Origin of the sequence: Luteolibacter sp. Y139, from assembly GCF_038066715.1 — a bacterium.
Lineage (GTDB): Bacteria > Verrucomicrobiota > Verrucomicrobiia > Verrucomicrobiales > Akkermansiaceae > Haloferula > Haloferula soli.
The window spans coordinates 858,047-915,717 of sequence record NZ_JBBUKT010000001.1 but is presented as its reverse complement, the minus strand read 5'-3'; the positions used below and the strand labels follow the sequence as shown (position 1 = coordinate 915,717).

Genomic DNA, 57,671 nt, shown 5'->3' with positions numbered 1-57,671 from the left:
TCCTCATCGATGACAATGGCAAGATCGAGCTGAACCGCGAGCCGGTCACGCTCGGCGAGCTGGAGCGCCGCCTGGCTTCCTTGAAGTCCACCACTCCTGATCTTCCCGCCGTGGTTCGCGGCAACCGCGCCACCCAATACGAGGTGATCATGGGTGTCCTCGATGTCCTCGCACGGCTGAAGATCACCAAGATCGGTCTCGCCACCCAACCTGCAAAGTCATGAGTGCCAACTATCTTCAGACTGAAGGCCGGGTGAAGCGCTACGTCATCGGCTCGCTGTTCGTGGCGGCCGTGTTTGGAGGCGCGACGACCTGGGTGGTGATGAGTCCGTCGACACCTGCCAAGAAGAAGCCCAAGCCGCCGGAGATCGTGGCGATCACGCCGCTTCCTCCACAACCTTTGCCTCCGCCCCAGCAGCCGCCCGAGCCTGAGAAGGCTCCGGAACCAGAGCCCGAGGACTTGGTGGAACAGCCTCCCGAGCAAGCCGAGCCGGAGCAACCAGGTCCGGAAAGCCCGCCTGATGAGGGGCTGGGGACTGGCGTCACTGGCAATGGATCAGGCGACTTCAATCTTTCCAACCGGGGCAATGGTCGTCCCGGCGGAGGCGGAGGAGGTGGCGGCACGGGTAGCGCCCGTGCGGCGTTCCTTCGTGGAGTGAGCACCACTTTGGAATCGGAACTGAAGCGCCATCCAACGCTCAAGAATGCGACCTACAATGTGACGCTTAACGTGCGAGTGAGCGCGGAGGGGCGCGTCCTCGCGATCACTCCCGAGCCATCGACCGGCGATCCGTCGATCGACCGCATCCTTTCCAACGATTTCGTCGGCGTCCTGTTTCCGCAGCCCCCGCCAAGCGGCAAGCCCGGCGTCGTCAAAACCCGGGCCAAGAGCGTGAAGCCGCGCGCCTGATCCTTCCTTTCTTTTTCAAGTAACCGCCATGCCCACCAAGCACGCTTATCGCCCGATCCTTGCGACGGTCGCCGCAACCCTCGCGGGAGCTGCGATCACCCGCGCTGAGGAACCGCCGGATCTTCCGCCGGTCACGACGCCGACCTCGCAGGAGCAGTATAACCACGTTTTCGATCCGAACATCGGAGCGCCTGAACTTCCACCGCAACCGGCACCGCAAGCCTTGCCGCCACCGTCACCGAACATGGCGGTGAACCTCGTTGTGCTGCTGGTGAAGAAGGGCCAGATCACTCAGGAGGAGGGGCTCGCCTTGATCGAACAGGCGGAGTCCGAGGCAAAGGCGACGCAAGCCGCGCAGGCGGCTGCTGCTCCCGCTGCACCGCCGCGGCAGGAAGGCGAGGTGAGCGTGAACTATGTGCCGCAGACCGTGCGCAATGGCATCCGCGATGAGATCAAGCAGGAGCTGATGGCCGAGGCACACGAGGAAAACTGGGGAGCCTACAAGTCTCCAGACTGGACCTCGCGCATCCGCCCCTTCGGCGACATCCGCGGTCGCTATGAATCGATTTTCTTCGGCAATGGTAACGACAACACTGGTGCCTTCCCGAACTTCAACGCGATCAATACCGGTGCGCCCTTCGATACGTCTGGCACGTTGTTTTCGCCGCAGTATAACGTCGACCAGGATCGCAACCGCGCCCGCCTGCGTGCGCGAATCGGGGCAGACCTCATGCTCGGCGACGGCTTCACCGGTGGCTTGCGAGTAGCGACGGGCGATAGCAATTCTCCGGTCTCGCCGAACCAGTCGCTCGGCGGCTCAGGCGGCAATTTCTCAAAGTATCAGATCTGGCTCGACCGCGCCTTCATCGCCTACGACGCAATCAAGACTGATGACTATGAGTTGTCGGCGGTGCTGGGTCGCTTCGACAATCCGTTCTTCAACACCGAGGTGATGTGGGACGATGATCTCGGCTTCGATGGCCTCGCCTTGCGTGGCAAAGCGAGGGCGAGCGATCGAGTGACCGTATTCGGTGCCGCGGGCTTGTTCCCGGTCTACAATACCGATCTCAACTTTGCGTCGAACCAGCCGTCCAAGTTCGAGAGCCAGGACAAGTGGCTGTATGGCGCTCAGGTCGGAATCGATTGGAAGATCGATGATCACCTGAAGGCGAAGTTTGGCGTGGCGTGGTATGACTTCCAGAATATCGAGGGCGAGCTTTCGACGCCATTCGTGCCGCTGGGGCCAAACGATGCGGGGAATACCGATGCGACCCGCCCATCCTTCGCCCAGCGCGGCAATACCTACATGGCGCTGCGCAATATCATCCCGACCGCGGCCAACGGCTTCGGAACCACGAACCAGTGGCAGTACTACGGTCTCGCGACGCCTTTCCAAGTGCTGACGCTGACCGGACGCCTCGAATACGATGCGTATGATCCGGTGAAGTTCGCGCTGACCGGGGAATTCCTGAAGAACCTCGCGTTCGATGCGAATGACATCGCGCCGAAGGCCGTGAACAACCGCATCGGTGCGGGCACGGGCACCTTCGATGGCGGCGACATGGCTTGGAATACGATGTTCCAATTCGGCAAGACCGCGATGGACAAGAAGGGCGATTGGATCGCAGGAATCGGCTACCGCTATGTCGAGTCGGATGCCGTCGTGGACGGCTTCACGGACTCCGACTTTGGCGGCGGCGGAACCAACGTGCAGGGCTTCACCCTGGGCGGTGCCGTGGCGGTTTCTCCCAATGTGCGGGTCGGCGTGAAGTGGATGAGTTCGGACGAGGTCTCCGGCCCGCCGCTGAGCACGGACACACTGCAATTCGACATCAACGCCAAGTTCTGATCATGAAAGCACTCCTTCTAATTGCCTTGCTGATCCCGATTTCCGCGATCGCGCAAGAGGACGATGGTGCCCGGTTGCGCGAGGCCTTGAAAAACACAACGCTGCAACTCCGGACGGCGCAGGGCGAAACCGCGACCGCCCAGGCCGCGTCGATTGCCGCCGAGCAGAAGGCGAAGGCGCTGGAAGCCAAGGTTGCTGACCTGGAGAAGCGGAATGCCGCGCTCGCCAAGCAGTCGAACGAGGACAAGGCATCGTCGGAGAAGAACATCGCCACGCTCAGCAATCGCCTAGCCGAACGCGAAAAGCGCTTAGCCGACTACATCGCCGCGCTCGACAAGTGGAAGGCTGCCTATCAGACGGCCGCTGCCGCAGCGAAGAAGGGCGATGGAGAACGCGAGAAGCTGGCCGGTGAAGTGGTGTCCTTGAAGAACACCGTCGCCGACCGCGAGCGGAAGAACATCGCGCTCTTCAATGTCTCGAACGAGATCCTTGACCGCTACAAGAACTATGCGCTCGGGAAGTCGCTCGCTGCGAAAGAACCTTTTATCGGCAACGCCCGCGTTGAGATCGAGAACCACGTCCAAGGCTATCAGGACCGGATTCTCGACCAGCGCCTTGCCGCACCCAAGAAACCGTAACTCGACCACGAGAACATCATGAAACTCCGATTGCTCACACTCATTGCCGCCGCCACCTCCGCGGCCCTCCATGCCGAAACCGTCCCGCTTGGGAAGATCGGCGATATTGAACTCAAAACTGAGGAGATCCGCGAGGCCATCGCGGGCCTTGAAGCCGGCCAGGATGCGGTCCTTGCAAAGGATCCGGCGGCGCTTGGTCAGTATGTCCGCGCCCTGCTGATCCAGCGCTTGGTGCTGAAGGAGGCGTTGGCGCAGAAATGGGATCAGGAGCCCGATGTCGTCGCGAAGCTGGTGCGTGCCCGCGAGTCCGCTTTGACTGAGAGCTTCCTGGAGAAGTCCTCGAAGGTGCCCGCGGATTTTCCGACGGAGAGTGATCTCCAAACGGCTTACGAGGCGGCCAAGCCGTCGCTGCAGGTGCCGAAGTCGTATCGCCTCGCGCAGGTGTTTGTCGCGCTGCCGAAGGATGCTGACAAGGCGGCAACCGACAAGGCCAAGGCGAAGCTCGACGCGGTGTCCAAGAAGCTGAAGGAGAAGAATGCTGACTTCGCCGCGATTGCGACTGCCGAAAGCGACGAAGCTGCAAGCAAGGCAAAAGGAGGGGAGATCGGCTGGATCGCCGAAGAGCAGGTTCAGCCCGGCATTCGCGAAAAGCTGCCGAAGCTCGCAGCAGGCACAGTGTCCGAGCCAGTGAAGCTGGACGATGGCTGGCACATCCTCAAGGTGCTCGATTCCAAGGAAGCGCACACCGCAACGCTGGATCAGGTGCGCGATCAATTGACCGTGCAACTCCGTGCAGAACGCGCCCGCCTGAACCGTCAGGAATATCTCGCCAAGCTATTGAAAGATCACCCTCTCGCGATTAACGAAATCGAGCTCGCGAAGATCCTAGGGAAGTAACCCGGCCCGGGACGATGGATCGTTTCACAATGATAGAACTGCTGCCATGATCACCGACCACACCCTGCGCACTTCGCTTCTGAACACCGCCTTTCGCATGACCTTGGGCATGTCGGTGCTCATGTCTCAGGCGAATGCGGACATCTTGCGTGGCGGTGGCAATGGCGGAGCTGCGCCGCCGCAGGCGAATGCAACGCCCTCGGGTGGCACCACGCCCTCGGTGACGAATCAGGCGCGGACGAATGCGCAGGACTCGCTTGCGCGGACGACCCAGGCGATTGCCGCGGTGCGCGCGATGCAGCTTGCCGCGCGCAACAATGCGATCGGCGGCGCGAACAATCTCGGCAATCATCCGACCACGGGAGCGCCCTTGCCGAACGTGCCGAATGGGCTCGGCAGCGGGGGCTTGAAGGTGGATAGCCATGTGGGGACGGATGCTTCATGGTGGCAGGGAGCGGAATTGCCCACGCAGACGACGAATGGCAGCGAGACGACCGTGACCATCAAGCAGACGGCCCAACAGGCACTGCTGAATTGGGAGACGTTCAACGTTGGCAAGAATACCACGCTGACCTTTGACCAGTCCGCGGCGGGATCGAGCGCAAACCAGTGGATCGCCTTCAACAAGGTCAACGATCCGACGGGAAATCCGACACAAATCCTCGGTTCCATCAAGGCGCAGGGACAGGTCTACGTCATCAATCGGAATGGTATCATCTTCGGTGGCTCCAGCCAGGTGAACACCGGCGCGCTCACCGTTTCCGCATTGCCGATCAATGATGAGTTGGTCGCCAATGGATTGCTGAACAATCCCAGCCAAGCTTTCCTCTTCAATGGACTTGGGCAAGGACCGATCGGTGACATCACGGTCCAGGCAGGCGCGCAGATCAAGACGGCGGTCAGTGCGGATGGGAATGGTGGCCGAATCTTTCTGGCCGGGGCCAATGTCACGAACAACGGCACGCTGACCTCACCCTCGGGACAGGTCATTCTTGCCGCCGGCTTGCAGGTCGGGGTGGTCGCGCACAATTCGGCGGATCCGTCGCTGCGAGGACTCGACGTGTACGTCGGTGCGGTGGTCGACCCGGCCTCGGCGCTTGCGCCGTATGCGGGCACAGTGACAAACAATGGCCTGATCGAGATCGCGCGTGGCAGCGCGCTGCTGACCGGCAAGACCATCGCGCATAATGGTGCGATCGACAGCACGACCTCGGTTTCGCTCAATGGTCGGGTTGATCTGCTGGCGAACTACGACGCGGTGAGCAATCCCGGCTTTGTGGCTTCGAACCCGAATACCGGCTCTGCCTTCGCCTGGAAGTCCACCGGGAACATCACGCTTGGCGAGGACAGCGTGATCCGCATTTTGCCAGAGACCACGAGCACGGCGACTTCGATCGGCACCGAGCTGGCACTGCGCTCGCAGATCAATCTCCAGGGAAAGAACATCCATCAGGCCGAGGGATCCATCATCCTCGCGCCGAATGCGAAGGCATCGATCCAAGCGGGCACGTGGGCGTTCCTCGATTCTGCAACGCTGCCGACCTCGACCTTTGTCTCTACCGGCGGGCAGGTGTTCATCGACCATGGTGCGGTGATCAATCTCGCAGGCACGACCGATGCGACGGCCTCGGTGCTGCAGAATATCATCGAGCTTGAGTTGCGTGGTTCGGAGCTTTCGGTGGCTCCCGTCCAACGCGATGGCGAATTACGTGGAGAGACGATCGTGGTGGATCTCGGCCAGACCGGCACTTATGAGGGACGCGAGTGGGTGGGCACGCCGCTCGCGGATCTCATCGGTTATCTCGGACTGGTGCAGCGCGATGTCGCCCAGCTCACTACGGCAGGCGGCTCGCTCACGATTTCCGCGGGCGATGCTGCGGTTGTGCGCGAAGGCTCGATCATCGATGTCTCCGGTGGCTGGACGAATTTCCAAGGCGGCACCGTGGCGACCACGCGGGTGGTCAGCAATGGCCAGATTGTCGATATCTCCCAAGCCACACCGGACCAGGTGTATTCAGGAATCTATACCGGCAGTTCGTCGGTGGTGCATTCGAAGTGGGGGGTGGTGGAGAATTTCAACCGTGCCCTCGCACCGGCTGGCACGCGCTATCAGGAAAGCTACACGCAGGGTGCAAATGCCGGGTCGGTCACGATCACCGCACCGTCGATCGTGCTCGATGGATCCTTGCGCGGGAACACCGTGGCGGGAGCGAACCAGATCCGTAATGAATCCGGCTCGAGCTCTCTGCCGGATGCCGCGACGCTGGCGCTGCATTTCCGGGGACGGGAAAATCTCGCGCCGAATTACTTCATCACGTATCCGGACGGGCTCGATATCGTTTTCAAGGAAGGTGTGGAGCAGGAGGACGTGGCGGACTTCTCGCTGGATGCCAATGGCAATGCCGCGGGTATCTCCGAGGCGCGCAAGAACGACGTCTTCCTCTCGCCCGATCTGCTCACCTCGAGTGGCTTTGGGAATCTGGTGGTCACGAATGAAAATGGCACCATCACGGTCGCGGAGGGCCAGCACCTGACGACCTCGCCGGGTGGATCGATTTCGCTAACGGCGTCCAACATCAACATCCTGGGCAACGTAACCGCGGCGGGTGGATCGCTGTCCTTCACGGCGCTGAATGCTTCTCCCTACGATGCCGCGGTCGGGCTGTCGCAGAATCCGCCGGTGGTCCCGTCGGTGAGGGCGGGGCGCGGTATCTTCACCTTGGCCGAAGGCGCGACGCTGAGCGCGGCGGGACTTGTCACCGATGACCGCTATGCCGCATCCTACTCGACGCCGGCGATTCGCGACGGCGGGAGCATCCGTATCGAGGCCTATTCGGCGGACCTCGGAGCTGGCAGCCTGGTGGATGTGTCCGGCGGCTATGCGATGAACTCGGACGGGAAGGGGCACTACGGCAATGCCGGATCGGTCTCCATCCTGACCGGCAAGGATCCGAACATCAGCTCGAATCTCGGCGGAACCTTGCACCTCGGTGGCACGCTGCGCGGCATCTCCGGGGCGAAGGGTGGGACGCTCACGCTGCAGGCAGGAGCGATTCAAGTCGGAGGTGCCACAGCTCCGGCCGGCGTCTATCACCTCGATCCTTCGTTCTTCAGCGAAGGTGGCTTCACGAAGTTCAATATCCAAGGGCTGGGCGGCCCCGGCCTCACGGCGGTCAGCGTGGCCCCGGACACGATCCTCACGCCAGTTGCCAAGCGTCTGGCGGTGGTGGCGAATGCTTCCGGCGGTGGACTTCAGATCGGCGAATACTCCGAAGTTTACGGCCGTGATCCGGATGTCTCCGAGCGCCAGGCAGTGAGCCTGAGCTTTACCTCCGATGGCGTGCGCGATGCTGCCACCGGCTTCTTGCTGAATCGTGGAGATGTGGTCATCGGCGAGGGCTCGGTGATTCGCACGGATCCAGGTGCATCGGTGGAAGTGAGGGGCAGCACCGCCACGGTGCTCGGGTCAATCCTTGCTCCCGCGGGCAGCATTCGCATTTCCGGGAGCTCCAACTCGGGCAACGTTTTCGGCGATCCGAATCAAGCGGTCACTACAACTTTCCTGGGATCACATAGCGTGCTCTCCACCGCGGGCACGGTGGTTCTGAAACCGGATGCCTATGGGCGTCGCATCGGCAGTGTGCTGGGTGGTGGAAGCATCAGCGTTTCCGGTAACCTCGTCGCAGCAGCAGGCGCGGTGCTGGATGTCTCCGGCGCGAGCGGCGTCCTTGATGTGGATCCCGCATTTACCACCACGCCGGTCGCCTCGCTCCCGAATACCGGCCTGACGAACCGGCCGCGCGTCCAGCAGACGGTGCCGGTGCAGGTGGATAGCAATGCAGGGTCCATCATGCTCACGGGAGGCCAGTTCCTGCTTTCGGATGCTACCTTGAAGGGAAATGCTGGCGGTACTTCCGCGACCGGCGGGACGCTCACTGTTTCGTCGAATCGCTTCTACAGCCCTGCTGAGGTCCCATCGCCTTCCGATGTCACGTTGACGGTCACGCAGTCGGGCCCGGTCATTGCGAGATCGCTTTCCAACAATCCGATCGGGCAGGCGGTCACTGGCACGCTTGGTTCCGGGCACGGGTTCTTCGCGGTGGATTCGTTCCAGAATGGTGGCTTCGATTCGCTCACCCTCGGCGGCGTGATCAAGACGAGCGGGACGGTAGCCATCGACGCGCGCGGGCATGTCAGCCTCGCGAACCAAGGAATTCTCTTCAATGACTCCGCGCTGACCGTGAAGGCGGGCGCGGTGTCGCTGGGCATGGCTTTCCGTCCCCCGCAATTGCCAACGGAGGAGACGAGCCCAATCGTTCTTAACGGTGCTCCCTTTGTCATTCCCGCGACCTATGGCAGCGGGACCCTGGACATCGATGCGGGCCACATCGACGTGGGTAGCCTGAGTCTGCAAGGGACAGGTCGCACGAATCTCATCGCGAACAATGGCGACGTGCGTGGCAATGGCACCTTCGTCATGGCCGGTGATCTCACCATTCATGCAGGCCAAATTTATCCGACCACGGCGAGCGAGTTCAACCTGATCGCCTACGACTACCAGAATGCCTCGGGTGCCAAGAAGGGCTCGATCACCATCGAGTCGTCGGGCACGCGAAGCCTGCCGTATTCCGCGGGTGGCAAGCTCGGGATTTATGCGTCGACGATTCATCAGGGCGGTGTCCTGAGGGCACCTTTTGGCACGATCACGCTGGGTTGGGATGGCACCGGCACTGCGCCGCGCGACTGGTTCACGGGCGGAGCGAAGCCGTTCCCGGTCACCACGGATCTCACGCTGGAGTCCGGCAGCATCACCTCGGTTTCCGGCGTTGATCCGGTGACGGGCAAGGGGCTAGTGCTTCCTTATGGCTACAGTCCGGATGGAACCGTGTGGATCGATCCGCGTGGCGTTGACATCACGGCGGGTGGGTTGCCGGAGAAGTCGATCACGCTTTCCGGTGGGAATATCACGCAGGAGGCCGGCTCGACGATCGATCTGCGCGGTGGTGGTGATCTCTATGCGGACCGGTGGGTTTCCGGTCTCGGCGGGCCGGTCGATATCCTGGCGAACTCCAATAGCTTCGCGGTGATTCCTTCGTACGGTGCTGACTACGCGCCGTATGCCGCCTATAACAACTCCACTTCGGAATCGAACCTGATCGAGGGAGCTTCGGGCTACACGAACTCCACGCTCTCGGTCGGTGACCGTGTCTATCTGCAAGGCAGCAAGACGCTTGCTGCCGGTTGGTATACCTTGCTGCCCGCACGCTATGCGCTCCTGCCGGATGCGGTGTTGGTCACGGCCAGCAATGCCGGCGGCTATGGCACGCTGGAGGTTCCCGGCGGCGCGAGCGTGGTGAATGGCTATCGCTACAATTCGCTGAATGATGAGCGGACACTGCCGACCGTTACGACGCGCTTCGAGGTCGCATCTTCGAAAGTGGTTCGCCAGCGCGCGCAGTACTTCGATTTCTTCGCGAATACCTTCATCAAGCGGAGTGCGGCTACGCTCAATGCGCCGGTGCCGGTGCTGCCAACGGATTCCGGCTACCTGCGCTTCCAGGCCACGCAGTCGATGGACCTCGCCGGCACGGTTGCCTCGCAATCGATCGGCGGCGGGCGCGGTGCCTCGATCGACATTAGCACGCAGCTCGACACTTTCATTTCGAATGGCACCACCACGGGCGGCGCAGGCTCGATCACACTCGACTCGGCAGCACTGAATGCCTTCGGCGCGGAGAGCTTGCTCATCGGAGGCACGCGCACACGCGGCACCGATGGCACGACCACGGTCACCGTTTCCAGTGGCAAGATCACGGTGGACAATGACGGAGCACCACTCGGCGCGGAGGACTTGATCCTGGCAGCGAAGAATGAACTGGTGCTCGCGCCGGGTGCGGAACTGGCCTCGACAGGCGATGCCAAGTCCAGCGCCGACACGCTGCGGATCACGGGTGATGGGGCGCTGGTCCGCGTCTCGGGAAATCCTACGGCCACCGTACTTCGCAGCGGCACGACCACTTCGACCACTCCGCTGCTTTCGATTGGTGCGGGTGCGAGCATCACCGGCGGCGGGATCTTCCTGGATTCCTCCGCGCGGCTTTCGCTGGATCCGAATGCCTCGCTCACGGCGAATACCTACACCTTCGGTGCCGGGCGGATCAGCGTGATGCTGGATCCCGCGCTTGCGGCACCGGCCGGGGGAAGCCTGGTGCTGGACAATGACTTCCTGACGACCTTTGGTTCTGCCGCATCGCTCGGCCTGCTGAGCTATTCGTCGATCGATTTGTATGGGGCGGGGCAATTCGGGTCATCCTCGTTGAAGAATCTCACACTCGGTGCTTCTGAGATCCGGGGCATTGGCCAAGGCGCCGGCACCGCCCGCTTGGTCGCCAATGACGTATTGCTGCAGAATCCGAATGCCTCCGTCGCGACCACGCCGGGCACGGCCTCCGGTACGCTGGAGATTTCTGCCGGAACGATTCGTCTGGGAAGCAACCAGATCGCGCTGAACCAGTATACAAACGTGCGGCTTGCCGCGACACGGGGAATTCTCGGTGAAGGAACGGGCGGGCTCTCCGCTCAGGCCGGGCTCACGCTCGATACGCCGCGTCTGACCGGTGCGGCCGGAGCCGTGCGCACGATCACTGCGGGCGAGAATCTGGTGCTGACCTCCACCACGAGTGGCACGCCGGCTGGAGGTTTGCTGGCAGGCGGTCCGGGGTCCACTCTCACCTTGACGGGCGCCTCGATCACGGCAGGCAGCGAGGTGTTGTTGAAGAGTGGCAATCTTGCGCTACGTGCCACGACCGGCGATGTCACGGTCACGGGCACGCTCGATGTTTCGGGGGATCGGAAGGTGTTCGGGGATGCGATCCGCTATTCGTCCGCCGGCAGCATCCGCCTGAGCGCCGATGCTGGCAATGTGGTGGTCGCGCAGCCCGCGACGCTGGATCTCTCTGCGAATCCGGGTGGAGGGAATGCGGGCTTGCTTGCGATTTCGAATCCGGCCGGCTCGTTTACGCTTGCGGGCACTTTGCTGGGAAGCGGAGGACAAGGGGGAAATGACGGCAGCTTCTCGCTCGACACCTCGGCTCTTCCTTCGCTTGCGGCGCTCGCGTCTCGCTTGAGCCAGGCTTCGTTCACGAATGCTCAGGAGTTCCGCGTGCGGAATGGCAGTGTGACGCTGGACGGAGTTTCGGTGGCTCGTGACTTCCTGCTCTCTGCCGACCAGGGAAGTATCAATGTCACCGGCACGGTCGATGCCTCCGGAGCCACCGGCGGCAGCATCCGTCTCTCGGCGAATGGAGGCGTCACGCTTCTTTCGGGCTCGAAGCTCGATGCCTCCGGCGATGATTTCAGCAGCGCTGGCAAGGGCGGTGCGATCACGCTCGAGGCCGGGACTTCGCGCGATGGCGTGGCGGGCACCGGGGCTCTCGACTTGCGCAGTGGCTCGTCGATCGATCTATCGGTCGCTTCCAACAGCGCGAATAGCGCCGCGCAGGGCAAGTTCACCGGAAAGCTGCACCTTCGCGCGCCGCAGCTCGCGGGTGATGTGGCAGTGACTGCGCTGGACTCCACCGTCACCGGTGCGTCCTCGATTCTCGTCGAAGGTTACAAGATCTACGATCTCACCAGCACCACGGGCACGATCACCACCGCGATCCAGAGCCAGATCAAGACGGACGGCGAAAGCTTCCTCGGCACCGCTGGCAACGCGAGCGCCGCCTACACCTCGATCACCAACCGCCTGCTTGCGCACAATCCGGGCCTTGCCTCGATCCTGGTGCTCGCTCCCGGAGCAGAGATCATCCATCGCACCGGCAACCTGACGCTAGGCACGAGCACCTCCACCAATACTTCCGACTGGAACCTCGCGAGCTACCGTTTTGGCGCCAAGAGCGCAGCCGGCGTGCTCACGCTGCGTGCCGCGGGAAACATCACGCTGAACAATGCGATCAGCGATGGCTTTGTCTCCAGCGCCTACAACTCGATCTTGCTCGGGGATAATGCGCTGTTGCCGGTGAACACCCGCAGCTATTCCTATCGTTTCATTTCCGGCGCGGACCTCGGCGCCGCGGACTACGGGAAGACCAAGGCGCTCGAAGCGCTCGCCGCCAACACCGGCTCGCTGCTGCTCGGCAAGAACAACACCAACAACTTCTCCAACAGCAACGGTTCCAACAACAACCCGGGCAACAGCGCGACGACCGCGCTGGCGGTGGGCAACCGCTTCCAAGTGATCCGCACCGGCACCGGCGACATCGACGTCCGCGCAGGCCGCAGCGTGCAGCTCCTGAACCAGTTCGCGACGATCTACACGGCCGGCACAGTGGTGGCCGATCCGACGATGGGAGGCACCTTTGACGTGCCGATCCTGGATCAGACCGGCGGCAGCGTCACGTTGGGCGCGAACCAGCAGAGCCCGTCTTATCCGGCGCAGTATACGATGGCCGGTGGCGATGTCTCGATCTTCGCGGGGCTCGATATCGAGCACATCACCCGCACGAACCAGAACGTGGTCATCGCGGACTCGCAGCGGGAGCTTCCCAACAACTGGCTCTATCGCCGCGGCTACGTTGATCCGGTGACGGGCCAATTCGGCACCTCGCGCTTCGGCGATACCGCCTCGACCACGTGGTGGGTTGATTTTAGCAACTTCTTCCAAGGTATTGGCGCGCTCGGAGGGGGTGATGTGAGTCTCGTTGCAGGGCACAACGTCAACAATGTCGATGCGGTCATCCCGACCAATGCGCGCATGCCGAAGGGCACACCGAATGCAGCCAAGCTCGTTGAGCTCGGCGGCGGCGATCTGCTGGTCCGCGCGGGAAATAACATCGATGCCGGCGTCTACTACGTGGAGCGCGGCCACGGCACGCTGGATGCCGGAGGAAGCATCGTCACGAACTCGACGCGCTCGCCGTCCATCCCGCAGCTGACCGGCGCTGCCAATACCTTCGACTCGAGCACGTGGCTGCCGACCACGCTGTTCCTTGGCAAGGGCGATTTCGACGTCACCGCGCTCGGCGACCTGCTGTTAGGCCCGGTTGCGAATCCCTTCCTGTTGCCGCCCGGCATCAACAACACCTACTGGCAGAAGTCCTACTTCAGCACCTACTCGCCGGACAGCAGCGTGAGTGTTTCCTCCGTTGGCGGCTCGGTCACGCTGCGCGAGAACACGACGCTTCCGGTTGCCGGAGCCGGCAGCTCCACGAATATCCTCTTCGCGTGGATCGACCGGGAGCAGATCCTGCGCACCACGCCTGCCTCGGCGTCCTATTATCAGCCATGGCTGCGGCTGGCGGAGACTTCGGCGGCTCCTTTCAGCACGCTCGTTTCGCTGCTGCCGCCGACGCTTGATGTGACGTCCTTCAACAGCGACATCAATCTCGCCGGTAACCTGACGCTGTTCCCCTCGGCCACCGGCAACCTCGAGCTGCTGGCCGGCGGAGCGATCAACGGCCTTCAGCGGAATGGCCGCGTGACCTTCAATGGCACCAGCACCTCGTGGGGTAGCTCGAAGATCAACGTCTCCGACGCGGACCCCGACTCGATCCCGGGTGTCACTTCGCCCTTCGGTTACACCGCGCTGGTTGGCCTCGACCAGAGCCTGGCTCGCTCGACTCGCAACGGCTTCCTGGACTTCGTCAACAAGCTGTTCCGTGAGACGGGCGCGACTCAAGGGGCGCAGGCCATCTTGCAGGTCAAGCAGGCGCTTCACGATGCCGGCTTGCTGCATGAGGATGACGACGAGCCGGTCCGCCTGTATGCGGGTGAGGGCGATATTTCCGGCCTCACGCTGTTCTCGCCGAAGGAGACGTTGATCTATGCGGGTCGCGATATCACCGACGTGTCACTCTACCTGCAAAACGTCCGTGCCACCGATACCAGCGTGGTGGCTGCGGGTCGCGACATCATCCCCTCGAATTTGAATTCGCTGCTGCGTCTGCTGGCGAATGCCACGGGCAACGTGGTGAACAACGACAGCCCTGCGAATGGCGGTGACATCCAGATCGCCGGGCCGGGCACATTGCAGGTGCTCGCGGGCCGCACGCTTGACCTCGGCACCGGGGCGGAGCTTGCCGATGGCACGGCTGCGGGAATCACGAGCATCGGGAATGCGCGCAATCCCGCACTGTCTGCCACGGGTGCGAATTTGATCATCGGAGCCGGAGTGAAGGATTCGACCTCACTGGCTAACAGCTCGCTCGATTTCGACGCCTTCATCACGAAGTATGTCACGACGCCGGAAGGTGCGGCGTATCTCAAGGAGCTTGCTCCCGGTGTGGACTTCGCGACGCTCAATGAGGAAGACAAAGCCCGTCTTGCGCTCGGGGTATTCTATTTGATCCTCCGCGATGCGGGTCGCCACTATGCGGAGAATGGCAACTACGATACCGCGCTCGAAGCGATCAAGGTGCTCATGGGTGATGAACCCGCACCCGGTGACATCCTCACGCGCGGACGCAGCATCCGTACCACCCGCGGTGGCGCGATCAATCTGCTCACGCCGGGCGGTGGCCTGACGCTCGCGAACACGGCGATCGGGAATCCGCAGTCGCCTCCGGGAATCATCACGGAAAGCGGTGGAGACATCTACACCTTCGCCAACAACGACGTGAACATCGGCATCGGTCGTATCTTCACGCTGCGCGGCGGCGATCAGGTCATCTGGTCCACAAAGGGCGACATCGCGGCCGGTTCGTCATCGAAGACTGTCACCTCTGCGCCGCCCACGCGCGTGCTGATCGATCCACAGAGTGCCGCCGTGCAGACGGACCTCGCTGGTCTTGCGACGGGTGGTGGCATTGGTGCCTTGGCGACGGTGGCGGGTGTGCCGCTCGGTGACGTGGACCTGGTGGCACCGGAAGGCACGGTCGATGCTGGCGACGCTGGCATTCGCGTCTCCGGCAATCTAAACATCGCCGCGGCCCAAGTGCTGAACGCAGGCAACATCGCCGTGGGAGGCACAAGCGCCGGAGCTCCCGCCGCTCCATCCGCGCCGAGCGTTTCCACGGTCACGAATGCATCGACTGCAGCCGCAGCTGCGGGAGATGGCGCTGCCACGCCGCAATCGAACACGCCGGCTCCGGTGACCGAACCGACCATGGAAGAGATCGAAGCCGTGGTGACGGTCGAGGTCCTTGGTTACTCCGACGACGAGGAAGAAGACGAGAAGGACAAGGAAAAGGCCGCGCCGTAGCGCCTTGGAGGGGATCGTTTCATGGGCGATTTTCGGGAATTTTTCCTCGACGTATTAAAATACACCATTAAGTAGGAGATGCGTTCGGGCATTCGGCCGGCGCCGTGAAAACCAAAACCTACCGAACCATGCACATCACGACCTTGCATCCCGACCTGCGCAAGAATCTGCGGAACCTCGTCCAAGGATACGTGGAGCATTGCGAATTCTCCGAGCACCTCACGGGCAGGATTGACTTTCCTCTCTACTACCTCGGCTTCAAGTATGGCGCGCCCGTCTTCACCCACGTCGGCCCCGGGCACGAGCGGGAGGACCGGCCGGTAGTGGGTCTCATCGGCTGGAACACGCCGACCTCGCAGCTCGCCTCCCAAGTGCTGCTGCAATTCATCGAGATCCTGACCCAGCATCCGAAGGTGGCGGGAAATGCGATCCTGCGGCTGTTGCCGGTGGCGAATCCGGTGGCACTGGAGCTCGACGAAGACGCGCCAAGCCATGAAGAGTGGGACCTGCTGGGCCATCTGGCGGGGCAATTCAAGAACCAGGCCTCGCATGGCTTGATTGAGATCGAATCGGCTGATGTGAAGGAGTTCTCCCTCTCCGGCGAGATTCCTCCGGCGATCTATCAGGCGCTGGAAACCGTGAGCGTGATCATCCCCGCGATCCGCGGCCGCATCGCGGTGCCGACGGCGATCAATGTGACGCCGGTCGAACCCGATGAGCGTTGGCAACTCCGCTTGACTGTGCCCTCGGATTGGAGCGACCCGCGCTCGATCCATGCGGTGGCTCGCTTCCTGGTCCGGCTGCTCCAGACGCAGACCCGCATCACCCGCCGCGCACGTACGCTGGCCCGAATCTTTCCTTGAGCTGTGGAACGGATAGCTGCCGGCTGTCTCTCGGGATCGCCGGCAGCTTTTTCACGGAATACTCTATCAGATTAACTACTTTTATTGCTGTGAGCCATATTCAAACCCCAGTGGCCGTCATCGGAGGCGGCTTCAGCGGCACCTTCACTGCCATTCATCTCGCGCTGCGTCTGCCGGATCGTCCCGTGATCCTGTTTGAGGAGAGCGGTGACGCGGGACCGGGACTTGCCTATCGTCGCGATGATCCGCATGCGCTGCTCAATATCCCCGCGCGACGGATGAGCGGGTATCAGGATGAGCCGGATCACTTTCTCAAATTCGCCCGCCGAGTGCTCGGTGACCATGTTTCGCCGGAGGATTTCCTGCCGCGCCGCATTTACGGCGACTACATCAAGCACTGTCTGGAAGAGACTCAGAAGCACTGTCCCAACCTGCGCGTCGATCATCGCGCGGTCATCGATGTGCAGACGAACCCGGGCAGCAGCGTGGCGGTGCTGACCTTGAAGGATCAGACGGCGCTGATGTGTTCGCGGGTGGTGCTTGCCACCGGCAATCAAGGCTCGGCCTTCGATGGTTCGATCTGGGCGCAGCATACCTTGCCAGCCCGCAAGACCTCGAGCTTCGACAAGGTGAAGGCGGGCGAAACGGTGCTCGTGATCGGCACCGGGCTCACGATGATTGATGCGGTGCTCGAGCTTGAGCGTCGCGGCACGCCGGCAGCGATTCATGCGATCTCCCGCAATGGCCTGCTGCCGCGTCCTCATGAAAATGCGTCGCCGGTGCTGCCGCCGGAACTCGATGATCTTCCGGACTCGGACCTGCGGCGGAGCCTGCGGCTGTTCCGCCGGGCGCTTGCTTCCCATATCGCGGAAGGTGGCGATTGGCGCGACGTGTTTGCGGCACTGCGGCCGGCGACGCCGTCGTTGTGGCAAGAGATGTCCTCAAAGGATCGCCGCAAATTCCTGCGCTTCGTCAGCCCCTTCTGGGAGGTGCATCGCCACCAGTGCGCACCGGCCACTTTCCATGCCTTTCAGACCCTCATCGATGAGGGCAAGCTGGACCTGAAACGTGGCACCATCGTTTCGGTGGAGAACAAGGATGGGCGCCTGCGTTTGGGCCTTGCGCCTCGGAATCGTGCCGCGGTCACGCGCTGGCTGGACGCGGATCACATCATCGATGCCACTGGACCGGCACGCGACATCACCACGATCAAGCAGCCACTGATCACCAATCTCCTGCGCCGCGGCTTCCTGGTGCCGGATGAATTCCGCCTCGGTGCGGAAATTCATCCCAACTACCGCGCGATTGGCCGCAATGGCTTTCCGCTGGAATGGCTGTATGTCACCGGCCCGATGCTGCGCGCCCGCTACTACGAAGCGACCGCGGTGCCAGAGCTCCGCCTGCATACCGCAGCATTGGCAGCGCGGCTGGTGAACGAGCTGGAAGCCAGCTCGCCTGTCGCGGTTGCCGTCTGAAACTTTCCTTGGTTGTGGATGCATAAAAAGAACCAGGGGTGCCTGAGCGAGGCACCCCTGGTCTTTTTTTGTCCGGTGATGACCACAACCTACCACGGAAGGGCTCAGGCGAAAATCTCGGTGGCCACTTTGCCAGCCACGTCGGTGAGGCGGAAGTCGCGGCCGCCGTAGGGGTAGGTGAGCTGTTCGTGGTCGAGGCCCATCAGCGCGAGCAGGGTGGCATGCAGGTCATTCGTGTGCATGCGGCCTTCGGTGGCCTTGACTCCGAACTCGTCGGTGGAGCCGTGGGTGTATCCTGCCTTCACGCCAGCGCCTGCGAGGAACATCGAGTAGCCGGTGATATTGTGATCACGGCCATCCTGGCCCTGCGCCATCGGCAAGCGGCCGAACTCCGATCCGAACAAAACGAGCGTGTCTTCCAACAGGCCGCGTTGCTCCAGATCGGCGAGGAGTGCCGAGGTCGGCTGATCGACGTTGCCGCAGCGCTCGATGAGTCCCTTGTGCAGGTTGTTGTGGTGATCCCATCCGGGCTGGCAAATTTCGACGAAGCGCACGCCGGCCTCGCTGAGGCGCCGGGCCATGAGGCATTGCCGCGCGAAGGCTCCACCAGGGCCGTCCTGGATACCATAGGCTTTCTGCACGTGCTCGGGCTCCTTCGAGATGTCGAGCAGCTCCGGCACCTTGTCTTGCATGCGGAAGCCGAGTTCGTAGGAGGCGATGATGCCGTCGACAGGATCGGGTGCACCCTTGGTTGCCGCATAGTCCCGGTTCATGGATTGCACCAGGTCGAGTTGCTGGCGCTGGAGCCGGCCTTGCTCGGCAGCCTTGAGGTTGGCGAGGAAGCCGCTGTCTGTGATACGCGTGCCTTGGAAGTGCGCGGGAAGAAAGGCGCTGCCGTAGTTCACCGCGCCGCCAAAGTTCGGCGAGGGATTGATGGTGATGTAGCCGGGCAGATCCTGATTGTCCGTGCCTAGGCCGTAGAGCAGCCACGCGCCCATGCTCGGGCGGGTGAGTGCGGCATTCGCGCTGCCGGTGTGGAGCTGCACCACGGCCTGCGGATGAGCAGGCGTGTCGGTGTGCAGGCCGCGGAGCCAGCAGAACTTATCCGCGTGGCCGGCTATATTCGGCAGCAGCTCGGAGAACCACGAGCCGGTTTCGCCGTACTGCTTGAACTTGAACTTGGAGGCGGTGACCCGGCCGCCGCCGGGGCCGGTCTTGCCGTCGTTGTTCTGGACCTCGGGCTTGTAGTCGAAAGTATCGATGCCGGACATCGCTCCCTCCATGAAGATGAAGATGATCTTCTTCGCCCGTGGGGTGAAGTGCGGGAGCTTCGGCAGCAGGGGATTGGCGGCAAGGCGCTGCTGGCCTAACAAACCGGCGAGCGCAAGGTGGGCGAAGCCCGCGCCGGCGGACTTGAGGATGGAGCGGCGTGAGTAGGGAATCATGGTGTTTTCAAAATGGATTCAGCGGATGAAACGGAACTCGGCGGAGGCGTAGAGGGCTTGGATGTAGTTCATCCACGAGGCGGTTCCGGCGTCCTTCGCTTCAATGGCGGTGGTGACAGCCGTGAGGTCGTTGCGAGGGATGTCATCGGGATTGGCGGCGCCATTGTCCGAAGTGGTGCCCCCGGTATTCTCGGCGAGCTCAGCCTCCGGCGACTCCGTCTCGGGTGATGAACTCGACCATCCTTTCTCGAAGTGCTCGATGAAATCCACGGCTCGCGCCACTTCCGATTCGGAGGCCGGCCGGCCGAGGATTTTGAGGTGAAGCACGCGAACCCTGTCCCGCACGGTTTGAGAATTCGCGGCCAGCAATTCGGCGAAGCTCAAGGCTTGGCTCCGGACGAAGGACGAGTTCAGGAAGAACAGGGCTTGACCCGGCACCGTGGTCGCATCGCGCTGTCCCGTGACCAGCGTTTGCGACACAGGATCGAATGCATCGAGCGACTTCGGGATCATGCCGCGGAGCGCTGGCAGGTAGACGCTGCGGCCCAACTCGCGGTCCGCCTGGTCATAGACGCCTTTCGCTTCCGGGCCATTGTCGCGGATCTCGACCATGCGGAGCTTGTTCACCGCGGGGTCTTCCTTCGGATGATCGAGGAGGCGGCCGTTGGAGGCGAGGATCGCATCGCGGATTTCCTCAGTCGCCATGCGTCGCGGCGTGTGACGCCAGATGAGGCGGTTCGAGGGATCCTTCAGGCGATGACCTTCCGGGGCATCCGAACCGAGCTGATAGGCGCGGCTCAAGACGAGCGTGCGAACCAGTTTCTTCGTGGACCATCCTTCCGAGACGAAGCGTGAGGCGAGGTAGTCGAGCAATTCCGGATGTGACGGGCGATCACCGGTGGTGCCGAAGTTATCCACCGTCGTGACAAGGCCCTGGCCGAAGAGGTGATACCACGCGCGGTTCACGATGACCCGCGGTGTGAGCGGATTGCCGGGACTGGTCAGCCACTTCGCGAGTTCGAGGCGTCCGCTTTGTCCCGTATTTACCGGCGGTGCTCCGGGCACCTCGAAGGCCGTGAGGAAGCCGCGCGGCACCGTCGGTCCCAGGCGTTCCGCTTCGCCGCGGATGCGGACATTGGTGTCGGCGACTTTCTCCGCATCGCGCACGCCGTGAACCGCGTAGCCGCGAGCAGCCGGGTCGGTGAGCGCGAGGAGTTCTGTTTGGGCGCGTTCGTAGCGAAGTCGGAAGGGGCGCTGGGTAGGCTGGCCGTTCTTGCCTGGCTTCAGGCCCTCTGGAGTTCCGCGAATCCCATCCCATGCCTTCTTTGCCTCGGCTACCTTCGCTTCCAAGGCAGCCACCTCTTCGGCAGGTGGTGGTGGCACTTCGGTGGAAAGCCGGATCAGATTCCTGGAATCATAGTAGTCCAGGCCATTGCCGCCCATCTTGTTGCGCACGCCCGCGCCGTCTTCGGTCGAGGTGAAGATGCCAGCGAGCGAGTAGTAGTCGGTGGTCGGGACGGGATCGAACTTGTGATCGTGGCAACGAGCGCAACTCACCGTGAGGCCCAGCACCGAGCGGGTGACGGTGTCGATTTTCTCGTCCACATTGTCCATCTGGAAGCGGACCTTGAAGCGTTGGTTCACGTCCTTGACTCCCAGTGCGAGAAAGCCGGTGGCTGTTAGCAGGCGATCCTTCTCCTCGGCGGTGCTTGCGGGCAGGAGGTCACCGGCGATCTGCTCCTGCAGGAAGCGATCGAAAGGCACATCGCGATTCACAGCATCGAGGACGTAGTCACGATACTTCCACGCGTGAGGGTAGGGGATGTTTCTCGATGGTCCGGTGGATTCGCCGTAGCGGGCGACATCCAGCCAATGGCGGCCCCAGCGCTCGCCGAAGGAAGACGAGGCGAGCAAGCGATCAACCTCCTTCTCGTACGCTTGCGGTGAAGGATCGCGAACGAAGGCTTCAATGGCTTCGGGCGATGGAGGCAAGCCCGTGAGGTCGAAGGTCAGCCGCCGCAGTAATGTCGCGGGATCGGCATCGCTGACCGGTGGCAGCTTCTCCGCTTCAAGCTTGGCCAGGATGAAATGGTCGATCTCTCCTTTCGGCCACGAGGGATCGCTGACTGCCGGCGTGGCCGGTCGCGACAGCGGTTGCCACGCCCAGTGCGTTTTACGGAGATTATCGTACTTCGCGGCGGTCTTGCCGGAGTCGCTCGGGAGTGCTTCCACCGGCCATGCCGCGCCATCGGAGATCCAGGTTTTAAGATCGGCAATCTGGGTCTCACTGAGCGGATCGCTTTCCTTCGGCATCAGCAGACGTTTCTCCGTGTGGACAATACGCTGGATAAGCAGGCTTTTCTCCGGGTCGCCGGGCACGACCGCGGGTCCGTTGTTGCCGCCGGCAAGCAAGCCATTGAGGTCGTCCACACGCAGGTCGCCTGCGGCCTTGGTGTCGGCGGAGTGGCAACCGTAGCAATTCTCCGACAGGATCGGACGCACACGTTTCTCGAAGAACTCGAGCTTCGCGGGATCGGGCGTGCTTTCTGCGGAAAGATGGGAGGTGGCCAGCAGCGGCAACCAAACAAGAAGTCGACGGGGCATGAGATGAAGAGAGTTGTTGGGATCAGGGCACAGCTCACGCAGGAGCCGCCTTTTCAGAAGGCGGAGGGCCGGGAAAATTGGGCGCGGTCCGCGGAGACCGGTGCGGACCGCGCCCTTCTTAGCCGCCACCGGCGGTTAGAGAGTGGTCACCGTGACATTGGCGACCTTGCCACTGAAGGTGTGCGGAGCGGCATATTCGCCGACCGGAGCACCGCCGTCGTTGCCTACGGTGAGGCCTTCGCCGGGACGGCGCTCAATCAAGCTGGCGAGCTTGCCTTCTCCGACTTGCTTGCCGTCCACACTGAGCTTCACTTGGCCGGCCGCATCGACCGCGGCTTGCACCTTGTGACTGCCAGTGGCCAAAGCTTCGGTGGCAACAACCGAGGACAGTTCGCCGCCGTTGCGCGTCGAGAAGACCAACTTGCCTTCAGCGAGGTGCAGGGCGTAGCCGCGAGCGTTCCCTCCTTGGGCGACGATCACACCGTCCTTGGCGTCACCATCGATCTCTGCGGCGACGGTGAAGCCCTTGCCTTCGATCTGGGGCGAGTCTTGGCCGGCCAATACGTCGCCGGATTTCCATGGCCCAGTGTGCGAGGCATTGCTGGTGACCTGCTCACCACGGTTGGCATTGCGACGAGGGCCGGCACCGGGCGTCCACTTCGGATCGACCAATGTGGAATTCCATGCGTTCCAGGCATCGGAGAGTTCCTTCACCTTTTCGGGATGATTGGCGGCGAGGTCGTTCTTCTCACCGATGTCGTTGGCGAGATTATAGAGCTTCGCGCCTTCGGTGCTGGCGGCTCCCGCTCCACCCCGTGCATTCTCATCGGCAACGGACTTCACCAGCTTCCAGTCGCCCTTGCGGACGGCGATCTGCTGGCCGAAGCGCCAGAAGAGGGTTTCATGCGGTGCCTCGGTCTTGCCGTCCTTAATGTAGGGCAGCAGGTTTACGCCATCGAGCTTCCACCCGGGATCGACTTCCACGCCGGCGGCAGCGAGGGTGGTCGGGAGAAGATCGAGCTGGATAACGGGACGATCGTCCACTCTGCCGGCAGGGATCTTGCCTTTCCACTGGATGGCGAAGGGCACGCGGATGCCGCCCTCGGAGGTCTGAGCCTTGTAGCCTTTCAGCGATCCGTTGCCGGAGGTCGTCGAAGGGGTGGGGCCGCCGTTGTCGCTGATGAAATAGACGAGCGTGTCTTCTTCCAGCTTCAGATCGCGGACCTTGTTTAGCACGGTGCCGACGGAGTCATCGAGCGCCGACAGAAGCGCGGCGAACTTGCGGCGCTTCGGATCGGAGATCGAAGTAAAGCGACTCTCGTACTTCTCGAGCGTCTCCAGGGGCGCGTGAACCGCATTGAACGGCAGGTAAACGAACCACTGCTCATCCTTCTTCTTCTCGATGAAGGACGCGGCTTCGCGTGCAAAGGCCTCGGTGAGATAGCCGGGATCCTTCACCTGCTCGGTGCCGTGGAAGATGCCGTTTGGTCCTTGCCCGGTATTCACGTAGCTGTGAGCTCCGCCGAGGAATCCGTAGAACTCATCAAAGCCACGCTTCTGCGGATGGAACTCGGGCGCACTGCCGAGGTGCGACTTCCCGAACCAACCGGTGGCGTAGCCAGCGGACTTGAGGCGATTGCCGATCGTCGTTTCCTGCAGTGAAAGCCCCACGGCCTGATTCGCCTCAGTCGGCGGCCCCGGATTGAACTCGTGGCCGAAGCGCTGCTGGTAGCGGCCGGTAAGAAGGCCGGCACGGGTCGGGCTGCAATAGGGGCCGCTGACGTAGCCATTGGTGAAGCGGATGCCATTCGCCGAGATGCTGTCGATGTTCGGCGTGGGGATGTCCTTGGTGAAACCCTGCGAGGTGAGCTCGCCCCAGCCGAGGTCATCGGCCACGATGAGGAGGATATTCGGCTTCCGCTCCGCGTGAGCGGGAAGGGCGAGGGCGGCCAGCAGGCCGAGCAGCATGTAGTTCGATTTCATGGTAGTGAATGTTGGAGAGAGTTTCATTCGGCAATGGAGGCTGTCGCGGTCGGAGCGGTGACGGGATAGTCGCGGTCCGGAATGCTGCGCAGGTTGATGCGCTGGGTTGATGGGTCCTGATAGACGCAGACCAACCAACGGCGATCACGACGGACAGCGGCACGGGATTCGGTGAGCCGGTTCCACTTGCCCTTTTCATTGAACTCGAATTTGAGCCCTTGAGTTGCGCCTTCATCGCCTTGAAGTTCGATGCCGGCGACGCCGCCGGGGCTTACCTCGGCGTAGCTGCGTCCGATCGCACCGCGCACCGGGTGCTTCGAGACATTCACCAGCCGGTAGGTGCCGAGCGGGAAGCGATCACGGGCATAGTCGAGGGCGAAGCCGCGGTAAGGCTCCGGGCTGCCGGCGGGAGCTGGAATCAGGACGATGAGTGCCTTGCTAAGTTCGCCGGGAATCGTCACGCGGGCTGCGGGCTTGGTCTTGTCACCGCTGGTGAAGACGAGCGCGTCACTACCGGTGAGTGCCAAGTTCACGGCAGGCGTGATGTTCGCGGTGGAGAGGCGGATCGACTGGCCGGCTGCGCCATCGGGCACTTCGATCGACTGGATGCCCGGGGCATACTGGAAGCAGTAGAAGGATGCCTGGATGCTCCGGGTTTCCGGAGCTGCATGGAGTGATGAGGCTAGGGCGATGAGGACGGCGATGTGTTTCATGGCGTGTGTGAGTGGGTGTTAGATTTCCTCGGGCTTCAGCCAGCGGAACGAGACGAGCTCGAAGCGGCGGCCAAAGGTTTGGTTGATGATGGAAGATGGGGCGGCAGTGGCTTTGTCCGTGGGATCGACGAACTCCGGCACGCGCTGGACGACGGCCTCGGCCCAGGCGCGGACCTTCGAGCCGTGGCCGTCGGCGGCCTCGCCATAGGTGCGGATGCGGAAGGTATCGCCGCGGACGACGAGTTGGGGAGCGAGTGGTGTGAGGAGGTCGCCTTGATTGATTACGGCAGGAGCGCCGTCGGCGGTGTTGCCGTTGCCATCGAGGTTGTGGGTGGCATCGAGCACGGCGTCATTGAGCCCCGCGTGCTCGAGTGCGGCTTGCAGGGCTCCGCTGCGGGCGAGGTCGCCGCCACCCGGCCGGCGGTTCACGAACTCGGCAAGCGACGTGAACGGGCCACGCTGCTTGACCTCGGTGACGATCTCCTTGGCAAGCTTCTCGATCTGTTCTTCGGTCAGGCGACGATAGCCATTCCACTTCGCGTGGTCCGCATCGATGCCGGAACCGGCGGATTCATAGTCGCCCGCGTCAACGTGCGAGTGGCGCGATACGGGTAGGCCTTCACCATCGTGAAGCTTCAGCGAGCCGTCATCGATGAGCGGCACTGACGCACCGAAGTTCGAGGCGAGCAGCGCTTGCCAGGCCGAGACGCTGGTCGAGTTCACGTTGAACGGTGCATCGATCAGAAGGTGAGCGGCGATTTCCCGATAGGCTTCGTTCGAGCCTGAGAGACGCTGGATCAGATCGTCCTTCTCCTCGCCACCGGCGTAGGGTAGGAAGCGCCGGTTCGGCAGTGGCTTGCTTTCCGTGAAGAAGCTTTCGAGCAAGTCCTCCGGTGTCCGTGCTGCGGCTCCGGGAAGTGCCGGATGATTCGCGACACTGGAAAGGAACCAGGAATCGAACAGGGCATTGTTCGCCAGATACGAGTGGTCGAGGTAAGTGCGGCTGCCTGCGCTCGATCTCACCTTGCCATTTTCAAGCAGTGGTGGCGCGAAGGAGTTTGCAACGACCTGGCTGGTGAGCGGGAGCTGACCGCCGGCATTGAGCGGCGCGTGGCGGAGCTGCGCCAGCGAGTGCGCGGGGCCGAGCGGCAGGCTGGCGAAGGTGGCGAACTCGGAGCCGCTCTGCGCGTAAATTCCGGGACCGCCGTAGCCGCGATTGTTGGTATTGCTGATCTCGATCGTGGGGCTGTTCGGCGGCCAGTCGGTCATGACTTCCCACTTCATTTCATACTGGTGATGTGAGAAGTCCTCGGTCTGATCGATGCCCTCGGAAGCGTAGAGGTTCACCGGTGCGTTGTTGATCCACGAGCGAGAGGGGAAGCGCGAGTCGCGCTCGGTTTTTTCCTGGAAGGATGCGATGAGGAAGGGCTCCTTGAAGCGCAGGGCATGGCGGGCGGGATTGAGGCCAGCGGTGCTGCCCTTCGGGATGTCGGGATTGACCACGATGGTCGGCAGATCTTCCTTTGGGTAGTACTGCAGCAGTTCGCCTTCGCGGTCGCCGTAGTCGAGTTCCACGCCGCCTAACAGACGCGAGACATTGCCGCCGCCGAGGTAGTATTTGAGGAAGCCGGTCACTTCCTTGCCGCCGGTTTCCTTGAAGTTGTCGATGCCCGCGCGCTCCGCCTTTACTTCAAGCTGGATGCGGTCACCGCCCTTCACGGCGATGGTGCGGACGGTCTTGCCGTAGTCCTTGCCGGAAGAGACGCCGTTCGAGTTTACGAAGATGTTCTGTGTGGTGACGCCACCGACTTCGAGATCGCTGGCATTTCCGGCAGGCGGGTGAAAACCGGGACGAAGCGTGACACCCGTCAGGTTGTAGTCATGCCCGCCGTGCATTTTGTGATTGTGCGCGGTAAATACGACATGTTCACCCGGTTCGAGAATGCGCTCGTCCGCGCCGTCCTCAGGCAAGATGTTCAGGCGATAGAAACGTGCCTGGCGGGTCTTGAAGTCTTCCACCGTGTGGGCATTGGTCAGCTTCGTGTACTCGGTGTTGATGAGCTGGCCGTTCTTATAGATCCGGAAGGCGAGGGGGATGCGGTAGAGCTCGACCCGTGCGCCGGTGAAGCGCATCGGCACGTTGTAGGGATTCCACAGCGTGATGACGGGATCGATGACGAGCCAGGTGATGTATTCGTCGCGTTGGTTGACGGGTGTCTTGCGGGCGCTGCCATCGGCCCACATGTTGTCCAGGGTTTCCCCATTGTACCCGAAGGCGAGGCTGAAGACGAACTGGGCCTTGGCGATGATCGGGGCGAGCTGTTGTTCGCTGAAGGCCTTGTGGCGCAGCAATTGCGAGGCCGCGGTGCTCGCGGTGGGTCGTGCCGTCACGGAGGAAACGGAGGCATCGATCGCATTGTTGGAAAGCTTGGTGAAGGAGCGATAGTGCGAATGCAGCAATGACCACGATGGATCGGGGCTGGGCAGCGGGTTCGCACCAGTGAAGCGGCCCGGCAGCGGGACCAGCGGGCTGTTCTGGCCGGAGTAGAGAAAGCGCGACGCAAACTCGGTGGGTAGCGCGGGTGCATCGAACAGGCGGGAGAGATCCTGTTGCCAACCTCCGTCTGCGGAATTGGTGAGGAGTCCGAGGCTGCCGGTGGTCAGGTCGTGGAAGCTGGCATCCTTTTTTTCAAGTCCGGCGAGGCGGGCTTGTCCGGTGGTGACAAGCTTTGTGGTTTCCGTCTTTTCGTCGGCCAGCGTCTCCCATTTCTTCACGGCTTTGAAGCCGAGTCCGGCGGCGGAACCGTTGCGGTCATAGGAGTCGGCGAAGGACTTGGCATCATCGTGCGGCAGCGAGATGGATGCTTTTTGGGATTCGTCGAAGACTCCCCAGGCGAAGCGCTGGTCCTGTGAGCCTTCTACACCCACCAGCTCAGCCTTCACATCATCGTCGCCGCCGATGAGCTTGATGCTTTCGCTGTCAGGCTCTTGCTCAACGTAGGTCTCCTCGCCCGTCCGCTGCGGGTCGGGCGAGGAGATCAGCCAACCACGGAAACGATCGCTCTTCTCCTTCTTCCAGTCCGGTGCGCTGCCTTCGCCCTTCCACTTCCAGCCGTCCCACACGCCGGTGAGATGCGGCTGCTTGCCCTTGTCATGCACCGCGGCGGTAGCGGTGACGCGCTGGTCCGGGCCAGCGCTCGCCTGCAACTCGCCGATGGCGAGCTGCAGGGCGAGGCGGGCATTCGCACGGGCCTGCTGAAGCAGGACATCGTGGGAGGAGGCTCGCAGGCTGATCGTGGACAGCGAGAGCAGTCCGACCGCCAGCACGAGCAGGAGCACGAGCAGCATCATCGACACCACGAGGGCAAAGCCCTTTTCGGCGGACGGTCTTGGAAGAGGCGAAGTCATGTCGAATTGGAAACGGATGGGCTCACGGGAGCTCCTCGATGCGGAAGAAGCGGGCTGCGGTGGCACCCGGCGTGATCGGAATGGTCACGGTGCCTGCGCCGCTGGCATTGGTGGTCACCGTGCCCAGGTCTTCATTGAAGGTCGCCAGCGTGGCGGATCCGCGGACGGCGTAAGTCTTCGAAGGAGCGCCGGTGAAGTTCAGGACGAAATTGCCACCTTGGATCGAGCTGGAGGTGATGGCCGGCGGCGCAGGGTCGGCCACGGTGACTGTGACGGTCTGCGTGAAGGTGCCACCGGGACCGCTGAAAGTGATCGTATAGGTCGTAGTGGCGGTGGGATTGAGGGGAACGATCGCATTGCCATTCACCAACGGGACATTGCCGATGCCGTGGTCGATGCTCGCCGAGGTGATATCGGGGCCCACCTTGATCGTCAGATCGGTGGATTGACCGGGATTGATGGAGGCTGCGGCAGTGCTGAGCTGGATGATGCCGGACGTTTCGCTCCACCACGCTGCGCGGTGGGCAGCGATGTGGGAGTCGGCCTTGTCACCATCTGCATCGGGGTCATCGAGAAGGGTGTTATAGATGGCGACCTCATCAATCTCGCCACGCCACAGGTCGGCGGTGAGTGTCTTCTGCACGCCGATGTTCCATGCGCCTTCCGAGGCTTCGAAGATGAAGTTCGGATCGAAGGTGCTGCCGTCGGGATTGGTGCCGTCCTTGGTGGATCCGACCAGCTGGCCGTCGAGATACCAGCGCACTTCAGTGTGCAGTGCATCGACCACGACCGCGAGGTGGGCCCACGTTTCCGCTGCCACGTTGGCGTCCGCATCCTTGCGCACGCCTTGACCGAGATAGGTGCGAGGCGTGCCATTGGCGTCGGAGAGGGACAGCAGCACGCGGCCGGTGCCGTTGAGATCCGCTTGGCTAACGATGGCGCGGTTCAACGTGTTGATGGCGGCATCGCGGCGCACCACGGTTTCGATAGTGAAGCCGGGATCGAGTTGGCCGGGGTTGAGGATCAGATCGGTGACCACGCCGCCGTTCGCATCGAGCGAGATGGCACCGTCCACGACGCCTGCCACGCCGCTCACCGGGGTGCCGGTGGCGCGGCCATTATGCGGTGCGCCGTTGTCGGCGGAGTCTACGAAGAGTTCAGTGCCCGCTGGCTCATTGAAGCGGTACCATGCGACAGGCGCATCCGCCCGGACTGCCGCGGAGAAGTTGTTCTCGGCATCGAGAGCGGTATTGGCGTTGGTGGTGCCGGTGGCGTTGACCGCTGTGAGGGTGAAGGCGTTGGCTGAACCGGCGTCGACATCCGCGAAGCCCTGGAGTGCAGTGGGGACGTGAAGTTCGGTCGCGCCTGCTTTGATTGACAGCGTGGTCGGATTCGTGGCTTCACCTTGGGAGACTTTCCAATGCAGGCGCACCTGGCCGGGCGTGCCGAGCTTGGTGACGGCGAAGCCTTTGACGATCGGTGCCTGGTATTGCAGGGCGGTCACGCTCACGCTGCTCGTGACGTTGCCACCGGGGCCGGTTGCGGTGACCTGATAGGTCGTGGTGACCGCGGGGTTAACCGTGATGGTCGCGGTGCCGTTCACCAGGGGCACGGTGCCGACGCCATGGTCGATCGTGACGGAGGTGATGTCTGGTCCCACCTTGGTGATGAGCTGGACGGGATCGCCGGAGTTGACCGTAGTCTTGGACGCGCTGAAATCGAGCAGGCCGGTGGTTTCGCTCCACCATGCATTGCGGTGTTCATCAACGCGTGAGTCGGACCGGTCCGCGTCGCCATTCGGATCGTCGAGCACGCGGTCATAAACGGCGATCTCGTCGATGTTGCCCTTCCAGTAGTTTCCGGTGAGCGCTTTACCCAGGCCGATGATCCACTCGCCAGTTGCGGACTCGACGGTGAAGTTGGGATTGAAGGTGGTTCCGTCGGGATTCAATCCGTCGGCGCTGGAGCCGGCGAGGACACCATCGATGTACCAGCGCACCTCCGTGTGCAGCCGATCTACCACCACGGCGACGTGAGCCCACTGATTGTCGTGAAGCTTGCCGTCGGAGTGCTTTACTTCGCCGCCACCGATGTCGGTGAGCAGCTTGCCGTCGGCAGATGAGGTGAGATGGAAGCGTCCAGTCGTGCCGCGTTGCGCCAAGACCACCGGGTTCGCTCCGATTACTCCCGGAGCCCGGCGGATGACGGCTTCCACGGTGAAGCCGGAAGTGAGATTGGCAGGGTCGAGGATGGTATTCGAAATGATGCCGCTGCCACCGTCGAAGAGTGCGGCACCATCGACGAAGCCGCTGCTGCCGCTCACCGGTTGGCCAAAGATCCGGCCATCGTGGGGCGCGGCATTTTCAGCGGAGTCGGCGATGAGGGATGATCCAGCTTGATCATTGAAACGGAACCAAGCGACAGGCGAATCTGCGCGAACCTCTGCGGAGAAGGCAGTATCCGCCGCGACGCTCGAGTTCTTCGTGGTCGTGCCGGTGGCATTGGTGGCGCTGATCGTGAAGTTCGTCGCTCCGCTTGCGTTCACGTCGGCGAAGTTCTCCAACGTGGAGGGCGTATGGATAATGGTTTCACCGGACTTGATCACGAGGTTGGTAGCCGCGGGTGCACCGCCTTCAGTGACCCGCCAATGAAGCCGGACCTTGCCCGTGGAGGGGAGGGAGGTTGCCTCGAAGCCAAGTACGACGGGTGCCGTAGCTACCGGCGGCGTGACGGAGGAGGCGTTCCAGAACAAGGCCCGGCTCACGGAACCGGCGAAGCTGAAGGCATTGTTAACGTCGAAGGGCGGGCCGAAGACGTTGCCGGCGTTGTTTCCTGCCAGGCCGCCGGCGTTCGCCGCCGAGATTGTTTTGACCGAGAGCGTGTCGTTTCCGGACCAGTTGCCGGGCGTGCCGGAGATCGCGTGGGAAGAGACCACCGCGCTGCCACCGTCCGGTTGAACCTTCAGCTCCAAAGTGCCGAGGTGATTCCATGATGCGGAGAAGGTGTAAGCAGTGCCCGCGTTCAGCTTGCCGATCGGGCTCTGCACCGCGATCGCATTGAGTGAGGTGTCGTTGAGTGAAGCGGGCAGCGTTGCATCATTCGAGCCTTGCTTCGACAGGACGGTCGGCACGCCATCGATGAGATAGAGGCCGAAGCCATTCGAGGTGCCGCCAATCTCAATCAGCAGCACCGTGCGTGCATCGGCCGGCACGGCGCGATCGAGGTCGGCAGCTGTCGGGGTAAAGGCGATATTGAAGGTGAGGCCCTTCACGTGCTCGGTATCTCCGAGGACCGGAATACCGGACTGGCTGCCAGCGGTGCCGCCGTCATTTACGATGCCTTTGATATTGCTGTCGTAGAGGGCCGTCGATGGATCGAGGCTGACGAGGATGGCTCCATTGGAAAGGCTCGTGCCGAGGCCAGCGGCGAGGATGGCGAGGCGAAGACTGCGGTTTTGTTGCGTGGGGTACATGAAAAGAGAGGGTTGGAGGTCAGGGGAGTTTGGGGTCGCGCTTGGCAGGCACGCCGGTGGCGTCCGGTTGATGGGGGGAGCGGACGCGCGCCACGAAGGCGTCGGGCCGGGCACCAGCGACGAGCCGCGCGCTGAGGGCGCGGCGTGTCGATTCGCCCGGAGTGAGAAAATGAAGTTTGTAGAGTAACATGGTAAGGAATCGGTTTTGGCCAAAAAAAGGCCTGGATGCAGGAGATGAAGAGGTCCGGAGAAGACCCGGGATCGCGAGAAAGGCGCGAGCTGTCGCTCAATCGGTTGTCCTTCGGTGGACTACCACGGCGGGCTCGAGAGAACCCAAGAAACCCGAGCCCGCCGTGGCTTCGAAGCGATCAACTGGCGATGAAACCCAAAACATCGCCGGTCGACCGCGAATCCATCCGATGGATCACCGGAAAATCGCGACAGCGCCTATCAACAACAGCAGCAGGCAGCCGATGCCTCGAAGGAGGATGCGGCTCGGCTAACAGGTGGCGTCGGAAAAGATTTCATCGTTCGTGCAGGAGAGTGTGTTTCGATTCGCCGCTACGGTCGGGGCCTCATCCCGTCCCGCAAATTGCGGCACCATGCCAACATGCTCCCCTGCTAGGGGTGGCCGAATCGCTTGCAGGAAGTCCGTCAGGAGGCCTGCTTGCGGCTGACGGACGGACTAATGCCGACTGAGTGGTGGGAGTTCAAGAAGTTTTTTGCGAAAGTTGGATTTGGAGTGGCGCGGTGGCGGAGAGGAATAAGCGATTTTACAATCGGTGCCGTGGATTTCCTTTATTCTATAAGGAATGAACGCTGGTTTTCCGAATTGGCCCACGTTGGCTTCCTCCGGAGAAGGCCCGTCGCGGGATCGCTCCGAAGTGTCATTTCTGTCAAAAAGTAGGAATAAGAAGGCGCAAGGCGTTGACAAAGGAACCCCGCTCTACTGAGCTACCCGTGCAACCCCTTTCGCGAGAGCCGGAGAGTCCACGAGGATACACGGCGATCACAGGCGGAAGGGCCGCCGACCAAACTCTTGGAGGCGAAGCAAGGCAGCGAGCCGCATCCGTCCACGGGCGGCCAAGCCTTCCCTTACCAAGCGAGCCGACCGGTTTCCGGAGGTTCGCGCCATGGTCCCGCGAATTTCGCGCGGCCGCGTCTCCTTTTCTAGCAACACCTCTCCCCGCATCATCATGCCCGATCCCGTCGATCTTCCCGTCCGTCTCAGCGTCAGCGCCGAAGCCGCGCGCAATCTGGCCACCGCCACCGTCACCCCGCCACAATGGGATGAAATCACGCCACGCTGGCTGCATCTCCTGCTTCCGTGGGTGGATGTCGATGGTGGAGTGTATCGCGTCAACCGCGTGAAGCAGAACTCCGAGGGTGTCACCGTCGACCTGCTCACCGTGGACGATGGCGAGCCGGAACTGCCAACCGATTTCATCGATTATGAGCAGGACCCCCGCGAGTATCACCTTAGTACGATCCAGACCGTACTTCGCACCCACACCCGCATCACCGACCTCTATAGCAATGCGATCGACCAGCTCCGCGAGCAGGTCCGCCTGACGGTGGAAGCGGTGAAGGAGCGCGAGGAGCACGAGCTGGTGAATCATCCGAAATTCGGCCTGCTGAACTCGGTCAATCCCGCCCAGCGCATCAAGACCCGCAAGGGTCCGCCGACGCCTGACGATTTCGACGAACTGATCAGCCTGGTTTGGAAGAAGCCGGCTTTCTTCCTCGCGCATCCCAAGGCGGTTGCCGCCTTCGGCCGTGAAGCGACGCGCCGTGGCGTTCCACCGCCAACCGTGACGCTGTTCGGTTCGCCCTTCATCACGTGGCGGGGCATTCCGCTCATCCCGAGCGACAAGCTTCCGATCAAGGATGGCAAGACGAGCATCCTGCTGCTGCGCGTGGGTGAGAAGCAACGCGGCGTAGTGGGCCTGCAGAAGGCGGGCGTGGCCGGCGAGATCGAGCCAGGTCTGTCGGTGCGCTACATGGGCACGAATGAGCACTCCATCGCCTCGCACCTGGTGACGCGCTACTTCTCGCTCGCGAAGCTGGGTGAGGATGCGCTGGCTGTTCTCGAAGACGTCTCGATCGGCAACTACCACGAATATGTCTATCCCACGGCTTGAGTCAGCGGCTCTGCCGGTGGATCTCGGAGCCGATGACTTCGGGACGGCGCTGGTCTCCCGGCTGGCCAATGAGTTCTTTTCCGGATCCGCGGCGGAATCCCAGGTGCCGTCCGTGCCGGTCTCGGTTCCGCACACCGTCGCGGGCCTGCCGGCGGATGTGCCGTTGTCGAGCCCGCTGGGATCATCCGGTCCCTCGAATGGCGGACGGGATATCTCGCTTTCCGGCGGTTTTCCGCATGCTTCATCGGCTTCCGCTCCGCCCGTGCATCCCACGGTGGTAGGCGCGGAGCCGGAGCCGGTCGCGAAGAGTGATGAGCCGCCGACCGGCACGCATCGGCCGGGCGACCATGCCTCGCATGAGTTCGGCGAGCCATCGTTCTACACCCAGGGTCTCGGTTCGCGGGTCTCGCCGGCACCGGCGAAGGCGCCGCATCACCACGGCCTGCCGGGAAAAGGTGCCGAATCGCTGGAGCCGGACTTTTATTTTCTGAAGGACCTGCCGGGCCTGCGCCTCGCATCCCTCGGCACGCAGCCTTCGCCGCTTGCGGGGCTGCCGGAGTTCAATATCGATGGCGTTCGCAAGGACTTCCCGGCGCTCCAGCAGCACGTGAACGGAAGCACGCTGGTGTGGCTCGACAATGCCGCGACGACGCACAAGCCGCAGTCGGTCATCGATGCGACCTCGCGCTTCTACTCGCGTGACAATTCGAACATCCATCGAGCGGCACATACCCTCGCAGCACGTTCCACCGAACTCTTCGAAGGAGGTCGTGAAAAGGTCAGGCAGTTCCTCGGTGCAGCGGACGCGAAGGAAATCGTATTCGTGCGTGGCACCACCGAGGCGATCAACCTCGTTGCGCAGAGCTGGGGGCATCAAAACATCGGCCAGGGCGACGAGATCCTCGTCAGCCAGCTTGAACACCATGCGAACATCGTGCCGTGGCAGTTGCTCGCGAGTCAGGTTGGAGCGAGCTTGCGGGTGATCCCGATCAACGATCGCGGCGAGCTTTTGTTAGATTCGCTGCCGAGTCTGCTGACCGACCGAACCAAGATCGTTTCCGTCACCCATGTGTCGAACGCCTTGGGTACCGTGAATCCGATCGAGGAGATCATCGCGATGGCTCATTCGCGCGGGATCCCGGTGCTGGTCGATGGTGCGCAGTCGACGCCGCATTTCCCGATCAACGTGACGGCGCTGGATGCGGACTTCTTCGTCTTTTCCGGGCACAAGGTCTTCGGTCCCACGGGAATCGGCGCGCTCTACGGGAAGTCACACCTGCTCGAGGCGATGCCGCCATGGCAGGGCGGGGGACACATGATCAAGGATGTGACCTTCGAGAAGACGATCTACAATGCGCCGCCGGAAAAATTCGAGGCGGGCACCCCGGACATCGCGGGCGTTGTCGGCCTCGGGGCGGCGATCGATTACCTCATCGGCCTCGGCATCCCGGCGCTGGCTGCGTATGAGCACTCGCTTCTCGAGTATGCGGAGGACGCATTGCGTTCGGTGCACGGCGTCCGGCAGATCGGCTCCGCGGTGAACAAGGCGAGCGTCTTCGGCTTCGTGGTGCCCGGCATTCCGAATGACCGCATTGCGAAGGAACTCGATCGTCAGGGTATCGCCGTCCGTGCCGGCCATCACTGCGCCATGCCTGCAGTGCGGCACTTCGGCGTGGAGGGCACCATCCGCCCGTCGCTTGCGTTCTATAACAATCGCGCCGATGTGGATGCACTCATCCACGCGCTGCATGGCATCGTGAGGCGCTGAAAAATCACCCTTGGTAGAGATGATCGAGATCGACATTCCCGGATTCGACCGGCTGACGCTGGAGCACCTTGTCATGGATTACAACGGGACGCTCGCGATGGATGGTGCCATCCATCTCGGTGTCCGCGAGGATCTCCGGTGCCTGGCGAAAAGCTTCAAGCTCCATGTCCTCACGGCGGATACGCATGGCCTTGCCGCCTTGCAACTCGAGGGACTGCCTGTCTCGCTGACGATCATTCCAGGCGAAGCACAGGCGGAAACCAAGCTCGAGTATGTCCGCGATCTAGGGGCGGACCGTGTGGTCGCCATTGGCAACGGGCGCAATGACCGCCTGATGCTGGAAGCTGCCGCGCTGGGAATCGCCGTGATTCAGAAGGAGGGAGCCTCGGGTGCCGCAATCCGGAGTGCCGACGTCTTTACGACCAGCGTTCTTGACGCCATCGATTTGCTGAAGCATCCGCTCCGTCTCATCGCCACCCTCCGATCCTGAACGCTCCCCATTTGCCATCATGAGCCAAATCGCTCCCACCGACCTGAAGCGCCTGCTTGATCAGGATTCCTCTCTAACGGTCATCGACGTCAGGACTCCGCTGGAGTTCGGCGAAGTCCATGTGCCGGAAGCCCGCAACGTTCCGCTGGATGCACTCGCTCCGAAGCGGCGGATCGAGAATGGTGAGCTGTCTTCCCAGGAGCCGATCTACATCCTCTGTCACTCCGGAGCACGCGCGCAAAAGGCTGCCGACCAGTTCCAAGCCGCAGGCTATGAGAATGCCGTGGTCGTTGAAGGCGGGACGCAGGCGTGGGTCCAGGCGAATCTTCCTGTCACTCGCGGGCAAACCAAGGTCATCTCGTTGGAGCGGCAGGTTCGCATCGCTGCCGGGGCACTGGTCCTGACCGGAGTCTTGCTTGGGTGGTTCGTACATCGCGGATTTTTCGGCCTGTCCGGCTTCGTTGGTGCGGGCCTTATCTTCGCCGGCATCACCGACTGGTGCGGCATGGGCCTGCTCATTGCGAAGGCTCCGTGGAACCAGCGTTCCTCCTCATGAGTGACTCTTCCCTTTCCGTTTCGAAGTTCGAAACCACCGGCAATTCCCCGTTCGAGATTCCTTACGGCGAATATGTGCCGAAGCTGCTTGCTTCGTACGAACGCTTTGGCGGTTGGAACAATGCCGAGGCGCTCAACCTGCCCTCGAAGAACAGCGTGGGCGAGGTCTGCGAAGATTTGCTCAAGCTCTTGTTTCCAGGCTTCCTTGATACCGATGTGGTCCCGAATGGCACGCTCGCCGAACTGACCGCACGCAGGCTCTGGGACGTCATCTCGCGGCTGGAAGACCAGGTGAGGAAGAGCGTCCGCGTCGGCAATCCCAATGTGCCGACCGGCAAGACGCCGCCGATCATGCAAAAATTCTGCCGCGCCTTGCACATCGTGCGCGAGGTGCTGCGCACGGACATCGAGGCCGCCTATGCGAATGATCCATCGGCACGCAGCCGCGAGGAGGTCATTCTCTCCTATCCTTTCATCGAGGCGATCGCGATCCAACGTTTGGCTCACCGGCTCTATCGTGCCGGTGCCCCCATCATTCCGCGAATGATGACGGAGTGGGCGCACTCGCGAACGGGAATCGACATCCATCCCGGTGCCAGCATCGGCTCGCATTTCTTCATCGATCACGGCACTGGCGTGGTCATCGGGGAAACCTGCTACATCGGCAATCACTGCAAAATCTACCACGGCGTCACACTTGGCACGCGCACATTCATCAAAGACGAAGACGGCAACGTCGTGAAAGGCCTCAAGCGCCATCCGAATCTCGGCGACAACGTCACGATCTACCCGAACTCGACCATCCTCGGCGGGGACACGATCATCGGCGAGAATTCAACGATCGGCGCGAACGTCTTCCTGATGCATAGCATCCCGGCGAACTCGCTGGTCATCTACGAGGAAAAGAACCTCAGCATCAAGACCAAGCCCGGACGCAAAGGTCGCGGCCGGGATCAAGCGGACTTGCTCTGGTCCATCTGAACCTGCCAACTTGTTACCATGAGTCGCCCCCAGTACCACGCCGTCGATTCGCACGTCGGCAAGACGCCGCTGATCCGCCTCAACAAACTCTCGGAACTCACCGGCTGCGAGATTCTCGGCAAGGCGGAGTTCATGAACCCGGGCGGCTCGGTGAAGGACCGCGCCGCTTATGGTCTCATTACGGATGCGGAGAAGCGCGGCGTGCTGAAGCCGGGCAGCACGATCATCGAGGGGACAGCAGGGAATACCGGGATCGGTCTCACGGTCATCGGTCATGCACGCGGCTACCAGACGGTCATCATTATTCCCGAGACCCAATCGCCGGAGAAGCTCCAGTATCTTCGCACCTTGGGAGCGGAGGTCATTCCCGTGCCGGCCAAGCCTTACAGCGACCCGGACAACTACAACCACATCGCCCGTCGCATGGCGGAGGAACGCGGGTGGTTTTGGGCGAACCAATTCGACAATACCGCCAACCGCCAGGCTCACTACGAGACGACCGGGCCGGAGATCTGGGAGCAGACGGCTGGCACGGTGGATGCCTTTGTGGCGGCCGTCGGCACCGGCGGCACGCTGGCTGGCACCTCGCTCTTCCTGAAGGAGAAGAACCCGGAGGTGACGGTTGTTTGCGCGGATCCCTACGGCGCGGCGATGTGGTCGTGGTTCACCCATGGCAACCTCGACAACGATGACGGCGACTCATTTGCCGAAGGCATCGGGCAAGGCCGCGTGACGAGGAACCTTGAGGACATCACCGTGGACAAGGCCTACCGCGTCGACGACCAGACAGCGCTGTCGGTGGTTTATCAGCTTCTCCGCGAGGAAGGCCTGTTCCTGGGGCTTTCCAGCGGGATCAATGTCGCGGGAGCGGTGAAGTATGCCCTCGATCATGGTCCGGGCCTGACGATCGCGACCATCCTGTGCGACTCCGGGGCGAAGTACCAGTCGAAGCTCTTCAATGGCGAGTGGCTGCTGGAAAACGGACTGGATCCGGGGCTTTCGGTGGAAGCGGCATTTGAGCGGAATTCCGCGTGAAATCGGGGCTGATTGCGGTTCCTGATTCCTGCGTCCAATCCTGATCCGGCAATACCCGGGTAAAACCCCCACTGGGCGGGGGTTTTGGCCGGAAAAGATTCCTTGGTCCCAAGGGGATTTCGGGACTATTCTGTGGCGGGAAAGAGTGGGATCTTTCATTAACTTACTTTAAAACAAGTGGTTATGACGAATTTCAAAAACCCTCTTGACCACCCGCATTTAATTCCTACTCTCAACTCCACATTCGCCGATGCACCTTTCCAAGAAAGCCGAGTATGCTCTGCGCGCCACCATCCATCTGGGTATTGCCACTGAAATGGGGCTGCCGGTCGTGTCTGGTGTCGAACTCGCGGATGCAAACCGGCTGCCCCTGAAATTCATCGAGCGCATCCTCCAGGAGCTCCGTGAAGCAGGGATCGTCGAAACCAAGCGCGGCAAGCTGGGCGGCTACACGCTCGCCACTGCAGCCGACAAGATCCGCATCGGCGATCTGGTTCGCCTGATGGACGGCCGTCTGGCTCCCATCTGCTGCGCCAGTGAATTCGCCTACCAGCGCTGCACCTGCCCGGATGAGGACCACTGCGGCCTGCGGATGCTGATGATCGACGTGCGCAACGCCATCGCCAACATCCTCGACCGCTACACCCTCGCCCAAGTGGTGGAAGTCACGCTGCGCAAGATGCGCCGCGACGGCATCGCTCCACCATTCTCCACTCACCCCGGCGTGAAGAACAGCGCCACCCCCGCCCGCGGCAAAGCCAACCCCGCGGACGGATTCCTCCAAGGACTTTCCCAACTTGTGACCGCCCCGAGCGATGAGCACCAAAGCAAATGACCGTCCGAAAACGGACACCGCCGCCCTATCAGCCGACTGGCTGGAGGTCGTGAGAAAGAAGGTCGAAGACCTGCGCTTCGGCTCCGTCCAGATCATCGTCCACGAAGGACGCGTGACCCAGGTCGAGAGTCTTGAAAAGACCCGCTTCCCGGCCAAATCCGACGAGCCTGGCTCGGCTTCTTAAACTGAAGTAACCCCATTTCCCTCCACATCGCGGGTTCCATCCGAACCCGCCACGTTTCCTGATCCAGAGACCCAACCGGACCACCGGAGGAACTCGGCGAACGGACCCAAAAGCGGTGAGAGCGCCTCGATGCGCATCCCCGTCCCGTTCCCGCATTCCTCATCGATGGTCTCTTTTTTTGCCTGCGCGGCAGCTCCCCGAGTCCCGCAACCCCTTACCAGGGGCACCGAGCCTCCCCATAGGAGCCATTTCCCGATACCATGAAAACCAACACCACCCGAACCCCGGGAGTGCGGATGATCTCCGTCGCTGCCCGTGCACCCCAATCACCGAAGACTCTGCTGCTGGCCGCGGCGGGCTTCCTGGCCTTGCCCTCGACCAGCCTTGCCTTCGACTTCTCTCCCTTCAGCGAACCTTCCGCGGAAGAGACGGCGACGTTCGACAAGCTGTGGAGCAATTTTGTCCTCTACAAGAACGACAAGAATCCGCTGCTGGAAGAGTTCAAGCTGATCGGGAAATACCAAGGGCAATATTATTGGGTGGATTCCGATCAAGGGGATGCCGATGCATGGGAGGATCGCCGCTTCCGCTTCGGCTTCGATGCGAAGATGTTTGAGAAGACCCTGGAAGTCCGCGCGACCTTCCAGAGCACGGACAATTTCGATCCCTTCTACAATGGCCTCGAGGACGCCTACGTCCGGTGGAAGCCGAACAAGAACTTCACGCTGACCGCTGGTCACATGAAGCCGCTGATCGGCTATTTCGACTGGCTCCAGTCGAGTGACCTGCAGCAGACTTTCGATAGCTCGCAGGTCTTCAACCAGCTCCGCGTGAACCGTATGCTCGGGCTCACGGCTGAGGGCAGGGTGGGGGACTTCACCTGGCAGGTGGGCGGTTATTCGAACGATAGCGACAAGGAGTTCGGCAAGTTCGGTGGTGCCTACAGCTACGGTGCCGGTGTCGGCTACGATGCCAAGGCGTGCTTCGGCTGGGAGAAGGCGGACTTCCGCTTGGATTGGATCCACAGCGATCACGACAAGGACGACCATCTCTTCACCCGCTACGATGACCTCGTGTCCGCCACCTTCTGGGCTGAGCAGGGACCATGGGCGCTGGTGGTGGAAGGCTTCAATGGCTCCGGTGGCGAAGGCAAGGACGGGGACGTCTTCGGCTTCTTCATCCAGCCGATGTACGATATCATCCCGAAGCGCCTGCAGCTTGTCGCGCGCTACAGCTACACCGATGGCGATGGTCCCGACAGTGTGATCCGCCAGACCCGCTATGAAAGCGAGGCGCCGAATCTCACCGGCGGCGGTCGTGGCGATCGTTACCAGGCATTCTATCTAGGCGCGCAGTACTTCATCTACGGCGACAAGCTGAAGCTCATGGCCGGTGCCGAATACGCCAAGCTCGATGGCGGCGGCAATGGTGGCGACTACGAAGGCACCACCTTCCTCACAGGCGTCCGCTTCTACTTCTGAAGTGCGAGCTGCTCGCCGGAACCCCCTTTCTCCAACAATGAAATCGCACGCATTGATTCCCGCCCTCCTCGCAGCGCTCATCGCTCTGCCGGGATGCAAGGAAAAGAGCCAGCAGCACGGTTCCGGCGCGGCAGCCATCGAGCTTCAGAACGTTTCCTACGATCCGACCCGCGAGTTCTACGAGGAGGTCAATGTGGCCTTCGCAAAGAAGTGGGCCGCGGAAGGCAAGGGTGAGATCAAGATCACCCAGTCTCACGGCGGCTCGGGCAAGCAGGCGCGGGCCGTCATCGATGGCCAGCCGGCGGATGTCGTGACGCTCGCGCTCTCGCTCGATATCGACATGATCGCGAAGCAGACCGGTCTGCTTCCCACGGACTGGCAAACCAAGCTCCCGAACAACAGTTCGCCCTATACTTCCACGATCGTCTTCGTCGTCCGCAAGGGCAACCCGAAGGGGATCAAGGATTGGGGTGATCTGGTGAAGGACGGAGTGGGAGTCATCACTCCCGACCCGAAAACCGGCGGAGCCCCGCGCTGGACCTACCTCGCCGGCTGGGCATGGGCGGAGAAGCAAAACGGCGGTGACCAAAAGGCCGCCCGCGAATTCATCGCCAAGCTCTACCATAACGTGCCGGTGCTCGACTCCGGCGCGCGCGGCTCCACCACGACCTTCGCACAAAACAAGATCGGCGACGTGCTCCTCTCATGGGAGAACGAGGCCCATCTGATTTCGAAACAGTTCCCGGGAGAAACCGAGATCGTCTATCCGTCATTGAGTATCCTCGCAGAGCCCCCCGTGGCAGTGGTTGAAAAAACCGCCGCAAAAAAGGGCAGCACCGAGGCGGCGAAGGCCTATCTTGAGTTTCTCTACACGCCGGAGGGACAGGATCTCGCCGGCAAGCATTTCTACCGTCCCCGCGACCCGCAGGCTGCGGCAAAGTACGCCGCCACATTCCCGAAAATCGAACTCGTCACCATCGACCACTTCGGCGGCTGGCCGAAGGCCCAGCAAACTCACTTTGCCGACGGCGGCGTTTTCGACCAGATCTACACACGATAACCCTCACCGATACTGAAACCATGAAAGCACGATACTTTATTCCGCTCGCCCTAGCCTCCCTGCTGGTGCTGCCGGGTTGCAAGAGCAAAGGAGGAGCCTCCGCTGGCGGCGAAATCGAACTCCAGAATGTCTCCTATGACCCGACCCGCGAATTCTACGAAGCGGTGAATGCCGCCTTCACGAAGAAGTGGGAGGCTGATGGCAAGGGTAAGATTAAGATCGTGCAATCGCACGGAGGCTCCGGCAAGCAGGCGCGCGCCGTCATTGATGGCCAGCCGGCGGATGTCGTGACTCTGGCGCTCGCTGGTGACATCGATGTCATCGCCAACAAGGCCAAGCTGCTTCCGGATAACTGGCAGACGAAATTGCCGGACAATAGCTCGCCCTATACCTCCACGATCGTCTTCGTGGTCCGCAAGGGAAACCCCAAGGGTGTCAAGGACTGGCCTGATCTCATCAAGGATGGCACGCAGGTGATCACGCCGGATCCAAAGACTTCGGGCGGCGCCCGCTGGAACTACCTGGCGGCTTGGGCATGGGCGGAGAAGCAATACGGCGGCGACCAGGCGAAGGTGCTGGATTACATCACCAAGCTCTTCAAGAACGTGCCGATCCTCGACACCGGTGCCCGCGCCGCGACGAATACCTTCGCGCAGAATAAGATCGGTGACGTCTTCCTGTCGTGGGAAAACGAGGCGTATCTCATTGAGAAGCAGTTCCCGGGTCAGACCGAGATCATCTACCCCTCGCTGAGTATCCTCGCGGAGCCTCCGGTGGCGGTGGTGGAAAAGAATGCGGAGAAGCACGGCAACGCTGCAGCGGCCAAGGCCTACCTGGAATTCCTCTACACGGATGAAGCCCAGGAGCTGGCCGGCCAGAACTTCTACCGCCCCCGCAAGGCGGAGATTCTCGCCAAGTTCAGCAGCAAGCTGCCGAGCATCCCGCTGGTCACCGTGGACAAGGACTTCGGTGGCTGGGCCAAGGCACAGAAGACCCACTTTGACGACGGGGGAACCTTCGACCAAGCCTACGGGAAGAAATAAGACGCAGTTTGCGGGTTTTCAGAATCGAGTTTTCAGCGAAAAGCAGCCAGACGACCGGGTGCCCCTGCTAAAAACTCCCAACTGAGAGCTGAATACTTAATGGCGAAGCAACGCGTTATTCCCGGCTTCGGCCTTTCGATGGGCATCACCATCTTCTGGCTGAGCGGCATCATCCTCATCCCGCTGGCCGCCTTGTTCATCAAGGCGGCCGGTTTGGGTCCTGCCGAGTGGTGGTCGATCCTGACCTCTCCCCGGACGCTGGCCGCCGCCCGGCTGACCTTTGGGGCCAGTGCGGCCGCCGCCTCCGTCAGCGTGGTCTTCGGCCTGCTGGTCTCGTGGGTGCTGGTGCGGTATGAATTTCCCGGAAGGAAGCTCCTCGATGCGATCGTGGATCTTCCTTTCGCGCTGCCCACCGCCGTGGCGGGCATCACGCTCACCCAGATCTACGCGCCGAATGGCTGGATCGGGAAGATCCTGTTCGAGTGGGGCATCAAGAGCGCCTACACGCCGATCGGCGTTTTCATCGCTCTGACCTTCATCGGCTTTCCTTTCGTGGTCCGCACCGTGCAGCCGGTCATGGAGGATCTGGGACATGAGTTGGAAGAAGCCTCAGCGAGTCTTGGTGCGGGTCGCTGGACCACGTTCCGCCGGGTGATTTTCCCGATGCTGGTGCCCGCGCTGATCACCGGCTTCACGCTGGCATTCGCGCGCGCCATCGGTGAATACGGTTCGGTCATTTTCATCTCGGGCAACTTGCCGATGAAGACGGAGATCCTGCCGCTGCTCATCGTGAAACAGCTGGAGCAATTCAAGTATGAGGCTGCCGCGGTCATCGCGTCCGGCATGCTGATTGTTTCCTTCGGGCTGCTCTTCCTCATCAATCTTCTTCAACGTCGCCTGAACTGGCAGACCCGCTGAACCGATGGCCTATCGTTCCGTCACCACTGAATCTGCCCCGGTCCGCTGGCTGCTCATCGGCGTCGCCTTCGTCATCCTCTCGCTGTTCCTGCTGCTGCCGCTGGCCGCGGTGTTCATCGAGGCCTTCCGCCGTGGCGCGGATGTGCTTGTGAAAGCGCTCACCGACGATGCCGCGCTGTCCGCCATCAAGCTCACGCTGATTGCGGCCTTCATCGCCGTGCCGCTCAATACGGTTTTCGGTGTATCCGCTGCATGGCTGATTACCAAATTCCGCTTCAAGGGCCGCTCGTTCCTGCTCGCGCTGATCGATTTGCCGTTCGCGGTGTCGCCGGTCATCGCGGGTCTTGTGTTCGTGCTGATGTTCGGCGCGCGCGGTTGGTTCGGGCCGTTCCTCCAGGAGAACGACATCCAGATCATCTTCGCCCTGCCGGGCATCGTGCTCGCCACGGTGTTCGTCACCTTTCCCTTCGTCGCCCGCGAGTTGATCCCGCTGATGGAAAGCCAGGGCAGCGATCAGGAAGAAGCCGCGGTTACGCTTGGTGCGACCGGTTGGCAGATCTTCCGTCGCGTGACCGTGCCCAATATCAAGTGGGGTCTGCTCTATGGTGTGCTGCTTTGCAACGCACGCGCCATGGGTGAATTCGGCGCGGTCTCGGTTGTCTCCGGCCACATCCGCGGCAAGACCAACACGCTGCCGCTGCACGTGGAGGTGCTCTACAATGAGTATCACTTCAGCGCCGCCTTCGCCTGTGCCGCGTTGCTGGCGTTGCTCGCCCTCCTCACGCTGGGCCTGAAAACCGCCGTCGAACATTTCACCGGTCACTCCGCCAAAGGCAGGCACTGACCCTTTTTTCGCTCTTCCAGCTTTCCGCCTCTTCCCATGTCCGTCTCGATCCAGTCCATCCACAAGACTTTCGGTAGCTACACGGCGCTCGATGATGTCTCGCTCGAAATTCCTGACGGCTCGTTGACGGCCCTGTTAGGCCCTTCGGGTTCGGGCAAGACGACCTTGCTGCGCATCGTTGCGGGACTTGAATACGCCGACGCTGGCAGCGGTCGCGTGCTCTTCCACGGCGAGGACGTGACGGACGTGCCAGCGGGCAAGCGCGGCGTCGGTTTTGTCTTCCAGCACTACGCGCTCTTCAAGCACATGACCGTGGCGGACAATATCGCTTTCGGCCTCACCGTGCTGCCCGGATCGAAGCGTCCCGCGAAGAGCGAGATCGATTCGCGGGTGAAGGAACTGCTTCACCTCGTGAAGCTCGATGGTCTCGACAAGCGTCGCCCGCACGAGCTCTCCGGTGGTCAACGCCAACGCGTCGCGCTTGCCCGTGCATTGGCCATCCGGCCGAAGGTGCTATTGCTTGATGAGCCCTTCGGCGCGCTTGATGCCCAGGTGCGCAAGGATCTGCGCCGCTGGCTGCGCCAGTTCCACGATGAAATCGGACTGACGACGCTGTTTGTCACCCACGACCAGGAAGAAGCGCTGGAACTCGCCGACCAGGTCGTGGTCATGCGGAACGCCCGTATCGAACAGACCGGCGTGCCGCAGGGGATCTACGATGAACCTCGTACCTCTTTCGTCTATGAGTTTCTAGGCGAGGTGAACAAGCTCGATGACGGTCGCTATGTCCGCCCGCACGAGATCGAGCTGAAGTTCGCCGCCGAAGAGGGCGTGAGCGTGGCCGGCCGGGTCAGCCATCTTTTCGTCGCCGGTCCCTTCGCCCGGCTGAGTGTGGTGCCCGAGAGCGGCAGTCGCCGTGAGATCGAAGTCTGGGCGACCCGCGAGCAGGTCGATGAGATGGCCTTGGAGAACGGCGACATCGTCGGCCTGCGTTTCCCGGAGCCGAAGCCTTCGGCCAAGGCTCAGAAGGCAGATCCGACCACTCATTCGCCGTGAAGCTGCTCCCCGGCGAGCTAGGGGAAGTGAAACGGAAACAGGTATGAGCGCTGCTCATTTTACCGCGCCTTGATGGCAAGCGGATGGGCTTTGTTTTTTTAAAAAATGGCAGTCTTCTTTTTTCTTGTACGGAGACGGATTCGCCGCACCTCACTTAGAGTATGCTCCTGTCCTTCAAAGCCTTGACGCGACGGGCAAGATCGTTCACGCCTCGTGCATGGCTAAGAAGCAAGCTCCCATCAAAGACAAGTACTCGAAGACGCAAATCCTCGATCAGATCGCTGCTGAAACCGGTCTCACCCGCAAGCAAGTGGGTTCGGTGATCGACGGTCTCGGTGCCATCATCGGTGGCCACCTCGACAAGCGCGGCGTGGGTGAGTTCGTCCTTCCCGGCCTGCTGAAGATCTCGACGGTCAAGAAGCCTGCCGTGAAGGCTCGCAAGGGCATCAATCCTTTCACCAAGGAAGAAGTCATGTTCAAGGCCAAGCCTGCTTCCACCGCCGTCAAGGTGCGCCCGCTCAAGGCGCTCAAGGACATGGTGCTCTGAGAAGCCTGAAGGCGATGGGCCACGATCGTGGCCCGTGGCATGCATCTCTTTGAGATCAATTCATGGACGGGCTTCGTTGAAGCCCGTCCAATTTGTTGTACGGCCGGGAGGTCGGCCCCAACAGGAGTTGCTGGAAAGCGATGCTCCTGCTCGTTCGCCAGTGGATGCGAGAGGGCAGTTGATGCGGGAAAGGGAGAACCGCACGGAAAAGCGCATCGTGCTGGCATCCGCGACCTCGTCCGACTTGGGCAAGAGATACGCATGATCCTCTCAGAGAGAGGATGGTGGGTAGGGCTGGATTCGAACCAGCGTAGGCGTAAGCCAGCAGATTTACAGTCTGCCCCCTTTAGCCACTCGGGCACCTACCCATTTGTATCGGCGGGGGGCGAAGAACTATGGGGCTGCCCGGCCTTTGGCAAGGGAAAATCCGCAATGTTCTTCGGGGCACCGAAGTTCTTCACCAGAGCGTGCGTCCGCCGTTCACGACGAGCGTCTGACCGGTGAGGAAAGAGGCTTCCTCGGAGGCGAAAAAGGTGACCGCGTGGGCGATGTCCGAGGGCTTTCCCCAGCGTTCCATCGGGACGGTGGCGAGGTAGCCGGCCTTGTCGCTTTCCGGCACGTCGTCGTGGCGCTCCACGGGGATCCAGCCGGGGGCGACGGTGTTCACGGTGATGCCGTGCGGCGCGAGTTCGTTGGCCATCGAGCGGCTCCAGCCAATCTGGCCGCCCTTGGCCGCGACGTAGGCGCTGAATTTCGGCATGCCGGCGTGGAAGACCTCGCTGGTGATGTTGATGATGCGGCCGGTGCGGCGGTCCTTCATCGAGGGCAGCAGCCTCTTGGCGAGCAAGAAGGGGCTCTTGATGAAGGCGTCCACCATCGATTGGTGTTCCTCCCAGGTGTAGTCTTCCAGTTCCTTCATGGGCTGGAAGGGCGTGGCATTGGCGACCACGATGTCGACCGGTCCGAACTCGCTTTCGATCTCTCCGGCCATGCGGTCGATCTCAGTTTCGTTCATGGCATCGCCCGCCACGAGCATTGCCTCGCCACCCGCGGCGAGGATGCCGGCCACCACGGCCTCGCCTTGGTCGCGGCTGGCGAAGCAATTGACGACGGTCTTGGCACCGGCAGCGGCGAGAGTCTCGGCAATCACACGTCCGAGGCCGCGGCTGGATCCGGTGACCCAGGCGACGCGACCGTCGAGGCGAAATGGCTGGTGGGAGGCGGGCATGGAAGTTGTCTAGAGACGAAGTTAGGCCCGGCCAAGTTTCAACCGTGTTTTAACCATGGAACGACATGGAATACTTTCCCAATCAGTGGGAACGGAAGGTTTGATTGCAAAATAGAACAAGGAGATGGCGAAAAATATCCAGCTTTTGAAGGGGTTGAACGCGGGTTTTGCGCCGAGATGTCTGACAAATTCGATTCGGTTTCGGGGTATTTTGCGGATGCCGTTTTTGATGCGTTTGGCCGCCATGGCGGTGCTTCTGGGGAGCTTGCCGGCGGCGGAGAAACCCAATGTGCTGTTCCTGTTCGGCGACGACCTGACGTGGAAAGGGGTCCACGCGCTGGGTCACGAGGACATCGACACGCCGAACTTGGACCGGCTTGCGGCACGCGGGACGACCTTCACCCATGTCTATAATCCCGGCGGCTGGCACGGAGCGATCTGCGTGGCGAGCCGGACCATGCTAATGACCGGCAAGCAGCTCTGGCGGGCGCGCGATGCGGAGCCGAAGCTGAATCAAGACTACGTGGCCGCCAACAAGCTGTGGCCGCAGCGGCTGGCGGCGCAGGGATATCGCACCTGCTTTTCCGGGAAGTGGCACATTGAGGCGGATCACAAGAAGGTCTTCGCAGAGATCCGGCACTTCCGGCCTGGCGGGATGGCCCCGGACGGGAAGAATGCCTATTTCCGCCCGGTCGAGGGAAAGCCGGACACGTGGAGTGCGAGCGATCCGGAGGAAGGTGGCTTCTGGACCGGCGGTGAGCACTGGAGTGCGGTGGTAGCGGATGATTTCGCGGAATTTGTGGGGGAAAAGGATGAGCGGCCGTGGTTCATGTATCTGGCCTTCAATGCCCCGCACGATCCCCGGCAGTCGCCCGGCGAGGTGCTGGATCGCTATCCGATGTCGCGGGTGAAAGTGCCGGCGAATTTCCTGCCGCTCTATCCCTACCGCGAGGCAATGGGCGCTGCGAAGGGACTGCGGGATGAGAACCTCGCGCCCTTCCCGCGTACGCCGTTCGCGGTGCAGACGCATCGCCGTGAGTATTACGCGGCGATCACGTATCTGGATGCCCAGATCGGCCGCATTCTCGACACGCTGGAGAAAAGCCCGGCGGCGGCGAATACCTACGTCTTCTTCACTGCGGACCACGGCCTTTCCTGCGGCGAGCACGGGCTGCTGGGGAAACAGAACCTCTATGACGCCAGCGTGCGGGTGCCGTTCCTCGTGGTCGGTCCCGGCGTGCCGGCGGGCAAGAAGATCGACGCTCCGGTTTATCTCCAGGACGCGATGCCGACCGTGCTGAAGCTCGCCGGCGCACCCGTGGAAGCGGACATCAATTTCCAAGACCTGCGCCCGCACTGGGAAGACAAGGGGACGGCGCGTGATGCAGTGATCGGCGCGTATATGGATCTCCAGCGGATGATCGAGCGGGACGGCAAGAAGCTGATCCTCTATCCGAAGGCCAAGGTCGCACGGGTCTTCGACCTCAAGGCGGATCCGGATGAAATGGAGGACCTGTTCGCCACGCCTGAGGGCAAGGCGCTTGCGGTGCCGCTTTTCCAGCGGCTGCTGGAGATCCAGCGGGAAAGCGGCGATCCGCTCGATCTAACGAAGGATTTCCCTGAACTCGCGGCCGGAGGAAGTGGCGAAAAATCCCGTTAATCCGGCGGTTTTCTGGTTTTCACCGCCGGGATCGGCCCTCTAGCGTGCGCGCTATGGCCATTGATGTCGCGCTCCTTTCCCGTATCTGTGAAGCCCCCGGCGCGCCGGGATTCGAAAAGCTGATCCGCGAGCTGGTGCTCAAGGAAATCAAGGGTCTCGCCGATGAGATCCGCATCGATAACATGGGCAACGTGGTCGCCTTGAAGAAGGGCCGATCCTCTGCCAAGCGCTCGATGGCTGCGGCTCACATGGACGAGATCGGCTTCATTGTCACCCACGTCGATGACAAGGGCTTCATCCGCTTCAATCCGCTCGGTGGCTTCGATGCGAAGGCGCTGACCTCACAGCGCGTGATCGTCCACGGCAAGAAGGACCTCCTCGGCGTGATGGGCGCGAAGCCAACGCACATCATGCAGCCGGAAGACCGCAACAAGCCGGCGAAGATCACCGACTACTTCATCGACACCGGCCTGCCGAAGAAGGAAGTCGCGAAGTATGTGGAAGTGGGCAATCCGGTCACGCGCTGGAGCCCGTTGTTGGAGATGGGCGAATGTGTGAATGTGAAGTCACTGGATAACCGCGTGTGCGTCTTCCTGCTGATCGAGGCACTGCGAGCGCTGGTGAAGTCGCGCAAGAAACCAGCCTACGATTTCTACGCCGTGTTCACTGTGCAGGAAGAAGTCGGCCTGCGTGGCGCGAATGTCTCCGCGCTGGAGATTAAGCCGGACTTCGGTTTCGGGCTCGATACGACGATTGCGTATGATGTTCCCGGCTCGACGCCGCAGGAACGTTGCACGGCGCTCGGCGAAGGCGCGGGCATCAAGATCATGGATAGCTCGGTGATCTGTGACTATCGCATGGTGGCCTACATGAAGCAGACTGCCGACAAGCACAAGATCCAGTGGCAGCCGGAGATTCTCGCCGCGGGCGGCACGGACACCGCCGGTCTGCAGCGCATGGTGCCCGGTGGTTCGATCGCCGGTGCCGTTTCGGTGCCGACGCGGCACATCCACCAGACGATCGAGATGGTGAACAAGAAGGACCTGCAGGCGTCGATCGACCTGTTGGTCGCTTGTGTGTGTGAGCTGGACAAGGGCGACTGGAGTTTCTGAGAAGGACGTTCCTCCCTTGCTTCCCGTGTCCATAAACTCACCTCGCCCTGCGCCTGTGACTGACGAGATGGTCGCGCAAGCGGCGGATATTCTCGCGGCCGAGGGTGCAGAAGAGGACGGAATCGGGGCGAGGGTCCTCGACCTTGCAGGGGACGAGTTACTTGCGAAGCGCTTGCGGGAATGGATCCGGGAAGTCTTCGGTCGAGTGATGTTGCTGGATGCCGGGCACCGGATTCATTTTCTGGATACCTTCTCCGTGTACACGAGCGACAGGAAGCCGGTCAGGATTCCCAATCATGCCGAACCGATCGTGGAGATTGCCACCCGCTTGGCGCAGGACCACCTCAGGCGTGGGCGGAAGGAATATGTCTATCGCATCGCGGAAGGAAGCGCCCCCGTGCGATCCGCCCTGCCGGCGATCGAACAGGGCGTATCTCTGGACGGCGCGGTGTCAGCTTCCGCCTTCAACGGGATTCCAGCCGAGGCCTATCCGGACTATCCCAAGTCGTTTTGGAAACGTCTGCTCGGGCGCTGAGTTGGCTCGAGAGATGGCCTCGCCCGGCGTTTGACCAGTTAGCAGGATTCCGCTTTGATAGCTCCACGCATGAAATCCGCCTTACCGATCTGGCTTGTTGTGATGTCGCCCTTGGCGGCGTCGCCGCAGCTTGATTTCGCGCTGGGGATCCTGGCCGAGCAGCGTGGAGACGGAAAGGCGGCGGCGGAAGCGATCGAGAAGGCACGCGCTGCCGATCCGGCCGCGTATCCGCTGGTGACCCGCGTGGCGGAACAGCATCGCGCGAATGGCGATATCGAGGGTGCCTCCACGCTTTATCGCGAGTTTGCCGCCGGCCAGCCGCAGCGGCTGGATGCGCAGTTCGCCTACGCCGATTTCCTGCGCGAGGCTTCGCCGGACGATGACTTCGCCGGGAAGATGGCGCGGGAGACCTTGGAAAAGGCGCTCGCCCGGTTTCCCGGCCAGCTTTCGATCCAGCGGCGGTTGTTCCGCATCTACGAGTCGCTGGATCAGCGCGACCGCTCGACGGCCATTTTTGAGTCGATCGCTTCATCACAGCCGGGACCGTCGGAGGTGCTGGCAGCGGTGGACATGGCCCGGACGCTTTTTCCCAAGGACGATGAGACGGCTCGTGCCAAGGTCGATGAATTGCTGAAGGGCGCTTGCCTGCGTGAGCCGGAGGACCCGGTGTTGGCGCGTGCGGCTAGCGAGCATTTCCGCACGACCGGCCGGCTGCCGGAGGCGATCGAAATGCTGGCGAAGCACGTGGAGGCGGTGCCGTCGTCGCTCGCACTGCGGACGCGGCTCGGCATCCTGCAACTCGCTGCTGAACGGGACAAGGAAGGCGAGCAAACGCTGCTCGATGTGGTCGCCATCGATAACAACCAAGGGCTCGCGCACCAGTCGCTGGCCAAGCTCTACCGGAAACAGGATCGCGCTGCGGAAGCCCGCGAGCACGGTGCCCAAGCGCTCAAGGTGAAGGGCGGTGACGTGGCCCAGTTCACCGAGCTGGCGGATGAATTTCTCAACGCGGATTTGCCCCGCGACGCGCGCCTGCTCCTGGAGAAGGCGATGTTTTACCATCCCTCCGACGCGGAGGTGGCGGTGAAGCTGGCGGTGGCGAGTCGCCGCGATCCGGAATCGCGAGAGAAGTCATCGCGGCTCTTCCGCGAGGCGGAGAGTCTTTCCGGGGAAAAGGGCCCGGCGACGGATCCCGTCTTCCTCACCGAGTTCGCCGAGTGCCTGCTGGAAAGCAAGCAGACCAAGGCGGCCGAAGACCGCCTGCGGACGGCAATCCGCACCTATCCGCCCGACAAGAAAAAGGAAACCGCCACCGCGCTGCGCCGTCTCGCGGCCATCTGGCAGGGCGAAAAACGCAACGAGGAAGGTGCCAAGGCCCTGCTCCAGCGGGCGGACGGTCTCGATCCTCGTTAGGGTTAAGGGGTTGCGGGACGCGAGGAGGTAAGGTATAGACCCGCCGCCCAGCCAGTCCCATGAAGTATTTGACGTCCCTTTTCCGCGTTCTCGCCAGCGTTTTGGCGCTGTTTTTAGCCAGTTGCGCCCACAAATCCGTGGCCACCGGTCCCGATGGCAAGCCGATCGAGGGCCAAGGCAAGTCGACCAATCCTTTCCCGCCGGGCACCTACGATCACTTCAAGGCCGAGCCGGACTACCCGAAGACGATGAAGGTCTGGAAGAACGAGGACGTGCTCGCCAAGACCAACGAAAGCAACTCGCACATCGTCATCTCGCTGCCGATCCAGCGCGGCTTCCTGATGAACGGCGACGAGGTGGCGATGGACTATCCGGTTTCCAGCGGCGTGCCTTCTCGTCCGACGCCTCCGGGCGACTACAAGATCCTCGAAAAGCTCGTCGACAAGTCCTCGAACTCCTACGGCCGGGTCTATGACGCGGCGGGCGATCAGGTGGACGGCGAAACCCCGAAGGACGTGCCGGAAGGCGGCAAGTTCGTCGGCGCGCCGATGAACTACTGGATGCGCCTGACTTGGGACGGCGTCGGCCACCACATCGGTCCGATCCCGCGCTCGCGTCGCGCGGCGTCCCATGCCTGCGTTCGCGGCCCCAGCGCCGTGATGCCGATCGTCTATGGCAAGGTGAAGCTCGGCACCGATGTGTCGGTGAAGGAGTGAACTGAGATTTCCTTTCTGAAGAAAGCCCCGTTCGCGTGAGTGAACGGGGCTTTTTCGTGCCGGCGAGCGAACTCCAGTAATCCAGTATGTATAGATACTGGAATTACTGGAGTGGCTCCTGAGGTGAGTTCAGGCCGTGACCGTTAGGAGTCCGGCGCCTGAAAATTCCGCTTTTCCGGTATGCCTAGGGAAAGCGGAAAACCGGAAAAGCGGACTCGGGTCATTTTCGCGAAAAAGGCCCCGTCCGCGGGAGCGAACGGGGCCTTTTCGTTTTGGGAAATCGCTGGGATTACTTGTCCTCGTCTTCCATGAACTCGTCGTGGCCCTTCTTCTTGGCGGCCTTCACGGCATCGACGAGCTTGGCGACGCCGGGCAGGTCCTTGGCGACGAAGGCGGCTTCGACTTCGCAGAAGGTGACGAAGAGCTGGCCGATCTGGGTGCGGTAGGCGACGAGGGCCTTTTCCTTGGCCTCACCGGCGGGCATTTTTTCGATCAGCGCCGGGGTGAAGGCGAGGGTCTTCAGAAGGGCATCCTGCGCTTCGCGAGCGGCCTTGGCTCCCTTCACGGGATCGGTCTCGCGGCGGAAGCCCTTGAATGCCTCATCCACCTTGCCCATTTCCTTGGCCAGAGGGGTGTCGTCCTTCTCCTTGTCCTGGGCGCGCGCCGGGGTCGGCAGCATCAGGGTGGAAGCCAGCAGCAGAGCGGGGAAAATCAGTTTCTTCATACGCGACGGCATACAGCCCGCGCCGCCGCGACCTGTCAAGGGACTCCCACGGCGGCGGCCCGCGGTGCGAGCGAGGCCAGGGCGTCACCGATCGGCACGTTCTGGCGCTTGCGGTCGATGAAATAGCTGACCTCGGAGTAGCCTGCTTCCAGGAGCAGCCCGAGCGCCTCGCGGTAGCCATCGCCGACCCTTTCCGCGAGGTGGGCGTCGGCGCCGATGACGACCGGGATGCCGCGCTCGCGCATGAGGATGAGCTGGGGCAGGGAGGGATTCATTTCGGAGAGGCTTTTGAGCTTTCCGCTGGTGTTCAGCTCCATGGCCACTCCGGTGGCGGCGATGCGGTCGAGCGAGCGGCAGATGTCCTCGCGCAGGCGGGCGAAGTCCCACTCGGCGGGGGACTCGTTTTTGATGAGGTCGGGGTGCGCCAAGGTGTCGAAGAGGCCGGTCTCCGCGGACATGGCCAAGTGCTCGAAGTAGAGGCGCTGGTAGGCCGGCACGTCGTTGCGGAAGTAGGCTTTCCGGTAGGGGGCGAGCTGGTAGTGGACGGAGCCGAGGATGTGGCTGAGCGGGGCGCGGGCGTGGAGTTTTTCCAGCCATGGCTCCACGCCGGGGAAGTAGTCGCTTTCGATGCCGGTGCGGACGTCCACTTTGCCCTCGTAGGCAGCGCGGGCGGACGCGATCAGGTCCAGATATTCGGGATACTGCTCGGGGGACATCCGCACGTGGGCGGAATTCCCGTCGGGAAGCGGGCAGTGGCAGGTGAAGGTGATGCCCTTGAAATTCCGCTCCAAGGCGACCGCGGCGAATTCCTGCGGGGTCCCGTGGGCGTGCTTGCAGAGCGGGGTGTGGCAGTGGGATTCGTAGAGCAGGGGCGCGGGAATCGAGGTCACGGCGGGAGCTTCTCTTTTTGAGCGCCCATGTGCCAATCGCATTTGGTCATCTCCGTGATTCCACGGGGTTATTTGAGGTCGAAACTTGGCCTTTTCGCCCCGGCTCCGGCTCCCCAAGCTCCGGGCAGATGTCAGCTCCGACGCTCACTCCGATGATGGCGCAGTACCAAGCGATGCGCCGCTCGCTGCCCGACGACGTGCTGCTGCTCTACCGGCTGGGCGACTTCTACGAGATGTTCTTCGACGACGCGAAGACCGCCGCGCCGATCCTCAATGTGGCCCTGACCAAGCGCAACGCGATCCCGATGTGCGGGGTGCCGTATCACGCTGCCGACGCCTACATCGCGAAGCTGGTGAGGGCGGGTAAGCGGGTGGCGATCGCCGAGCAGACGAGCGAGCCGTCTCCGGGGAAAATCGTCCAGCGCGAGATCGCGCGGATCATTTCCGCGGGCTCGATCATTGAGAGCCACCTGCTGGACGACCAGCGGCCGAATTATCTCGCTGCCGTTTTCCATCTGGGGAAATCGCGGGGGCTCGCGTGTGTGGATCACTCGACGGGCGAGTTCACCGTGGCGGAGTTTTCCGACCAGGCGCAGCTGGATGACGAGCTGGCTCGCCTCACGCCGTCCGAGCTGTTGATTTCGGACGAGCAGCTTTCGGGCTTCGGCCATCTTCATGCCGCGCAGCCGTATGATGGCTACGCGTTCCTGCCGGATCCCGCGCGGCAGATGTTGTGCGATCATTTCGGGGTGCATTCGCTGGATGGCTTTGGCTGTGCCGATGCTCTCTCGGCGGTGGCGGCTGCGGGTGCGATCCTGCATTACCTGGTGCATCAGCTTCGCCGGCCTTGCGATCACCTGCGGTCGTTGCGGATGCGGGAGAATGCCCATCACGTGCTGATCGATGCGGCTTCGCAGCGGAATCTCGATCTGATCGATTCGCGTTCGGGGAAGAAGCACACGTTGCTGGGTGTGCTGGATCGTACGAAGACGCCGATGGGCGCGCGGTTGCTGCGGGATTGGATCCTTCATCCGCTGCGTGATCGCGATGCCCTGGCCAAGCGCCATGATTTCATCGAGGCGTTGTTAGCGCAGCCGTTCATCCTGTCGAAGTGCCGCGAATCGCTGCAAGGGATCCGCGACATCGAGCGGACGGTGGGACGTCTTTCCCAAGGTGCTGGCAATGGTCGCGATCTCCAGGCGCTGGCGGTTTCACTCGGGCACATTCCGGCGCTTCAGGAGGATCTCGGCTGTCTTGGCGTTCCCCACGCGGAGGGACTGCGAGCCTTTCCCGATCTGGTCAATCACTTGGAGGCGTCGCTCGCCGAAGAGCCGCCGGCGAATCTGAAGGATGGCGGGATGATCCGTGATGGTCATTCGCCGGAGCTGGATGAACTCCGCTCGCTTTCGCGCGATGGCAAGTCGTGGATCGCCAAGCTCCAGGAGGACGAGCGCAAGCGCACGGGCATCGACTCGCTTAAGGTGAAGTTCAACAACGTCTTCGGCTACTTCATCGAGATCACCTCGTCGAAGCTGGCCAAGGTGCCGGACGACTACACCCGCAAGCAGACGATGGCGAACTGTGAGCGCTATATCACGCCGGCGCTCAAGGAGATGGAGAACAAGGTGCTGGGTGCCGAGGAGCGCGCGAAGCAGCTGGAGTATGAGCTCTTCCTCCAGCTTCGCCTGGAGGTCTGCAAGGAACTCGAAGCGCTCCAGCGCACGGCGGCTGCGATTGCGGAGATCGACGTGCTTTGTGGTCTCGCGGAAACGGCGCAAACTCATGGTCACGTGAGGCCGATCCTTGAGGATTCGCGCAATCTGGTGATCACCGATGGCCGCCATCCGGTGCTGGAACAGACGCTGGTCGAGGAGAAGTTCGTCCCGAATGACAGCAACTTCGATCCCGCCGAATCGCTGTTGCAGATTCTAACAGGTCCGAACATGGCGGGCAAGTCGACCTACATCCGGCAGGTCGCCTTGATCACGCTGATGGCGCAGACGGGGGCTTTCGTTCCAGCCGAGAGCGCGCTGGTCGGCATGGTGGACCGGATCTTCTGCCGCGTCGGTGCGTCCGACGATCTCTCGCGCGGGCAATCGACCTTCATGGTCGAGATGAACGAGACTGCCTTGATCTTGAATCATGCGACCGATCGTTCGCTGGTGATCCTGGATGAGATCGGGCGTGGGACGGCGACCTTCGACGGCCTCTCCATCGCGTGGGCGGTGGCGGAGCACCTGCATGATGTGGTCGGGTGCCGGACGCTGTTCGCGACGCATTACCACGAACTCACGGATCTCGCGAACACGCGGCCTGCGGTGGCGAATTTCAACGTGGCGGTGAGGGAGTGGAATGATGAGATCATCTTCCTGCGGAAGATTCTTCCGGGCGCTGCGGACAAGAGTTACGGGATTCAGGTGGCAAGGCTCGCCGGCTTGCCGAAGCCGATCATCGAGCGCGCGAAGTCGATTCTCTCGCACCTGGAGCTCAATTCGGCGAAGCCGGATGCGAAGAAGCAGGGGCCGAAGGCGAAGAATATGAAGCAGGATGAGATGCCGGTGGCGAATGCGCCGCAGCTGGATCTTTTCGGGGAATTCTAGCCGGGAAACCGCTCTGGAACGGGTGAATTTCGGGGGTTGATTGATGGGGCAGGCTCCTGCTAGAAGGGGAGTGCTATGAAAAGATCCATCATTGCGTTCATGTTCGTCGCCGGCACCGCAATGGCCGGAACCACGTCGAAGGAGGTGATAGCTCCTTCTCCTGCTCCCGAGCCCAGCCTTTGGCAATGGTTCGCTGGTGGCAGTGTCGGCTACCTCTTCGACACGGAAGAGGAGATGTATCACCTGCACGTGGGAGTGGATACCCCGTGGAACTGGGGTGGCTGGCGTCCTTCCATCTTCCTCGAAGCGGGCTATACCGAAAACGAGGAGTCGGCGGTGATCATCGATCCCACCGGGCCGCCGACGGCGGTTTTCACGACCAGCTTGAACTCGGAGTT

The 57,671-nt window shown here is 62.0% G+C and carries 41 protein-coding genes and 1 tRNA gene (2 of these 42 running past the window's edge); 30 read left to right on the top strand and 12 right to left on the bottom strand.

Features of this window, described 5'->3' with window-relative positions:
* From WKV53_RS03815 to WKV53_RS03780, 8 genes are all read left to right on the top strand, one after another.
* On the top strand, positions 1–224 hold the 3' portion of the coding sequence (locus WKV53_RS03815) for an ExbD/TolR family protein (RefSeq protein ID WP_341403024.1). Its footprint begins 187 nt before the window's first position; only the last 224 of its 411 coding nucleotides appear in the window; the start codon falls outside the window, past its left edge; its stop codon occupies positions 222–224.
* Positions 221–910 (top strand): hypothetical protein, encoded by a 690-nt coding sequence (locus WKV53_RS03810; protein ID WP_341403023.1) that lies wholly within the window; start codon positions 221–223, stop codon positions 908–910. The genes WKV53_RS03815 and WKV53_RS03810 overlap by 4 nt, the downstream gene beginning before the upstream one ends.
* Positions 911–938: 28 nt before the next feature.
* A complete protein-coding gene (locus WKV53_RS03805; RefSeq protein ID WP_341403022.1) occupies positions 939–2,759 on the top strand; it encodes a putative porin in 1,821 nt (606 codons plus the stop codon).
* Positions 2,760–2,761: 2 nt separating this feature from the next.
* On the top strand, positions 2,762–3,397 hold the full coding sequence (locus WKV53_RS03800) for a hypothetical protein (protein ID WP_341403021.1): 636 nt from the start codon (positions 2,762–2,764) through the stop codon (positions 3,395–3,397).
* An 18-nt stretch (positions 3,398–3,415) separates the two neighbouring features.
* Positions 3,416–4,294, top strand: a complete 879-nt coding sequence (locus tag WKV53_RS03795) for a peptidylprolyl isomerase (RefSeq protein WP_341403020.1) — start codon at positions 3,416–3,418, stop codon at positions 4,292–4,294.
* Positions 4,295–4,340: 46 nt separating this feature from the next.
* Complete coding sequence (locus tag WKV53_RS03790) at positions 4,341–15,494, top strand: filamentous hemagglutinin family protein (protein ID WP_341403019.1); 11,154 nt, start codon at positions 4,341–4,343, stop codon at positions 15,492–15,494.
* Positions 15,495–15,622: 128 nt separating this feature from the next.
* Positions 15,623–16,357, top strand: coding sequence for a hypothetical protein (locus tag WKV53_RS03785; protein ID WP_341403018.1), 735 nt, complete (start codon positions 15,623–15,625; stop codon positions 16,355–16,357).
* 110 nt (positions 16,358–16,467) lie between these two features.
* The gene (locus tag WKV53_RS03780; RefSeq protein WP_341403017.1) at positions 16,468–17,832 is read left to right on the top strand and encodes an FAD/NAD(P)-binding protein; all 1,365 of its coding nucleotides are present in this window, start codon (positions 16,468–16,470) and stop codon (positions 17,830–17,832) included.
* 104 nt (positions 17,833–17,936) lie between these two features.
* Here WKV53_RS03780 and WKV53_RS03775 read toward each other — a convergent pair whose 3' ends face one another.
* The 7 genes from WKV53_RS03775 to WKV53_RS03745 form a co-directional block, all read right to left on the bottom strand.
* Positions 17,937–19,277 carry a DUF1501 domain-containing protein gene (locus WKV53_RS03775; protein WP_341403016.1) on the bottom strand — a complete coding sequence of 447 codons (1,341 nt, stop codon included), beginning with the start codon at positions 19,275–19,277 and terminating at the stop codon, positions 17,937–17,939.
* Positions 19,278–19,295: 18 nt separating this feature from the next.
* Positions 19,296–21,881 (bottom strand): PSD1 and planctomycete cytochrome C domain-containing protein, encoded by a 2,586-nt coding sequence (locus WKV53_RS03770; RefSeq protein ID WP_341403015.1) that lies wholly within the window; start codon positions 21,879–21,881, stop codon positions 19,296–19,298.
* 135 nt (positions 21,882–22,016) lie between these two features.
* Positions 22,017–23,864, bottom strand: coding sequence for a sulfatase-like hydrolase/transferase (locus WKV53_RS03765; protein ID WP_341403014.1), 1,848 nt, complete (start codon positions 23,862–23,864; stop codon positions 22,017–22,019).
* Positions 23,865–23,887: 23 nt separating this feature from the next.
* Positions 23,888–24,577, bottom strand: a complete 690-nt coding sequence (locus tag WKV53_RS03760) for a hypothetical protein (protein WP_341403013.1) — start codon at positions 24,575–24,577, stop codon at positions 23,888–23,890.
* A gap of 18 nt (positions 24,578–24,595) precedes the next feature.
* Positions 24,596–27,985 (bottom strand): hypothetical protein, encoded by a 3,390-nt coding sequence (locus WKV53_RS03755; protein ID WP_341403012.1) that lies wholly within the window; start codon positions 27,983–27,985, stop codon positions 24,596–24,598.
* 22 nt (positions 27,986–28,007) lie between these two features.
* Positions 28,008–31,457 carry a LamG-like jellyroll fold domain-containing protein gene (locus tag WKV53_RS03750; protein ID WP_341403011.1) on the bottom strand — a complete coding sequence of 1,150 codons (3,450 nt, stop codon included), beginning with the start codon at positions 31,455–31,457 and terminating at the stop codon, positions 28,008–28,010.
* A gap of 19 nt (positions 31,458–31,476) precedes the next feature.
* Positions 31,477–31,647 carry a hypothetical protein gene (locus WKV53_RS03745; RefSeq protein ID WP_341403010.1) on the bottom strand — a complete coding sequence of 57 codons (171 nt, stop codon included), beginning with the start codon at positions 31,645–31,647 and terminating at the stop codon, positions 31,477–31,479.
* Between the two features lie 1,006 nt (positions 31,648–32,653).
* Here WKV53_RS03745 and WKV53_RS03740 point away from each other — a divergent pair.
* The 15 genes from WKV53_RS03740 (at position 32,654) to WKV53_RS03670 (ending at position 46,395) form a co-directional block, all read left to right on the top strand.
* Entirely contained in the window at positions 32,654–33,598 is a 945-nt protein-coding gene (locus tag WKV53_RS03740; RefSeq protein WP_341403009.1) for a family 2A encapsulin nanocompartment shell protein, read from the top strand.
* Entirely contained in the window at positions 33,579–35,366 is a 1,788-nt protein-coding gene (locus WKV53_RS03735; RefSeq protein WP_341403008.1) for a SufS family cysteine desulfurase, read from the top strand. The genes WKV53_RS03740 and WKV53_RS03735 overlap by 20 nt, the downstream gene beginning before the upstream one ends.
* Positions 35,367–35,385: 19 nt before the next feature.
* On the top strand, positions 35,386–35,856 hold the full coding sequence (locus WKV53_RS03730) for an HAD family hydrolase (RefSeq protein WP_341403007.1): 471 nt from the start codon (positions 35,386–35,388) through the stop codon (positions 35,854–35,856).
* A 19-nt stretch (positions 35,857–35,875) separates the two neighbouring features.
* Positions 35,876–36,412: a rhodanese-like domain-containing protein gene (locus tag WKV53_RS03725; RefSeq protein ID WP_341403006.1), complete on the top strand. Its 537-nt coding sequence runs from the start codon at positions 35,876–35,878 to the stop codon at positions 36,410–36,412.
* Entirely contained in the window at positions 36,409–37,392 is a 984-nt protein-coding gene (gene epsC, locus WKV53_RS03720) for a serine O-acetyltransferase EpsC (protein WP_341403005.1), read from the top strand. The genes WKV53_RS03725 and epsC overlap by 4 nt, the downstream gene beginning before the upstream one ends.
* An 18-nt stretch (positions 37,393–37,410) precedes the next feature.
* Entirely contained in the window at positions 37,411–38,427 is a 1,017-nt protein-coding gene (locus tag WKV53_RS03715; RefSeq protein WP_341403004.1) for a cysteine synthase A, read from the top strand.
* 250 nt (positions 38,428–38,677) lie between these two features.
* Entirely contained in the window at positions 38,678–39,262 is a 585-nt protein-coding gene (locus WKV53_RS03710; RefSeq protein ID WP_341403003.1) for an RrF2 family transcriptional regulator, read from the top strand.
* Positions 39,243–39,446 carry a YezD family protein gene (locus tag WKV53_RS03705; RefSeq protein ID WP_341403002.1) on the top strand — a complete coding sequence of 68 codons (204 nt, stop codon included), beginning with the start codon at positions 39,243–39,245 and terminating at the stop codon, positions 39,444–39,446. Before WKV53_RS03710 ends, WKV53_RS03705 begins: the two co-directional genes overlap by 20 nt.
* Before the next feature lie 260 nt (positions 39,447–39,706).
* Positions 39,707–40,927 carry a porin gene (locus WKV53_RS03700; protein ID WP_341403001.1) on the top strand — a complete coding sequence of 407 codons (1,221 nt, stop codon included), beginning with the start codon at positions 39,707–39,709 and terminating at the stop codon, positions 40,925–40,927.
* A 37-nt stretch (positions 40,928–40,964) separates the two neighbouring features.
* Positions 40,965–41,987, top strand: a complete 1,023-nt coding sequence (locus WKV53_RS03695) for a sulfate ABC transporter substrate-binding protein (protein WP_341403000.1) — start codon at positions 40,965–40,967, stop codon at positions 41,985–41,987.
* A gap of 20 nt (positions 41,988–42,007) precedes the next feature.
* Positions 42,008–43,030, top strand: a complete 1,023-nt coding sequence (locus WKV53_RS03690; RefSeq protein ID WP_341402999.1) for a sulfate ABC transporter substrate-binding protein — start codon at positions 42,008–42,010, stop codon at positions 43,028–43,030.
* 99 nt (positions 43,031–43,129) lie between these two features.
* On the top strand, positions 43,130–43,948 hold the full coding sequence (cysT, locus tag WKV53_RS03685) for a sulfate ABC transporter permease subunit CysT (protein ID WP_341402998.1): 819 nt from the start codon (positions 43,130–43,132) through the stop codon (positions 43,946–43,948).
* 4 nt (positions 43,949–43,952) lie between these two features.
* On the top strand, positions 43,953–44,792 hold the full coding sequence (cysW, locus tag WKV53_RS03680) for a sulfate ABC transporter permease subunit CysW (protein ID WP_341402997.1): 840 nt from the start codon (positions 43,953–43,955) through the stop codon (positions 44,790–44,792).
* Between the two features lie 36 nt (positions 44,793–44,828).
* Positions 44,829–45,848, top strand: a complete 1,020-nt coding sequence (locus WKV53_RS03675) for a sulfate/molybdate ABC transporter ATP-binding protein (protein ID WP_341402996.1) — start codon at positions 44,829–44,831, stop codon at positions 45,846–45,848.
* Positions 45,849–46,065: 217 nt separating this feature from the next.
* A complete protein-coding gene (locus tag WKV53_RS03670) occupies positions 46,066–46,395 on the top strand; it encodes an HU family DNA-binding protein (protein ID WP_341402995.1) in 330 nt (109 codons plus the stop codon).
* A 282-nt stretch (positions 46,396–46,677) separates the two neighbouring features.
* On the opposite strand, the gene WKV53_RS03665 is transcribed toward WKV53_RS03670, so the two are convergent.
* The 3 genes from WKV53_RS03665 to WKV53_RS03655 all read right to left on the bottom strand — a co-directional run bounded on the left by WKV53_RS03665 (position 46,678) and on the right by WKV53_RS03655 (position 47,869).
* A tRNA-Tyr gene (locus WKV53_RS03665) sits at positions 46,678–46,763 on the bottom strand.
* A gap of 89 nt (positions 46,764–46,852) precedes the next feature.
* Positions 46,853–47,623 carry an SDR family NAD(P)-dependent oxidoreductase gene (locus WKV53_RS03660; RefSeq protein ID WP_341402994.1) on the bottom strand — a complete coding sequence of 257 codons (771 nt, stop codon included), beginning with the start codon at positions 47,621–47,623 and terminating at the stop codon, positions 46,853–46,855.
* Between the two features lie 21 nt (positions 47,624–47,644).
* Positions 47,645–47,869 carry a hypothetical protein gene (locus WKV53_RS03655; protein ID WP_341402993.1) on the bottom strand — a complete coding sequence of 75 codons (225 nt, stop codon included), beginning with the start codon at positions 47,867–47,869 and terminating at the stop codon, positions 47,645–47,647.
* Between WKV53_RS03655 and WKV53_RS03650 the strand changes: the two genes are divergently transcribed.
* From WKV53_RS03650 to WKV53_RS03630, 5 genes are all read left to right on the top strand, one after another.
* The gene (locus WKV53_RS03650) at positions 47,868–49,283 is read left to right on the top strand and encodes a sulfatase family protein (RefSeq protein ID WP_341402992.1); all 1,416 of its coding nucleotides are present in this window, start codon (positions 47,868–47,870) and stop codon (positions 49,281–49,283) included. The two genes, WKV53_RS03655 and WKV53_RS03650, sit on opposite strands and share 2 nt — an antisense overlap.
* Before the next feature lie 53 nt (positions 49,284–49,336).
* Entirely contained in the window at positions 49,337–50,395 is a 1,059-nt protein-coding gene (locus WKV53_RS03645) for a M42 family metallopeptidase (RefSeq protein ID WP_341402991.1), read from the top strand.
* Positions 50,396–50,450: 55 nt separating this feature from the next.
* Positions 50,451–50,930 (top strand): hypothetical protein, encoded by a 480-nt coding sequence (locus WKV53_RS03640; protein ID WP_341402990.1) that lies wholly within the window; start codon positions 50,451–50,453, stop codon positions 50,928–50,930.
* A gap of 69 nt (positions 50,931–50,999) precedes the next feature.
* A complete protein-coding gene (locus tag WKV53_RS03635; RefSeq protein WP_341402989.1) occupies positions 51,000–52,343 on the top strand; it encodes a tetratricopeptide repeat protein in 1,344 nt (447 codons plus the stop codon).
* Positions 52,344–52,480: 137 nt separating this feature from the next.
* A complete protein-coding gene (locus WKV53_RS03630) occupies positions 52,481–53,059 on the top strand; it encodes a L,D-transpeptidase (protein WP_341402988.1) in 579 nt (192 codons plus the stop codon).
* A 289-nt stretch (positions 53,060–53,348) separates the two neighbouring features.
* Here the strand turns inward: WKV53_RS03630 and WKV53_RS03625 are convergent, their stop codons facing one another.
* Positions 53,349–53,783 carry a hypothetical protein gene (locus WKV53_RS03625; RefSeq protein WP_341402987.1) on the bottom strand — a complete coding sequence of 145 codons (435 nt, stop codon included), beginning with the start codon at positions 53,781–53,783 and terminating at the stop codon, positions 53,349–53,351.
* Positions 53,784–53,818: 35 nt separating this feature from the next.
* Positions 53,819–54,673, bottom strand: coding sequence for a histidinol-phosphatase (locus tag WKV53_RS03620; RefSeq protein WP_341402986.1), 855 nt, complete (start codon positions 54,671–54,673; stop codon positions 53,819–53,821).
* A gap of 128 nt (positions 54,674–54,801) precedes the next feature.
* Between WKV53_RS03620 and mutS the strand changes: the two genes are divergently transcribed.
* Both mutS and WKV53_RS03610 read left to right on the top strand, forming a co-directional pair.
* Positions 54,802–57,273 (top strand): DNA mismatch repair protein MutS, encoded by a 2,472-nt coding sequence (gene mutS, locus WKV53_RS03615; RefSeq protein WP_341402985.1) that lies wholly within the window; start codon positions 54,802–54,804, stop codon positions 57,271–57,273.
* 75 nt (positions 57,274–57,348) lie between these two features.
* Positions 57,349–57,671: the 5' end (the start) of an outer membrane protein gene (locus WKV53_RS03610; RefSeq protein ID WP_341402984.1), read on the top strand. Its footprint extends 334 nt past the window's final position; the window shows 323 of its 657 coding nt (coding positions 1–323); the start codon lies at positions 57,349–57,351; its stop codon lies beyond the right edge, outside the window.

Coding starts and splice junctions, on each gene's coding strand:
- WKV53_RS03810 (WP_341403023.1), top strand. CDS start 221: ATGAGTGCCAACTATCTTCAGACTGAAGGCCGGGTGAAGCGCTACGTC.
- WKV53_RS03805 (WP_341403022.1), top strand. CDS start 939: ATGCCCACCAAGCACGCTTATCGCCCGATCCTTGCGACGGTCGCCGCA.
- WKV53_RS03800 (WP_341403021.1), top strand. CDS start 2,762: ATGAAAGCACTCCTTCTAATTGCCTTGCTGATCCCGATTTCCGCGATC.
- WKV53_RS03795 (WP_341403020.1), top strand. CDS start 3,416: ATGAAACTCCGATTGCTCACACTCATTGCCGCCGCCACCTCCGCGGCC.
- WKV53_RS03790 (WP_341403019.1), top strand. CDS start 4,341: ATGATCACCGACCACACCCTGCGCACTTCGCTTCTGAACACCGCCTTT.
- WKV53_RS03785 (WP_341403018.1), top strand. CDS start 15,623: ATGCACATCACGACCTTGCATCCCGACCTGCGCAAGAATCTGCGGAAC.
- WKV53_RS03775 (WP_341403016.1), bottom strand. CDS start 19,277: ATGATTCCCTACTCACGCCGCTCCATCCTCAAGTCCGCCGGCGCGGGC.
- WKV53_RS03770 (WP_341403015.1), bottom strand. CDS start 21,881: ATGCCCCGTCGACTTCTTGTTTGGTTGCCGCTGCTGGCCACCTCCCAT.
- WKV53_RS03765 (WP_341403014.1), bottom strand. CDS start 23,864: ATGAAATCGAACTACATGCTGCTCGGCCTGCTGGCCGCCCTCGCCCTT.
- WKV53_RS03760 (WP_341403013.1), bottom strand. CDS start 24,577: ATGAAACACATCGCCGTCCTCATCGCCCTAGCCTCATCACTCCATGCA.
- WKV53_RS03755 (WP_341403012.1), bottom strand. CDS start 27,985: ATGACTTCGCCTCTTCCAAGACCGTCCGCCGAAAAGGGCTTTGCCCTC.
- WKV53_RS03750 (WP_341403011.1), bottom strand. CDS start 31,457: ATGTACCCCACGCAACAAAACCGCAGTCTTCGCCTCGCCATCCTCGCC.
- WKV53_RS03745 (WP_341403010.1), bottom strand. CDS start 31,647: ATGTTACTCTACAAACTTCATTTTCTCACTCCGGGCGAATCGACACGC.
- WKV53_RS03740 (WP_341403009.1), top strand. CDS start 32,654: ATGCCCGATCCCGTCGATCTTCCCGTCCGTCTCAGCGTCAGCGCCGAA.
- WKV53_RS03735 (WP_341403008.1), top strand. CDS start 33,579: ATGTCTATCCCACGGCTTGAGTCAGCGGCTCTGCCGGTGGATCTCGGA.
- WKV53_RS03730 (WP_341403007.1), top strand. CDS start 35,386: ATGATCGAGATCGACATTCCCGGATTCGACCGGCTGACGCTGGAGCAC.
- WKV53_RS03725 (WP_341403006.1), top strand. CDS start 35,876: ATGAGCCAAATCGCTCCCACCGACCTGAAGCGCCTGCTTGATCAGGAT.
- epsC (WP_341403005.1), top strand. CDS start 36,409: ATGAGTGACTCTTCCCTTTCCGTTTCGAAGTTCGAAACCACCGGCAAT.
- WKV53_RS03715 (WP_341403004.1), top strand. CDS start 37,411: ATGAGTCGCCCCCAGTACCACGCCGTCGATTCGCACGTCGGCAAGACG.
- WKV53_RS03710 (WP_341403003.1), top strand. CDS start 38,678: ATGCACCTTTCCAAGAAAGCCGAGTATGCTCTGCGCGCCACCATCCAT.
- WKV53_RS03705 (WP_341403002.1), top strand. CDS start 39,243: ATGAGCACCAAAGCAAATGACCGTCCGAAAACGGACACCGCCGCCCTA.
- WKV53_RS03700 (WP_341403001.1), top strand. CDS start 39,707: ATGAAAACCAACACCACCCGAACCCCGGGAGTGCGGATGATCTCCGTC.
- WKV53_RS03695 (WP_341403000.1), top strand. CDS start 40,965: ATGAAATCGCACGCATTGATTCCCGCCCTCCTCGCAGCGCTCATCGCT.
- WKV53_RS03690 (WP_341402999.1), top strand. CDS start 42,008: ATGAAAGCACGATACTTTATTCCGCTCGCCCTAGCCTCCCTGCTGGTG.
- cysT (WP_341402998.1), top strand. CDS start 43,130: ATGGCGAAGCAACGCGTTATTCCCGGCTTCGGCCTTTCGATGGGCATC.
- cysW (WP_341402997.1), top strand. CDS start 43,953: ATGGCCTATCGTTCCGTCACCACTGAATCTGCCCCGGTCCGCTGGCTG.
- WKV53_RS03675 (WP_341402996.1), top strand. CDS start 44,829: ATGTCCGTCTCGATCCAGTCCATCCACAAGACTTTCGGTAGCTACACG.
- WKV53_RS03670 (WP_341402995.1), top strand. CDS start 46,066: ATGGCTAAGAAGCAAGCTCCCATCAAAGACAAGTACTCGAAGACGCAA.
- WKV53_RS03660 (WP_341402994.1), bottom strand. CDS start 47,623: ATGCCCGCCTCCCACCAGCCATTTCGCCTCGACGGTCGCGTCGCCTGG.
- WKV53_RS03650 (WP_341402992.1), top strand. CDS start 47,868: ATGGCGGTGCTTCTGGGGAGCTTGCCGGCGGCGGAGAAACCCAATGTG.
- WKV53_RS03655 (WP_341402993.1), bottom strand. CDS start 47,869: ATGGCGGCCAAACGCATCAAAAACGGCATCCGCAAAATACCCCGAAAC.
- WKV53_RS03645 (WP_341402991.1), top strand. CDS start 49,337: ATGGCCATTGATGTCGCGCTCCTTTCCCGTATCTGTGAAGCCCCCGGC.
- WKV53_RS03635 (WP_341402989.1), top strand. CDS start 51,000: ATGAAATCCGCCTTACCGATCTGGCTTGTTGTGATGTCGCCCTTGGCG.
- WKV53_RS03625 (WP_341402987.1), bottom strand. CDS start 53,783: ATGAAGAAACTGATTTTCCCCGCTCTGCTGCTGGCTTCCACCCTGATG.
- mutS (WP_341402985.1), top strand. CDS start 54,802: ATGTCAGCTCCGACGCTCACTCCGATGATGGCGCAGTACCAAGCGATG.